Here is a 57,671-nt window from a genome sequence, read left to right on the forward strand (position 1 = left end):
TGCGTATTCCGGTGATGGTGAACACCGATTCCGGTTTTATCGTGAACACTTAAATTCCACGCATTGGGTTCATGACATTTTTAACCTAAGTGTTCACGATGGTCAATTTTAGATTGAATTTTTCTCATAGACTCCCCCTTTAATTTTATCCGATGAGCATTGTGCATTAGTCGATCTAAAATGGCATCGGCTAAGGTATTATCGCCGATGGATTGATGCCATTCTTCGGTGGGTAATTGACTGATGATGGCGGTTGATGAACTGCCGTGCCTATCATCCATGATCTCCATTAAGTCATTTCGTTGTGCCGCTTTAAGTGGCTCAAGCCCCCAATCATCTAAAACGAGTAAGTCGATCTTAGCGAGTGACTGTAACATTCGACTGTAAGTGCCATCTGCTTTGGCTTGTGTCAGCGCAAGCATCAACCTTGAGAGTCGGTAATATTTAACGCTGTAGCCTTTCATGCATCCTGTATGCGCAAGCGCACAAGTGATATAGGTTTTACCGCTACCGCAAGGGCCTGTGATGAGTAAGTTTTGTGATTTATTCAGCCAATCACATTGCAGTAGCGATGCCATCATCGATTGATTGAGACCTCGCGGGTGATGATAATCTATGTCTCTGGCGTTAGCGGCTAATTTAAGTTTTGCCGCTTTAAGTAAGCGTTGTTGTTTTCGGCTCTCTCGGTCTTGGGCTTCACTGTCTGCTAGCAGTTGTAGTCGCTCATCGAAGGACAACCCTTCATAAGTACTTGGTTGTTCTATTTGGCTCACTAAGGCGTTGGCCATACCACTGAGTTTGAGTTGACGAAGCTGAGTTATCGTTTGTTCTAACATAGAATTTCCTTACCTTAATGGAAGCTTTTAGGACCACGGATATTTTCATGGGATTGTGGCAATAACGTCGACGGCTCTTCTTGCGTTCGCGGCAATTTATCTTGGTTGCTACTGAGTATGTCTTTGATATGTTTTAACCGATATAAACTGTATTGATTGGCTATCGCACAGGCGTTATTGAGCCGATCGGCGGGATAGCTTCTTGATAGGTTGAGTAAGCCTAAGCACACACGATACGCTTGTTCTTCATGTTGTTTCTGTGCCAATTGTGCTTTCACCCAGAGCAAAACGTCATCTCCAATATCTTTCGCCCAATTCATTAAACGCCCTGGTGACCATTTATGATGCTTCTCATGCTTTACAGGCATGTGCTCGGATGTGGTGGTCATGCCCGGATGATATTTTCTCGGGTGACTGGTGATGCGTTTATGCTTGAAATAAGCCTCAATCAAGTTGTCTTTGGCATGAAGTTCAAGCTTTTCACCCACCAAGTGATGGGGTACCGAGTAAAGATGGTTATCATACTGAACGTGATAATCAATATTCACTTTGACGTGTTTAATATCCGTGAATTGATAAGCTAGTTTGGGCATGGGCGCGAGGGCGGGTTTGTCGATTGACTCGAACCATGATTGTCGTGTCCCACTCAGTTGCTTAAAGGGCTTATTATTGACCTCAAGCAGTAAGGCTTTGATGCAATGGTTTAGCTCAGCTAATGAGAAAAAGGTTTGGTGTCGTAACTTGGCGAGTATCCAGCGTTCAATGATTTGCACGCCCACTTCGGCCTTGGCTTTATCTTGTGGTTTTCTGGGACGAGCAGGCACAATCACGGTGCCATAATGCGCGGCCAATTGCTGATAACTCGGGTTAACATCAGGGTCGTAGCGACACGCTTTACTGACACCACTGCGTAAATTATCGGGGATAACCATGTCAGGTATACCGCCGATAAATTCAAATGCTCGCACGTGACTGCCGATCCAGTCGGGTAGACTTTGGCTCCAGGTTGCTTCACAAAATGTATAATTTGATGCGCCCATCACCGCCACGAATATCTGGGCGAACTTCACTTCACCCGTCGCATTACAAACAATGGGCATCGTTTGACCCGCATAATCGACAAAGAGTTTTTCTCCTGCTTTATGCACTTGTCGCATCGAACGTTTTTGCTTTTTAAGCCAGGTCATGTAGCGATCGCAGAACTGAGAATAGCTGTAACAACGATTCGGATATTGCTGAGTATATTCTTCCCAGAGTAAGTTCTTGGTGACGCCTTTGCCCGTTAATTCTTTTCGAATGGCTGGCCAATCTGGCACTTCAAATCGCTGGGATGGCCGAGTGTCGGCGCGAGGATAGAACTGACTAGCAAGCACAGAATCATCAAGCTCGTCGGGCAGTGGCCAACTTAACGATAAAGCTCTGGCTTTAGTGAGTAGTTTTTGAATACCACCGACACTGATCTTAGTGCTGGCACTTATTTTTCTGACACTGAGTTGGGCAGCAAAATGTAGCCTCAACACTTCTCGAATTTTACGCATTGTGATCCTCTTAGTCGCCATATCCCTTCCTCAGTAATACAAAAAGGAAATAGCTTAACAAAGTAATTAATAATCAATGCGTTGAAATTGTACTGGTTTGGTGTGAACACCGATTCCGGAAAATCAGTCAAAAGTGTTCACGATAAAACCGGAATGAGCGTTCACGCTAAAACCAGAACGGGTGTTCACGATGGGCCGGAATCACTGTTCACGATGCTCCGGAATATGCAAGGGCTGTTCTTATGCATTTCATTGTTAATGATCGCGAAAAGCGCTATGAGAGAAATAAAAACTCTCACTTCTTGCTAAGCCGAGAATTACTTATTAGTTATTTAAAATTTAAGAGCTAAACAGTGAAAAAGATTGGTTACTCTCTATTAAATTTTTTTGTGTTAGTTGCTACTCTTTGTTGTTGCCTGACATTATTCTTGGATTTACCGTCTGATTTAATAGAACTACTAAATGCGGGATTTAAAGGGTTGTGTCTTGGGCTTTCGCTGGCAATTATATTGCCAGCAGTAAAAGCTTTATTACTTCTTATTATGAGTGGATATTTTCAAGAAGATAGTCACTAAACTTGTTGGCACTATCGTTAGGCTTTGCATTATTCAGGCTTTTAAACGACACCATAGAAATATAGCTTGATAACGTTTCATGGCCTTGCTTCAAAATGTCAAAGTTTTGCTCTGCTGTAGCAAGGTCTTTGAATTTAGAGTACAAACGGCTCAATAAGCTTTTAAATACTTCTTCGCGTATTTCTAGCGGTATATAAAATTCTTTGATAGGCCGAGAGACCAATCCAAATTTATCATTCATCATTTTGGTATATGACCGCCACATCCGACCGTCATAGCTATACAACTGCTTTGCTATTGGTATGTAGTCTACTTTTGCAATAGTACGATCATTAGTTAGTAAACAGGGCTGTCTACAGGCTTTAAATGAAAGCATTTGCGTTAAAGAATAACTAAGTCGAGCTGTTTCAGAAGTTAAAAATGCTGTATTGGCAAACTTTGTATCAACGTGCCTAGTATTACCTAAACTATTTTCTCTCAACATTAATCCTGCTGCGTTAGACCAAATATTTTGCGCGGTATGAGATATTAAAATAAATGCAACACGACCTGCATGTTGGTGTAATTCACACAAATGAAGCCGCTTTGGGTTTTTGAACAACATAGGGAATTTATCAACATTATCAATAGCCCAAGAGTGATATGCTTTATCATAAAGACTTGCAAACTTTAGTACATAGCTATTGATAATGCGTTGCTGTTTACTCAATTCAATGTTCCTTAGTTAGTAGGCTCTTATACCTACATTAATTTATTCTTCCTCGTAGCCATACATAGACCACTGAAGCGGATCTACAGGCATTTTACTAATGTCTGCATCATGCAAATCAATAAACAGTCCATGATGTTTTAACTCACCGTGTTTTAGTAACGGGAATAAAAGCATGGAAGATGCACTTCTGGCTGTCATGCCATTAATTCCAAATGTTTGCTTTGCAATAGCCTCTTGGGTAGAGCAAGAGGGTGTATCATTTTCGTTTTTAGAGCTTTCCAACCATTGTCCACCAAATAGTTCAAATGGTGACGGCAACCGATTAACACCCCCTGTACCATTTTTATTAAGACTGCCTAACAGGACGTTTGAACGATGGTTATCATTACCCAAATCAAGCCACAGCCCTTTATTTGGTAATTCAGATAAGGCTTGTCCAATCTCATATCTAACGGATGCCTTATCGACAGCAGTAATTAAAATATCAAAGTTACATTTTTTGGCATCTTCTTGATTAAAAAATCGAGTTTCATATTCCCAGTTAACATTACCAAACTGATTTAAACGCTTTATAGAAACTTCACTCTTACTGAGGTTAATATCATGCGCCCAAAAGTTTTGGCGATATATATTGCTTGGCGTAACTACATCACCATCGTATGCGGTAACATGAAGCCCATCAAAGCCTAACTTAGTTAACACGCCATTTAACTGAAATAGCTCTGTGAGCATACTAGAGCCAGTGCTTCCAACGCCAACAAGGGCGATTTTAATTGTACCATCTAGCAGGTTTTGAGGAATGTAAAACGTGCGTGATGTTGTATTATTTAATGACATTTCCATGATATTTTCCTATTTAACGCTAATTATTAAAGTTGTGAGACTGGGTTGTTTAAAAAACCTTCAATAATTTCGCGCACGGTTTTATATGCGTATAGCTCTTCGGCTGGGTTAACCTTTTCACCTGCTTTTTCTTTTTTCTTCCAAAAGGTTTCACCATCCTTTTGCAAATTACTAGCAGTGATGGTTTTTTTAAATATCTTGTCGTGTTTAAAACCACTAAAAGCACTCATGTATACCGTTTTTTCAATGTCTGATATTGCATCTGAATTGAGTTTGGCTGGAAGCGGGGCGCTACCTTGGCATAAATTGTGTTTTTCATACACGTTTGCTAAAGGACTCCAGTAAGTCATAGAGTCATAGCTGGGACGTTGGTCAGTATCTAACGTGTACAGGTATAAAGTTTTGCTTTTCTTGTTTACTACGAAAAGCAGTGAAGGCCAGTTAACATCGTATCGTCTTGGTTTTCCATCACCTCTGAACCACATAGGCAATTTACAAGAAACACTATGCCAAACCATTAATTTTTCGCTTTCAAACAACAAGTTTTCAGGGATTAATTTTAATGACTGTTCGGATTTATTTTCCTGTGGTTTAATCGCTTCAATTATATCGTCCAGATCAACAATACTCCCTTCAAGCATAACTTCACCTTCAAAGTCGTGCTTTGTTACATAAGTATTAGAGTCATTAGATGAATAAAAAACAAGTGAGAATTGAGGTTTTGTAACAATAGGATCTTTTCTTGATAATACATTTTTGGTGCTACTAATATTCATTGTAAAATCTCCACAGATTTAGGTGGTTATTAATATCTTATAGCCACCTATTATCCATGTTTATGAAATCGCGCAACCCTTATAACCCAGCGATTTTTAATAAACCGTAATTACCTAGAACTATATTTTCAATTGCTTTTAATCCTGCGTCTTGTCTTGCCAAGTTAAGTCTAACTGAGCCACATTCACTTATACTTTGGCGGCATTCATTTTCAAATGTCAGATTTTCTTCTTCCATTTGTGTGCCAAATGATACATAGCTAAAGCAATCAATTGGTGTATCGCTGTTTAGCTCCCACATAGAGTTATCACAGTCGTTTGAATGTTCTTGAATGGCTTGCAGAACTGACCCGATGACTTGTGCTTTCTCACTTTCATTTTTAAGGCTGCTTAACCGCAAAGTCTTTAACTCTTTCAATAATCCACCAGCAATTACAGATGGGCTTAAAGACTTATCAAAGCATTCTTCACTATACCAAGGGGTGAAATCCGTGGCACAGATCAACTGAGCCGCAACGATTAAACTTTCATTTTCTATCGAATTTTGTTCAAGGTAATCAACTAATGATTCAGGCGCGGTTAGCATGAAATTTTCTATTGAATCATGATCTAATTTAGAAATTTTAACAATAGTATCTTGTGATGGAAAAATTGATTTAAGCTTGCTTGTTAGCTCTCCTAAATCACCATAAACATCAATCAAATCGATTGCGTTACTTTTCCATGCGAGTTTAGCTAGTAGATTTATAACCTTGTACGTTAATGATGCTAATGAAGGGGAGTAATCATCTAAGTCAAAACAAAGCACAGATAATTGACTGTCGTGTTCTATTTTAATTCCTATTTGACTAAATTCAGAACAACCATTGCCATCATAATCATTGATACTAAGGTCATAAGTCCAGTTACTAAGCCCTTGGTTATTTGCCCACTCTTCCAAATCATTGTTAAGGTCTGCGTTTACCCCATACACTGAAACGGTTTCGCGAATATTCGATTCAAAGTCCTTAATGCTTTTTTTATAAGTATCTAACACTCTATCTGCTATCGACTCAGCCGCATCAACTTGTTGCAAAGTGCCTTGCTCACATTCTAAAAACTCACCAATTTCATGCTCATTTATCAGATTGTTTTTAAATGCCATAACCATTAAGTCGCGCCAAAAATCTGCATTTTCATTTACGATAGCTTGGTACTGGTGCTTTGGCATTAACGAAATTTTCTCAGCCGCAGCTTTAGTCAAATTTAGTTTCTGATTTTTAACTTTTGCATACCAAGGGGTAAAGTCATTTGCTGCTTTAGTTGCAGTTTTAGCTACATGAGAGGGGGTATATCCTCTATTCTCATTGTGGCGGGACAACAAGGAGTACATTGATTCAATTTTAGTTTGAGAGTCGATAACTGAGTATTGCATTTTATTTCCACCATTGGTTCAGGCAATTGAACGTCAACATTAACTGTTTTAATTTTATCACTATGAAAAGTGGCACACTGACTGTGCCAAGAGTTGATTGAATTTAAAAGGTGCTTATTCATATCAACCATTTACTTTTATTGGTGGTGGGATAACAGGCAGAATCATACATCCATTTTCATAGACTGCATCTTCTTCATAGATAGTTGTCCATCGAAGCTGCGGAAAGTGCTGACTTAAAATACGCTTGTTTTCATTTATGCCCGCGTTTGGATTTGGAAAAGATATTTCAGTTTTTCCGATACGAAATTTCCACTCAACTTCACCTGAGATTACTGTAGCCATAATACCAATCTCCTATAAAGATGCTGAGTCTGAGAAAAAATCGAAATTATCAAGAATAGGTTCTTGAGGTGTAGCCGCATCAACTGGTGAAGGGGTATCTTCAGTTGTAACAACTTCAAGTTTAGCTAACTCAGATTTTTTAACGTTCTTAGTAGCAACAGTCGCAGCTTTACTTTGTTTTTTTGATGCTGTTGTAGAGTTTGACTTAAGATCCATTGATAATGCTCTGGCTGCTGGTACGAAGCCTGTAGCGTATTGTGAAAGTAAGTTATCAAGCTCTTGGTCAACATCACCAGTTTTGCCCATGACACGAAGAGGGATTGCTACAGCTTTGCGTAACTCCATTACTTGCTCGTTTTTACTGGTTGTATCAGAGTTTACTGAAGCAGTTGGAATATTTAAAACGACAACAGATTCATCGTTGTTAGTATCAATAGTAATAATGGCGCGGGTAAGTCCTGCATTTGTTATTACTTTACATAAATTAGTTAAGTTCATTTTTGCTCCACAGCGATTAATAATTAAATTAGCAAGGGAGGTAAGCCCTTGCCGTTATGTGAGTTTCAATTTCTCATAGAACGGCAAACGCGCAACCCTCTAAATACCTATTTAATAAGGGCTAAATAATCTTTTGGGGCAAAATCAGTCCAATCGAACTTGTATTTTATAATAGTTTTAACGATTGTATCCTTACGGTTTTTGAATAACTGAGAGTATTCTTTTTCACCAATATTTTCTTTATAAGATTTAGCAAACCCAGACACTTCACAAAGGTTTTCTAGTTGGGCAATGTTATACATGGCTAAACGTTTCTCAGTAGGCATCCAATCACGTTGAGCAATTGCCTTACCATCGTCTCGTTTAGATAAAATATTAATCATTAACTCAGTAGGATTATGGTTACTCCCAACGGTTGCATGATGTGTCACAGCATTGCCCATCTCAAATTGAATAGTCTTAATATCTAGCTGCATAAATATAACAGTCATATTATTGAAAGAAGTGTAACTATCTTCTTTAATACACTCAGGCTTGTAACCTGATACTTCACACAATGAAGCTAAAGCTAACGCCATTCTAAATTGAGCATCTTTAAGTACAGTATTAACGCTAGATTTGCGTATTTGAGCCTTGTAATCGTCTAAGCAATTTGCACTTGTTTTAGCTATGACAGTTTTTTGTTTTGTTTTTTCAATATTGGCATTCGTATTAACGGTTAAAGTGTTGGCAACACTGTCAGAATCTTGATTTTCAGCTGTTTGGGTTGTAGCTGTTTTTTGTGTTTCAGCTTTTGCTTTAGTTAATGATGCAGTACAAGTGTTGTAACAATCAGTATCTATGCACTGATCTTCTATGAAGTTACCCCATCTCATCGGTCTATCATCTACTACGGTGCATTTATTTTCACAGTTCATGCAACCGTTTTGGAATTGTGTTTCACCTACTTTTTCTTTGCTTACACTTCTGCGGTCTTGCTCTGGTTTAACTTCCCATAGTATTACACGACCAAATTTCTCTTCCAGTTGAGGGATACGGGTGTTTTTGACCCAATCTTGGGATTTCTCATTGAAGCACTTAGGGTTGCTACAATTAGAGCCATTATCATTATCACCAAGTAGATCAAACTGTTCACCAGTATTATGCTGGCAAGAGTTACAATCGGCTGTATTGAAACATGCTTTCGATAATTCAATTTGTCGCTTAGATGCCCTTAACTTAAGCTCTTTAACTGTATATGTCTGAGGATCACCTAAAATCGCACTTAACGTTTTTAACTGTGTTTCCACATCAAACGTAGTTAGTATTAGTGCATGACCAAGAGTAAATTTATTAGAGTCATCTGCGAGTGCGACTAATACTTTTTCATCTAAACGCTTTAATTGAAGCCTTTCTCTAAATACTTTTTGGCTTAATCCAAGGTGTGTAGCGGCTGTAGCTAAATCGCCATCATGTAAGCTCAAGTATGATTGAGCTAAATCAGCTTCATCAACAATTGAAATGTTTTCACGTTCACGGTTTTCAGTAAGCATTATTGCAAGAGCTTCTTTGTCTGAAAAACTATTCACAATAACGGGAACACTGGTTAAACCAAATTCTAATGCTGTGTCTCGTCTGCCGTACCCAGCACACAATTCTAGTCTGTGTGGGTTTGCTACACTAGGTCTAACGCTGAGTGATTGAATAACGCCTTTGGCACGGATACTTTCTTTAAAGTCATTTGAGCGTGTTTTATTTCTACGCTTATTACCACCAACACTTAAATCATCTATAAGAGTTGGGCATACACGAATTGGTGTACCTGTTGATAAACTAGAAAAATCGAATGCTACTTCATTCGTAAAAATTGTATTTAGTACGTTGTTGTTTGTGTTCATTATATTTCGCCTTTCCACAGTGATGAGGTTTATTGTCTAAACGGTGGTAATGCCGTTTAGCTATGTCTCTATTATCCATGTTTATGAAAACGCGCAAGGGGTAGGGGGTCTGGTTTAAACCTATATAAATAATATATTCTCTCTGTTGACGACGAACAGGGAAAATGTTGACCGGGTATATCTATTACTGTGAATAACGCGTACAAACAGAATTTGTACGCGGTCTAATTCAACCCACCTTTTAAGCGGCTGCATTTACTTATAGTTCTTCCTTAACTTCAGGTTTATCGTCACTCAATAGAACATGCTTAATTTCATTTAGTCGTTGTTTGGCCTGTATCAATTCATCTAGTTTTTCAAAGCTAGCGCCAATCTGTTCTTTAGCTGATAGTATGTTTTTCTCAGCTTCAACTATGTGTTCTTTCCTAATGTTTATAAATGAATCTAATTGAGCTAAACTTTTAGTAATAGAGTTCATCACTGAAAGAGGGCTAGTGTTCTTTCCTTTTTTAAGTTCAATTTGGTAGGTCTGCGCCCCTAAAATAAGTAGTACGAGAGACCCCCAAGCCCTAGATACTTGGATCGTGAATCCGCAATATTTCATAACGGTTTCGTCCATTTTATTAGATTTGTAGAAATTGTATTCTTGCACTTTTTTCATTACCATTTCACCAGCCATGTTATATTTTGGAATCGTATACCCATCTATAACCGCTTTAAACTCACCTTCAGGTAACTTATTTTGTTCGTATAAAGCTTTGTCCTTATTGATGCTTTCTATAGCTCGGTGGTGGTTCTCAATTTCATATTTTAAATTGGTTAATGATCTTTGGTATCTATGTTGCTGTTGCTGGTGGCGCTTTTGCTGCATAGCTAACTTTTCAACAAGTTTTGTAGTTTGTAAATGCTCTAAAATTAATGGATTGCCTGACACCTCTGCTTTAATCTCAGCAAAAGTTAAGCTGTCATTACCTAAATCTTCCATCTTGCGATCTGTCGTCTTAAACGCCTTGAATGCCTCAATCCATTTAGCCTTATTTTCCAGTGTCTGATATAGGTACGCATCAAGGCTGTTGCGGGTTGCGTAGTTAGTTCTACTCTACTAACCATACTAATTATCATTAAATGAGTAATATAATTTGCTAAATCAATATTAATATTCTAAACCTAGTTGTATTAGTGTCACTAACTATATACTTAATAGTACAATTTATTGGATTGGTATTTTGGCTTATATTCTAAAACGGCGTGTCGATTATAAAGCAAATCAATCTGTCTTGTCTGTTAGCTTGCCATTACTCATAACAGATAAAGGTATATTAGTTTCACATCTTAGATTTCTTTATACAAAACGTAATAAATCTCAGTCTTGGCTTGAACGAAATGTGTTTGCGGTTGAGCAACTGCTTAAGTTTATGAATGCTCATACAAGTACATTCACATCAGCAACTGAGCTATTACGTTCGTTTGTTGATGTTCTCTGCTTTGGCTCAATAGATGATTCACAGAATGATCCCTCGAATTTGTATTGGTCCCCGCGAAAGGTTGAAGATGTTAATGTGTTATTGAGTCATATCAATTGTTATTGTGACTATCTTGATGAAATCTATGGATATGATCTTCCTAACCTAAATCCATTAAGAAAAGCTACTAGAGCTGAAGAACGAATGCGCTGGTGTGCTTACTATAAACGTGAATCTAATTGCTTTTTAAATCATCTGAGTAACCCATCTAAAAATAGATTCGCAATGATACGAAGCATTCAAGGGCCAATGAATCATTTACTATCTATTGAGTCTGTAAATCGATTTCCAGAAGAGTACTTTCAACGCTTCTTGAAATATGGATTTCTCAATCATCGAACAAGAGAAGTTGATTTCGGATGCGTCCTAATAGTTATGTTAATGCATTATGGTGGACTAAGACTATCTGAATGCTTTCACATATATATTCGTGATATTACTATTGATGTAAAAAATAGTACGGCAATTTTTTCAGTTTTTCATCCAAGCGATGGAGCTAGTCCAGAGCTAGGTTTCTCTAATCGACGGGAGTATCTAAATACTCGCTTTCGACAAAAACCACGCAATGAATATAAACGCTCTCATAGGCTTTATTCAGGATGGAAGCAACCTCGATTAACGAATCAAAATCTTTCTTTTGATGTCATGATATTTCCAAATAACAAAGCTAAAGAACTGGCTTGGTTACTGGAACAATATTTAGCAGTAAGAGTTACTGGAAATCATCCATATCTTTTTACTAACTCAAATGGAGACCCTGAATCTAAAAAGAATTTTATCCAAAAGTACAAGCGTGGAGTCGAGCGAATTGGACTTGAGGCTGGAAAATGCTTCGGTACTAGCCCACATTCTCATCGGCATTCTTATGGATATAGTTTAAACCAAGCCGGCTTCAATCAGTTAGAGATACAAAAAGCTATGCATCATAAAAGTATTTTCAGTTGTTTGGTTTATTTGAAACCTAATGATATCGATATTCGTAATGTAATGAGAAAGAACGATATATGAGAAAGTACTTTTATCGAGAATACGCACTAGCCAAAAAACATGCACAATTGCTTGGTGTAAAAACTACCAAAGAATATAAACTAAGATATAAAGAAGATCCGCTGCTAGTTAGTACGCCCAATAATATCTATAAAAATGAATGGGAAGATTGGGAGAGTTTTCTTGGCACAAAAAAAGAATTTTATGCTAAATTATCTGATGCTAAAAAAGCAATACAAGCACTAGGCGTCAGTACAAGGGAAGAGTATAAGAGACAATATAAATCAGACCCTTTACTGATTAGCACACCGAATATTTACTATGAAGATGACTGGAAGGGTTGGAGAGATTTTTTTGGTACTAATCAAAATTTTTATAGCTCTATCGATCTCGCGGAAAAAGCTGTGAGTGTGTTGGGTATCACGACAAGTACTCAATATATGGCACAATATAAACAAGACCCACAGTTGCCATCAGTCCCAGGAATAACTTATTCAAGCGAATGGAAAGGGTGGAAATCTTTTTTAGGTAAGGAAAAAGAGGTATATACTTCGTATAGCTTAGCTCAAAAAGCTGTTTTAGATCTTGGAATTAAGACCAAAAAAGCTTACATTTCGTGTCGTAGGAATGATCCTCTACTACCTTTCTCCCCTGACAAGGTATTTTTTAAAGAGTGGGAGGGTTGGCAGCATTTTTTAAATACATTTGATGAATCCTACTTTGATTTAAGCTCGGCAAAAAAAGCAGTTATATCTTTAGGGATTCAATCTAGTAGTGAATATGTTAAACGCTATAAAGAAGACCCCAGACTACCAGCGAAACCAACTAGAAAATATAAAGATGAATGGCCTGGCTGGTTTAGTTTTCTAGGAAAAGATATTAAATTTTATGAAAGTTATGAACTTGCTCAAAAAGCAGCTCTAAAGCTTGGTATAATTTCAGTAACTGAATACCGTGAGAACTATCACAACGATCCAATGCTCCCCGGTATGCCTAATAAAAAGTATGCCAAAAGTTGGCATGGTTGGCCCCACTTTTTAAATAAAACTTACAAGTTTTATACTTCTTACGCAGATGCCAAAAGTGCCACTCAAGCACTAGGAATTAAATCTAACAGCGAATATAAGAAACGTTTTAAAGAAGATCTCCAACTACCATCACAACCATATAAGGTATATGAAGAGAACTGGATAAACTGGGGGGATTTTTTAGGTAAAAAGCTTATACAGTTTTATCTGACATATGAGGAAGCTAAAGTTGCTGCAAAAAAACTAGGAGTCACTACATTAGTTCAATATAAACAAAAACGTTTAGATGACCCAAAACTTCCATCTTGTCCAGACCAAGTCTACTTGAAAGACTGGCTTGGCTGGAAATTTTTTTTAAATACTTCAAAGAAAGAAAAATATTTAACTCTTATTGAAGCTATGCAAGCCACGCAAGCAATGAATATCACTTCTCTTAAGGAGTATAAAAGTAAGTATCACTTAGATCCTTACTTACCAGCAAACCCCGGTGTAAAATATTGCAAAGAATGGATTAATTGGCATACTTTTCTAGGAAGTACCCCTAAATTTCATAGTTATGAAGAAGCACAGGAGGCTGTTATTGAATTAGGTATCAAAACAGCTGCTGAATATCGAGAAAACTATAAAAAAGACTTGAAATTACCATCAGTTCCACGACAAACATATATCCATAGATGGGAGTCTTGGCAAGTCTTTCTTAAAGTAGCGAGCAAGTTTTATTCCACTTATACAGAAGCTCATAATGCAGCGAAAGCACTAAAAGTATCCTCTTTGTTAGAATACAAAACCAGGTATAAAGAAGATCCACGTTTAACTGTAAAACCTTTTTCTATATATGCAGATGATTGGATAAATTGGACAGAGTTTCTAGATTTGGAAAAGAAAATTTTTAAGTCTTATGAAGATGCTAAGAAAATTATCCAAACTTTAAATGTTATTAGTTTTGCCGATTATAAAAAATGTCCTTTAGCTGATTTGCATTTACCTAAAAACCCTGACAGCTATTACTCTATTAGTTGGACAAATTGGATAGATTTTGTCTTACCTGAAATCGTTGATAACTTAGAAATACTCAAAAAAGCATGCAAAATACTTAATATTAGTAACTCGAAGCAGTACCGGGAGGTACAAAAAAAATATAAACAATTACCTGGCAAGCCAGATAAAAAGTTTGAAAATTGGGTTGATTGGTATGATTTATTAAACATCTCTCGGCCATATTCATATGAAGAACTACGTTTAATAGTACTTAAATATAAGTGTAAGACTTTAAAAGATTATAAAAATATGCGTACGAAACTACATGATCCGCGAATTCCTTCTTCGCCAGAAGAGACTTATAAAACATGTGGTTGGACAAACGCATATAATTTTCTTGGGACAAATAGACCATATCAAATTAAATATTTTGATCCAAAATGGAAATTATGGTCAGATTCCATAGTTGAATTTTTGAAATCTGCTAAAGCTGGTGATACAAAGGTTAAAGATTTATGTGAGTTTGTCCGTGAATATATTGAACCTAATAATTATGAAGTATCTCCTTTAGAGTTCCTTATAAGGGATAAAACTAATATACAACCAATGTTAGATTTGTTTGAAAAGGAATCTGTTTTACGTAAGAAAAAGTGGTTATTTTCAGTTAATGAGTTTTTAAATTGGACTATTGTTAACTTTTTAACTGTTGAAGATCCTGAAACGGGAGAAATTTCTAGAATTAAAGGAGCAAGAAACCCCTTTGTCCGAATTAACTTTGATGATGAAATAGCACCAGTTTTACTCAATGAAACAAATAAATTAGCTTTGCCTTATCAGTTTGTAAAAAGTGCTAGAGAGTGGATATTCCCTCCTAATGAGATTCAAAATAAGACTAACTATTCAGATCTCAAACACCTTCACAGAAGCTCAGCAGATTGGATTCAAATCAATGATTTATCCCTTATTGATGATACAGATCCTGATTGTATTATCAGGCAGGAAGGAGATAGAACATTCCTTTGGCTACCAATATACTGGACTTATACATATACATTAATGCAGTTACCTGCAAGAGGAAGACAAATTGTTTATTGTGATTCGGGTGAGGCAGATGCTGAAGTGCCGGATATTAAAAATGGAGCAATTGTCTGGAAACCAAATCGGAATAAGTTAACGGGTCTAACAAAACAACAAAGTATGATAAACAAAACCAAAGATAATGACTTTGGTGTCCATTATACTTCAAATAAAACTCACTTTAGTGGTGAAGGTTATACCATAGCATTTATGCCAATCGAATTAGCTTATTGGCTCATTAAGTTGAGAAAGTGGCAAGAAAAGTATAACCCTATTTCAAAACCAACAAAGTGGTTTGATTGTAGGCGAACTAATTTAAATGAGGTACAGAGAAAACAAAAAGGTATTAATTGTTTTTTGTTCAGAGATTATCAAAATGAAGAGCCTGGTTTTTTTGGATCTCGTTTAGCAAGCCGCCTTGCAGCAGCACTATTTTTTGCTTCGAAAGACCAACTGACTTCTGCAACTTATGCTGGAAAAAGTTTCAAAGAATGTCATCTTCAACTTGAACAGCAAGAGGGCATTGCTCTTAGCTTGTTTAAATCTGAATATACTCCTCATTGTATGCGTGTGAGTTTAATTAATGCATACGTTTATGAGTTTGGTATGCCACTGGAAGTCATCATGAAGCTAGTTGGCCACTCATCTGTTGTGATGTCGATTTACTACTTAAAAAGCGATAAAACGGGGGCTAATCTTCGTGAAAAATTGAAGCTTGGTGAAAAACAAGCCTTAAGCAATGGGTCGGATACTTTAAAAAGCTTTATTGAATCCCAACGAATTGAAGAATGTAAAAAGCAATTACTTGGAAATAACCCTGAATTTCTGCAGACTTTAAACAATAGTAGACCTGCTTCTAGCTATCTGTTTAAGGACTTTGGAATCTGCCCTGTTGGCGGTGCGTTCTGTAGAGAAGGCGGTGATGCGGTTGCAACAAAGGCAAATATATATCACCCTGTGAATGCAGGTTACCTAGGTGAACAAAACTGTATTCAATGCAGGTTTTTTGTCACAGGTCCAGCTTTTATGATGGGTCTTTCAGCACTTTTTAATGAGGTTAGTTTAGCCGTTAATACTCAATCATATCGCTTTACAAGCTTAGAAAAAGAGCTAAATAATGCAGCTAGCAAAGTAGATGTTATTTCACATGAGTTGTATAAACAAAAAAATCAGCAATTAGAAGATGAAAAGCAACAGCTTCAAGCTCTCAGACGCAAATTAAATTCAGAAATTGAAACTAGAGCTAAAAAGTTGGATCTGTATATGGCTGACATGAACTCGCTTCATAAGCATCTGACCAATTGTCAAAAAGTAATAAATAACGATAAGCAACAAGAAGGTTCAAAGCTTCAGTTAATAGTACCTAATGAGTTTGAAATTAGCTTTGAACTCGATGATGTTAGCAGTTTTCAGCAACTTTCAGAAGTATGTGAGAATGCTGAACTTTATCATAGCTGTAGTGATGAACTAGCAGTTACACGGAGAAGCCAGGCTCTTGATAGGATGTTGCTGAACAATGGAATGAATCCTCAATTTATATTTCTAACAGAGAAGCAGCAACTTGCGGTTGGCAATCAAATGACACAGCTTATGCTGTCAAGACTTCAAAGCTGGGAGAAGCTTGATAAGCTAATAAATGGTACTTTAGCTTTAAACGACTTTTTAGAAAAAGAAAGGTTGACCTTAATGGATATTAAATCATTATTCGCAAGCTCAACACCGTTAAATCAGGTAGATTAATATGACAGAATTATCGCCTAAAACAGTACTTGAACAACTTAAAAAGCAAACATCATCTCGTGTCCAATGCTCATTAGATGCAATTTTTCAAGTCTGTACAGAACAAAAAGAACGCGGCTTAAATGAATTTGGTTACTCTATTATTGCACGCCTTGGCAAAGGTCGTGGTGTTCCGGCAGCTCAAAGTTTACGCAATAAGACCGGAGAACCATACCAAATCTTGATCGCGAGTTTTACAGATTCAAACTTCAAACCGGATAAATCAACAATTAGTTTGAATAAAGGAAAAAGCTCCTCTTGGATAGAAAAATTAAAAGACCCTGTAGTTAGGCTGCAAGCTAACATTCTCTACTCTCAAAAATTAGCAGCTGAAAAACTAGTAAAGGAAATTGTACCGATTGATCAAGTCATAGAATTTTATGACGGTGGGTCGTCTTCGTCACCACACTCAAAATTGACTGACTTAGAAAGAGAAGCTCTTGAATACCTCATATCTAAAGAGTTTATGCGCCGAGCTGGTTTGGAAGTGGGGCCAAACGGTAGTATATTATCAAGTAATGATAAAGATAATTTTCTCCCGGTTGCAATTTTAGATGCTGTTAAAAAAGCATTGCAGTATTTGTAATAGTGGGATGGGACAAACCATTTGTATACGAATCTAATAACGCGTGAAGGATTAGAAGGTCTTAATAAAGAGCTTAATTATCTTTGGCGCGACTACAGGCCCGAAATAACAAAAAAAGTAGCTTGGGCTGCTAGTCTTGGCGATCGTTCAGATAATGCTGATTATAAAGAAAATAAAAGGTTACTTAGACAGATAGATTCTCGAATTAGGTTCCTTAGGAAACGCATCGAAGCAGTCAAAGTCATTGACTACTCTCCTCAACAAGCCGGCAAGGTTTTCTTTGGGGCATGGGTAGAGGTTCAAAATGATGATGGTGAAACAAAAATTTTTCGCATAGTTGGCCCTGATGAGATCTATGGTCGTAGCGATTACATATCTATTGACTCTCCTATGGCCAGAGCGATGCTAAAAAAGGAAGTTGATGATGAGTTTCAAGTTAAAACACCAGTAGGGGTAAAAGAGTGGTTTATTAATAAAATTGAGTATAAGTAAAGAGCTAGTACAGCTTATGTACTGCTCAAACTAGAGCTGACAGTTACTCGTTTTTTTATCGGTGACTGTCTGTCTAAATTTGAGCAAATTCTTCTCAGCCCAAATCGATTTACCATCTAATCATGTTTCTAATGGTGTTCTACCACAGCACATTTCCCCTAAAGCGATCATATAATGGCTATCTAGCTAATAAATCGAAATGTTTCTTTCATTTTAAATTCCGGAATAGCCATTGTGGGTTAAATAAGTCGATGTTTGACCGGTTGAATAGGCGTTGGTAACTCAGTAGTACCTAAAATCTCTAATAAACTAATTTCAATAGCCCGAGATATAGCGCTTAATGGCAAGTCATTAGCCGAAAGGCCAAAGGGCTCTTCTAACTCTTTACTTAATGCATCTAAACCAAAAAATGTGTAGGCGATTATGGCGCAAAATAACGGTGTGATCAGCCCCATAGAGGCAACAATGCCAAACGGCAATATTAAACAATAGAGATAGGCGGTACGTTGCACCAGTAGCATATAAGCAAACAGTAATGGGTACTTTGAATGCGCTCACAACTCGCGCGCACGGTGGCCATCGAAGTAATGTTATCGTCGATAGTTTAGATTAAAAAGTCAGATAATAAATTTTTATGGCGACAAGTACCGAGCTTTTTGCCCATTAAACGCAGCAGTGCGTCAGGTAAATTCTGTGATTTGCGCAGCGCTGCTATATCCTCAGGGTTAAGATATTTCTCAATATCGCTCCATGGTTCAGATTGTCGTAAGTGATGTCTTAAGGCATGGCTAAAAGCGATCGTCAGGTAGATCAGACGTTGTTGCAATTCAGCACTACCTTTGACATTTTCACCTACATAAGAGGTCACCTGACGGGATAAACTGCGCACGTCAATGACTAACTGCCCCCATTGCTTGTGTGTTTCCCATCAACGCTCATAGCAAGCATTATTTCTAAAACCCAGAAATAACGATAAGGCCAAACCTAATAGCGCTAATGGCGATAAAGTAAAAGTCGGGAATATAACCGGATAGTAGTATTGTGCAGCAGCAACCGCAGCCCCTAACAGGATAAAAAAGGCGATTTGCTCGAATATAAGCGGTACAACGAAGCCACGTAAAATGAACAACAGTTTAAACGCATTAGGTTTATCTCGAACAATCATTATTATCTCGCCTTAATATTATGTTCAGTAGAAATAGAGCAAGTGGCTTAGTGTTTGTTAAGTGCACAATCCATTAAGCAGATTAGTATTAAGCCAATTTGGTTAATTAGCTGTCCTATTTTTTATTTGAATCATTAATAACGACGGAGCCACCGTCGTTATTAATTCAGGGAGCTATCAGGCACTTTGTCGTGCAAGAAATTGCTCGAATGAAATATCATCACTTGCTTCAAGTAATTTCTGTTGTTGCATTGACTCAATCGTCTCTCGTTCCAACTGTGCTTCCATTGCGCTAGATAAGCTACGTTCACTGAAATAAGCTTGATGTTGCTTGGCTTGTGAAAGCATCGATGCGATAAATTCATCGCCGTTGTTAATATTGGCCATCATAATAGCAGATGGAGTTAGGTCACTATTTTCTACCTTAGCTATTTGTTCGCTAAGTGCCTTGCTATGTGTATGGCTATTATCACTCAAGACTTGAGTCAACCTTTCATTGTGTGCTTGGTCTAGTAAATCTGCTACAGGCTGCAACTTTGTCAGTAGTGAATTTGCAGCTTCTTTAAACGCAATTTTTTGACCGTTTTTTGTAAGCATTAACTTAGGATTTCGCCCTTCTTGTACGACATGTTGCTGGTTCGATTTAATTTCTGCCGACTCCTCAACGCTCAATTCAGGACTTTCAGACAAAAGGCAATACAGCAAAAACACATCGAGGAAGCGGATCTGTTGAGCATCAATACCTACCGGCAAAAATGGATTAGTATCGAGAATACGCACTTCAATGTATTCAACGCCCCGTTCTTTAAGCGCCACTATCGGTTTTTCACCCGATTGTGTAACGCGTTTAGGGCGAATTTCGCTATAATATTCATTTTCAATTTGCAGTAAATTACTATTAAGCTGACGATAATTGCCGTTAACATTAATACCAATTCTTTCATAATCAGGGTAATTCTTCTCGATTGCAGCGGTAACATCGTCGACATAATTGTCTAAATTGTTATAGCTAACATTTAAGTTTGCTTGCGCTTCACTTTGATAGCCTAAGTTACTCATTCGAAGCGAGGTAGCGAATGGTAAGCCAAGCGTATGTTTATTGAAGGAGTCTAACTGAACGGTTTTCTTATCCCCCATAAAACTATCATCTAAAGCCGGCGAAGCGCCAAATAAATAGACTAATAACCATGAATGTCGACAAAAATTACGGATCAAATCAAAATAGCACTGCGATTTAAACGCTTGTAAATCACCTTGTTCACCCCAAGCTTGCTGGCAATAAGGCCAAAAGTTATCAGCCATTGAAAAGTTATAATGTATACCTGCTATCGATTGCATTGTCCGGCCATAACGATATGCTAAGCCTTGACGATAAATATGCTTCATTTGACCGATATTAGAGCTGCNCTGCCATACTGTGCAATGGGTATGCTTGCTTCTCCCACTAGTCGGCATGGTATACTGGCAGGCCAGAGGTATTCACCCGGCATGTGGCGCAAGGTAAAAAGATGCAAATCATTCAAGTAGTCGATAGTGTCATCAACTTGCTCGCATACAGGAGTAATAAATTCCAGTAACGCTTCCGAGTAATCGGTGGTAATACTTCTGTGCGTTAGCGTTGAGCCGAGTGCCTCGGGATGCCCTGTTTGTGCTATCAAAGCTTGCGGTGTAACCCTTAAGCCCTCTTTTTCAATTCCCCGTTGAATTTGACTTAGCAATGCTAAGCCACCAGATAACTTGAGGTGTTGCAAACGAGTTTGGAATAAATCGGACAAGAAGGTTTTCCTTTAAAATAAATCAATCTAATACAGTTAAATCTAGCGTTATTTACTTAAGTGTTGTGCATGGAAGCGCAAATGATCTTCAATAAATGATGAGACAAAATAGTAACTATGATCATAACCTTCGTGGACTACCAATTCTAGCGGGTAATCTTTAGCTTTTGCTGCTGCCTCTAATTTTTCAGGCATTAACTGCTCACGAAGGAACTCATCCGCACCACCTTGGTCAACTTTAGCGGGAACAAACTGGCTGGCTTTGCGAATCAATTCACTGGCATCATGATTAAGCCAAGTCGCTTTGTCTTTGCCTAAATAAGCGGTAAAAGCTTTTTTGCCCCAAGGAGATTGTACCGGGTTACAAATCGGGCTAAACGCCGACATTGAGCTATAGCGATCTGGATTTAACATAGCAATGGTTAATGCACCGTGTCCGCCCATAGAGTGGCCACTAATGGCACGTTTATCTGATACTGGAAATGCAGCTTCAATAATGGTGGGTAACTCATTAACTACGTAATCGTACATCTGGAAATGGCGATTCCAAGGTGCTTGGGTTGCATTGACATAAAAGCCGGCCCCTTGACCTAAGTCATAACCATCATCATTGGCAACACCTTCACCACGAGGGCTAGTATCTGGCGCCACAATCGCGATACCTAATTCGGCAGCCATACGCTGTGCACCGGCTTTTTGCATAAAGTTTTCATCAGTACATGTCAAGCCCGAAAGCCAATACAATACCGGTACTTTTTCGCCACTGGCAACTTGCGGAGGCAAGTAAATAGCAAAGCGCATCGCGCAATTTAATATTTTCGATTGATGGTTGTATTGCTTGTGCCAGCCACCAAAGCTTTTGTTTATACTGATATTCTCTATTATCATGGTAGAACCTCAAAATGACAGAGCAAGCTCTCTTAAGAAGGCTTGCTCTTACTTAACTAAACTCATCTTACTTAACTAAATGACGTTTATTTATCGAAATGGATCACTGTGCGGATACTTTCACCTTTGTGCATCAAATCAAACGATTCATTAATGTCATCGAGTGCCATGGTATGCGTAATAAAGTCACTTAATTTAAATTCACCAGCTAAATAACGCTCTACATAATCAGGTAACTCAGTACGACCTTTAACACCGCCAAATGCAGAACCTTTCCATACACGCCCAGTTACAAGTTGGAACGGACGGGTGGAAATTTCTTGACCTGCACCGGCAACACCAATCACTACTGATTCGCCCCAACCTTTATGACAGCATTCTAATGCAGAGCGCATCAGGTTCACGTTACCGACACACTCAAACGAGTAATCAACGCCACCATCTGTTAATTCAACAATCACGTCTTGAATAGGCTTGTCATAATCTTTCGGGTTAATACAATCTGTAGCGCCTAACTTTCTCGCTAACTCAAATTTACTTTCGTTAATATCAATAGCAATAATACGACCTGCTTTTGCCATCGTTGCGCCAATCACCGCTGATAAACCAATGCCGCCAAGACCAAAGATAGCTACGGTTGAGCCCTCTTCAACTTTCGCAGTATTCATTACAGCTCCCATACCGGTAGTTACACCACAACCGAGCAAACAAACTTCTTCAAGTGGAGCATCTTTGTTGACTTTCGCTAACGAAATTTCAGGTAATACTGTGTATTCAGAGAACGTTGAACAACCCATATAATGGAAAATTGGCTGGCCATCTTTATAAAAGCGTGTAGTACCATCAGGCATTAAGCCTTTACCCTGAGTTTCACGAATTTTTTGACATAGGTTGGTTTTACCCGATAAGCAAAATTTACATTCGCCACACTCTGGTGTGTATAAAGGAATAACATGATCTCCCACTTGAACACTGGTAACACCTTCACCAATTTGCTCAACAATACCACCGCCTTCGTGGCCTAAAATTACCGGGAAAATACCTTCTGGATCATCACCTGATAACGTAAAAGCATCGGTATGACATACGCCCGAGGCAATCACTTTAACTAACACTTCGCCTTTGCGCGGCAACATTACATCGACTTCTTCGATAGATAATGGTTGCTTAGGCCCCCAAGCAATGGCGGCTTTAGATTTAATAAATTTATCCGACATATTTATTCTCACTTTTCAATTGTTGATATTTTAATAGTTTCGCACAAACGCTAACTTCCACTATGAAGCCAGTGTACTCTTTTTATTTAATGGTGATAATATGCTTATCACGCAATTAACTTTTACCTATGAGTAATAATAAGGCAGCGATGCTACCTAAATGTATCTTTACACGCTTAATAACTTGCGGAAAAAGAAATTTGATACTCTTAATGACTATGACTTTGAGAAAGGTTAATCATTGCAATGCCAATAGCGACTAATGCCATCCCAAGCCATGTTGTTAAGTCTAGATGCTGACGGTAAATAATGGTAGATAATAAAGTCACGGTGATAATCGCTAAACCTGCCCATAACGCGTGAACGATACCAACAGGCATGCCCTTCATTGCTTGGCCTATAAACATGAATGCAGCCAAGTGTCCTAACAAGACTAAAACACTTGGTAGCGGCTTGGTGAAACCATCAGTTTCTTTTAATGCCACATGAGACATTGCTTCTGCTGCGACACCTAAAAAAAGAAATAACCAACTCATATTTGTTTCCTATAATTTTTATGCAAGCTGTTGTTACAGAAATAACACTTTCGCTTTACCTGGATGGAATTACTTACGGCTTTGTTAAGACTCAGCACCTTTTTGTTTATGGTGGGTATTATATTCTTTTCTAAAAAGATGATAATATGCTGATTTGTAAAATCACTTGTGCACAGGGGTAATAATCATGCAGTGGGATGGTATCAGTGAATTTGTATACGTTGCTGAAAATGAAAGCTTTACGCTTGCTTCAAAAAAGATGGCTATCTCTACAGCTCAGGTTAGTCGCCAGGTAAGTGCATTAGAAAAGCGATTGAATGTAAAATTATTTTATCGTACCACTCGTAAAGTATCACTAACCGAAGAAGGGCGTGTTTTTTATCAGCATTGTCGCAGTGTTCTCGATGGGCTAGACGCTGCTGAACGAGCCATCACCAACTTACAATCGAAGCCTCAAGGGAAAATTAGGCTGACAGCTCCTGTGACCTATGGTGAGCAACAGATTTTGCCTCTAATGAACAATTTTATGAAGCAATATGACGATGTTGAAGTTTTTGCATACTTAAGTAATCAGCAAGTTGACTTAGTTGAAGAAGGATATGATTTGGCTATTCGTCTTGGCAAGCTAAGTGACTCTTCGATGATGGCAAAAAAGCTAGGGAAGAGGACAAACTATGTATGCGCATCACCAGCTTACCTAGAAAAGCATGGCATACCTCATTCTTTGACCGAACTTAATAAACACAGTTGTCTTTTGGGAACCCTTGATTATTGGCACTTTAGAGAGTCGGGCAGAGAAAGAAATATTCGCGTAACTGGAAAGTTGCGTTACAACAGTGGCTTTGCTCTTGTAGATGCTGCATTGAAAGGCTTGGGGATAGTGCAATTACCCGATTACTATGTTCAACGCCACCTGCAAAGCGGTGAACTTACCACATTGCTATACAATTATCGTGTGCCTGACGAAGGGATATGGGCGGTCTATCCTCAGAATCGCCATTTATCACCGAAAATAAGGCTATTGGTAGATTACTTGGCCAAGCAGTTACTCTGATATTATTAGCTGTCGTGCCTACACCTTTAGCTCAGTAAGTCAGCTTCACACTTCAATATCACCTAGAATCTGTGCGATAAGGTAAGGACAGGTAAATTTTCAAAACGATTTAACGCTAGGCTATTACTATAAATAGCTAATACCATAAATATAATCATCAACCATTAAAAGCGTCAACATCACAATAAGCAACAGAAGCATATATCTCAGCTTGCTTGATTTTTTATTTGTTAAAAACCTACAGGGGGAGCGGTAACTTAGCTTAACCGAGTTACTTGTATGCCTCGGCTGATGCTCGTCGAGCAGCAGGTGACTTAACCTATCCCTACCACCCTTGTTACGGCCGCTTACAACTATTACACCATAGTAAAAGTGAGTTTACGAACGGTGGTATTATCATCCAGCAGAAAAAGACTATGATACCTTCATCGAAACGAACAGTAGTCATTTACATCCAGTGTGTGCGCTACATTCGATAAATAACAATTCATTCTTAACTTGTAATAAACGGAGCATATAAATGAGCGTATTTACTCATGTAACTGTCGGCATTAACGACTTAAACAAGGCCCGCGCCTTCTACGATAACGTTTTAAGCACCATTGGTCTTAAGCGCATTGCCGATTTAGATGAAAATGGTTCAATCTGGGGCGTAGACGCACCTTCATTCTTTGTACTAAAACCTGTCAACGGCCAGCCAGCAACTGTAGGAAATGGCACTATGGTTAGCTTTGAAGCGCCTAACCGTGAAGCTATCGATGCTTTTCACGCAGCGGCTTTAGCGGCTGGCTGTCCTGATGAAGGCGCACCAGGGACTCGCGATTGGGCACCTCATGCCTACGCAGCGTACACGCGTGATTTAGACGGTAACAAATTGGCTGTTTATTGCTTTAAAGCTGCGTAAATTATAAGACTAGATCAAGTTGATCTTACCTTAATAATGATAACGGTCTGTTAGCCATTATGGCTTTCAGATCGCTTTCTCATGCATAAGTGATAAGTTATTAAAAGTTACTATTTTTAGGACAACATTATGAGTATTACCACACCAAAAATTATTATCATTGGCGGTGGTGCTGGCGGATTAGAGCTAGCTACCCAATTAGGCGACAAGCTAGGTAAAAAAAAGCATGCCGATATTCTACTGATTGATAAAAATCGCACCCATATTTGGAAACCGTTACTGCACGAAGTAGCGACCGGATCTATTGACCCCGATTTAGATGGTGTTGTCTATTCTGCTCATTCTGCTAAGCATCATTACTGTTTCCAACTAGGTACATTTTGTAATATTAACCAAAGTAATAAAACCATTACCCTCGCGCCACTTTATGACGAGTTAGGCCACACTATTTTACCCGAGCGCAGTGTAACTTATGATCATCTGGTTATTGCTGTAGGCAGCGTAAGTAACGACTTTAATACCCCAGGTATAAAAGAGCACTGCTACTTTTTAGATTCAAATCAACAAGCTGAGCGTTTTCAGCACTCATTACTAGACAGCTTTACTCGCCTTCACCAAGACGATAATCAACAACAATCGCTCAATATTGCTATTATTGGCGGCGGTGCCACGGGTGTAGAACTTTCAGCTGAGCTCTATCATGTCTCTGAGTTGTTAAAGCTATACGGCTTAACAAATATGTCATCTAAGCGTTTACATATTCATTTAATTGAAGCCGGCCCCCGTATTTTACCCGCCTTACCTGAACGCATTGCGACCAGTGCAAAACGCGAGCTATTAAAATTAGGCGTTAATGTACGTGAATATACACAAGTAAAAGAGGCTACCGAGCAAGGTGTTATTACCCAAAAAGACGAAATGATTAATGCTGATATTATGTTATGGGCCGCGGGTATAAAAGCACCTGACTTTATCAAGGACTTAGGTATTTTTGAGCTCACTCGCAGTAATCAAATACAAGTAAATCAATTTTTACAAAGCACGGTCGATGACAATATTTTTGTTTTAGGTGATTGCTGCGCCTTTACCCAACCAGATGGCAAACAAGTACCGCCGCGCGCGCAATCGGCGCACCAAATGGCGCAATGTATTGAAAAAAACTTGCTTGCGACGTTAAAAAATCGCCCTCTTTGTGCCTTTGAATATAACGACCATGGCTCACTAGTTAACCTGTCGCGCTATGGCACCGTAGGGAATTTAATGGGCAACCTGACCAGCAATAGCTTTTTTATTGAAGGTATAATTGCTCGCTTTATGTATCTTTCATTATATCGCATGCATCAGCGCGCTATTCACGGCAGTGCTAAAACCATTGCTTTGTGGATCAGCGAAAAAATACTGCGCGTCGTGCGTCCAAAAATGAAGTTACATTAAGGTTAGTTTAAAATCCCCTAAACATTAGCTTAATCTGAAGCAGTCTCTAAACAACGCCGTGGTAATTTGATTACTGCGGCGTTAATGCTTAAAAGCCGTAACTTACTTTACTCATACTTTAACCCATCTGTTAGGAAAATCAGTCACTTTCCCATTTTATTTCTTGCCATAATTTAACCTGTTAACCTGATAAAACCCTGACCTTCTATGCTTTTACCATTGTTACCTATAAGTAAAAGTCATTTGATTTTTATGGTGGTTATCATTTCTCATAAACAATGTAAAGTAGCCGCCATGAGTCAGGTAGCAGCAATGCATCGGCTCTATAGTATTAATTAGTATTAAAATTAAACATACGATTTATGTACCCGTTGCCACTTCAAGATGCAGCTTTTAGCAAGTAGTACGGGTATAGATACTGATTTTTCAGTACACCATATTAGGAATAAAAAAATGACTCAGTCTGTAAATGAAAATATCGCAACTAAACTAGCTCAAGATCCGAGTATTCAACTATTTAAAGCGGGTACGTTTAAGTTAAACGACCTAGCGGGCCTACTTGAAGTTAATAATCTGAAAAGCCAGATGGCAGAAGTTACTGTCACCGATAATTCAAATGGCTTAACCGTAGGTTTCTTTGCCATGCAACCTGGCGTTGAGTTCGAATTTGTTTATGAATTTGTCGAATACAAAGTCATCACTAAAGGCAAGATTGTGATGCGCGACTTACAAGGCAACAAATATGTAGCAGAAGTAGGTGACGTAATACTGTTCACCCCTAACGTTACCGTTATCTTTGATGCTGAAAGTGATGGTGAAGCTGTTTATACCGCACACCGCACCGCAGACAAAATGTTTGCACCTAAATAATTTTATTAATTTTTCTAAGGAATACACTATGAGCATATATACACATACAACACTTGGCACTAATGACTTAAACAAAGCCCGCGCCTTCTACGATAACGTTTTAAGCACCATTGGTCTTAAGCGCATTGCCGATTTAGATGAAAACGGTTCAATCTGGGGCGTAGACGAACCTTCATTCTTTGTACTGAAACCTGTCAACGGCCAGCCTGCGACTGTAGGAAATGGCACTATGGTTAGCTTTGAAGCGCCTGACCGTGCGGCTATCGATGCCTTTCACGCAGCGGCTTTAGCGGCTGGTTGTCCTGATGAAGGCGCACCAGGGACTCGCGATTGGGCACCTCATGCCTACGCAGCGTACACACGTGATTTAGACGGTAACAAATTGGCTGTTTATTGCTTTAAAGCTGCGTAAATTATAAGACTAGATCAAGTTGATCTTACCTTAATAATGATAACGGTCTGTTAGCCACTATGGCTTTCAGACTACTATCTGATAATAAGCTATCAGATATTTGGACTTCCCATAGTTTGTTAGACACCGAATGAGTTACATTGTAACTTCCAATAAGAGGTGTTTTATGAACAAAGGCAAACGATATACCCACGAATTTAAACTGGCTGCCTCGCCATACAGACTTCAGCTAAAAATGCCAGCCAAGAATCATGGAAGCTTCTTAGATTCTAGCGTATTTACCTCAGCTCACTTAACCCTAAAGCAATAGCCTCTTGCTGAAAGCGGCCTGATATATTAATTATTCGCTCATAGGCACCGGTTAAAAAATGTTCCTCTGTCGCTTCAGGTCTATTGCCCATAGCTGGCTGCTCAAAAAAGTCAGCAAAGTTATTAAAATCAAACTGAGCTTTGGAAGGTTTTTTACTTTGTTTATCAAAAGTAATATTGCTTGAGTCTGTATCTGCGGTGTTTTTTCCAGCAGGAGTTTCAATTTTTTCAAACTTAACTACATCAGCTTCCAATGGAACATCTTGATTAACTCTATACGCGTATTCTAAAAGCTTAGGTTCGGCGGGCATGTACATAATAGCTTCTTGGTTCTTAGAGTTTGTTACCCTCAGTATGCGGCCCAATATTTGCCTAAAATGCATTTCTGTTTTTATGTTTGTAAGGTGGCAGCAAACCTGTAAACGAGGGATGTTTGTACCTTCGCTAATCATACCAACAGAAATAATCCACTTAGTTTGTGCATACCTAAACTGCTGAATAATACTTGTAGGTTCATTTTCTCGGTAGGTTACAACAATGCTATCCTCGTCAAAGTAAGTTCGCATTAACTTAGAGATTTGATGGGCATGCTCAACAGACGATGTAACAATTAACCCCGCTGCATCGGGGTTTTTCAATCTAATTGAGATAAGCTTTTTTTGAGCGGAAGAAATTATGTATTTTACTACAGCTTCATTTTCAATAATTTCTTGATAAGAAACGCCAGAGTCGTTTAATAACGCTTTAAAGCAGTCAAATGTTTTGGTTTCAACGTCATCTACAACTGTAATGTGGTTATTATCAACAGCTACTATTTTTGGAACCCGACACACATTATCTACAATAGCCTCTGAAAGCCCGTAAACGTAGTCACACGCTATTTTGTTGTTAGGCTGCTGATAAGATGAAAGAACAATAGGAGCAGCATCAGAGCGCCAAGGTGTACCTGTTAAGGCTAATGTGCATTGTGCTTTATTATGAATGTTAAGAATTATCTGCTCACCCCATGCATTAGCATTGTCAATATTAGAGCCAGCACAATGATGAATTTCATCAAATATTACAAAAACACGATATCGTTCAAATAGCTGCCAAAAGTGCACATCTAAATACTGTAAGCTTTGATATGTTAAAGTTCTACCTTTAGCGCCAATAAGCCCATCAAATCGTTCATTCGTTTTTAGTTGCAAGCTTTCCTTAAAGTCTTGAGATACAATTGAAGACGGTGAAAAACAAATAATCACATCGACCATATTATTTTTTAATAATTGATCGGCTAATTCCGAGGCCATCAAGGTCTTACCCGCCCCAGGAGTTGCCAAGGCTAAAAAGTGGCTATTGCCGTTCTGATATTGTGTAAGCGCTAAATTAATACACTCGGCTTGCCATAGTCTTAGTTTCATATTTTCTCTAATGCTTCGCTCTGCTTCAGTAAGCCTTCAATCGCTCTAATCTTGCCAAGTATTCTTGTATTGTTGTCTCTCGCTTTGTTGTACTGTGGCTGTAGTTCATCTACCAGTTCGGGCGACTCCAAATAAAGCTCTTTATATGCCTCAGATTCCCCCATATTCAATAATAGATCGGCTTTGTAATGATTTAACTTACTAAGTAACAGCGAGTGTTTATCACCTGCCTTTTCTGTGGCTTTAATGGGTACTGAGCTAGCTAAATGAGTAATTATCTCAACGTTAAAACTCTCTGTTTTATTGAATCGCGTAAATCCTTTTTTATTTGATACCACTTTTTTCAGCCAGCCTTTTTTAACAAGCTTGAGCAATTCAGCATATATACTTCGCCTAACTGCTGTAGGTACTAAAGAAGAGTCATTTTTTAGTGCTAAGTACGCCGAGCGTACATCACTTGTTGTAAAGTTATCAAAATTTGGTGCAACAATAATTTGAGCTACGAGAGGATCAAATTTCAAAGTAAATCCTAATAAACTTCTTATAATAATGGGTATTATAGGGCGTGGTAGTTAAGCGCTCAACATGAAAATCTAATCATTTTGCCTTGAGGGAAATCAGGTGAGTGATTTAGTTAAACATTTTGGTGAAAAGCTACGAGAAAAACGCAAAGAAGCAGGTTATTCGCAAGAAGGTTTTGCGGCCTATGTAGGTATAGAGCGCGGTAATTATGGAAAAATGGAAAGAGGTAATGTGAATATTAAGTTAGAGACATTATACAAGCTAGCTAATGCGTTAAATTGTGAATTTGAAGACATAATGCCACCAAGGTTGATGTATAAACTCAATTTAGATTAATTAAAATACATTCAAATTCTACGAGTTTTTATTAATTAAAAGCACGTATCAAAATTAATTCCGGATTTTTTGTACAATATGCATGCATATTATTATCGAACAATAGAAGAAAAGTCACCTTTCATGTATAATAATATTGGTCAATATATTATTTAATTCGAGCATTTTTCATGGCTAGTTCAACGCAAATAAAAGCACTTATGCAATCGCATATCGATAAAGATGACGATAGATTTTTATCTATTGCGCTTCAAGTTGCTGCGCATGAAGCAAGAAGTGGTCATGGCAAACTAGCACAGGAATTAAAACAGCTTATTGATAAGGCAAAAAAAAAGAGCCTTAATAATCTACCTGTTTCAATTGCAAGTGGTGTCAAAGATTCTACGGGACTGCTGACAACAAGCTATCCTAAGCTACGTTTTAATGATCTTATAGTTTCTGAAAGTGTTAAAGGCCGGTTAAATCGCTTAGTCAAAGAGCAAAAACATTTATCAACACTAAAAAATCATGGTTTATCACCAAGAAGAAAATTACTATTAGCAGGAAAACCAGGTACAGGTAAAACTTATACGGCATCTGTACTTGCAGGAGAATTAAATTTCCCTTTATTTGAAGTCCGCCTTGATGCGGTGATTACTAAATATTTAGGTGAATCTTCAGCTAAATTACGTCAAATATTTGATGCTATTAGAGATGTAAGAGGCGTATATTTCTTTGATGAATTTGACGCATTAGGCTCTCACCGAGGATCAAATAATGACGTAGGTGAAGCACGAAGAATCCTAAATAGCTTCTTACAGATGATTGAACAAGATGATTCTAGTAGTGTCATTGTTTGTGCTACTAATCATATTGAAGCCCTTGACCATGCACTATTTAGGCGCTTTGATGATGTCATTCGCTACGAATTGCCGTCAGAGAGTGAAATAGTTTCACTTTTCAAGTCTAGACTTCATCCTTATGTTGCTAAGAATTTCTCATGGAAAAAGTTAGCATTGAAGTCAGATGGTCTAAGTAATGCAGAAGTTACTCAAGCTGCTAATGACGCAATCAAGGAGATGTTGATTCATGATTATTCGTCGATCACTATCACTATGCTTCAAGAAGCAATTGAAGATAGAAAGAGTATTAGTCAGCATTTCGCAATGTAATAGGGAAATTTAATGGCGAATAAGATTTATAATAAACCTCATTTTTTTTTAGAATCATATGGTTCGGCGCAAAAATTTACTTCACCAAGTGGTGGTGGAGGCCCTTCTAAAATAATCCCAGCCCGAAACCGAATAGCCCATAGTGGTAAATTACGAGGTGATTTATCGACTGTTTCAATTCAATTAGATCAACTTAAAAATGAGTCATCAGAAACTCCATTAAAAATGGGTATAGGTATTCAAGTTGAATTTGAAAGCTTTCCTGATATTGAAATTGCAGTGGAAAGCCTTGCTAATGCGACTCAAGGAATTGAACTTTATAACGTAAAGACAATCACCCATGATAATCAAATAAAAACTATTGCTACAGTTTTTATTCCAGATGGAAAGCTCCATCATTTTGAACAAAAAATTACCGATTATTTAAATAAGAAAAAGAACAAACATAAAAAACCTTTAGACAATCAGAAATTAATTGATTCAATACAGTCAATCCGAACTGCGGCATTTGCCGCTATTTGGTCTGATGATGACTCCTTATTACCAGATGATAAAGATGAATCTATTTGGTGGGAAGTATGGGTATCTACTCCGAAAAAAAGAAAAGAATCAATAAACTACTATAAAGAAATTATTGCTGATTTCACGTTAATAGCTAACGAGCTTAAAATTGAGGTTTCTCAACATAAGCTAAGATTTCCCGAACATACTGTTATTCAAGTTAAAGCGACTCAAAATCAACTAGCAAATAATACCTTACTACTAAGCCGAGTTGCTGAAATTCGCGCACCAAAAACCACAGCTGATTTTTTTGACTCTGCCCCCCATGAAGAACAAGAGCAATGGACAGAAGATTTATTGCGACGTCTAAGCGTGAATAACAGTGGTACTGAGCCTTACATTTGCGTGTTAGATACAGGCGTAAATGTAGAGCATCCTTTGTTGTCTCCTTTTGCAGGTCTCAATGATCAATTAACGGTTACTGATAACGGAGACGCTACGGATATTAATGGTCATGGCACAGAAATGGCTGGGCTTGCTATGTGGGGGGATTTAACCGATATACTTGGTTCTAATGATGTAGCAACTATTAATCATAAATTTGAATCAATTAAAGTTTTAGATCGTAGTGGTGATAACGAAGACAAGTCTCTAGGTTTAATAACTGCTAATGCGATTGCAACAGCAGAATTTGCAAATATTGAACGAAGCCGTATATTTTCAATGTCACTTTCAGCTAATACTGGGACAGACGGAGGCAGGCCTTCATCTTGGTCAAGTACGCTAGATTCATTAGCTGTAGATTATTTAGGGGAAGGAAAAAACCCTCGTTTATTTACTATATGCGCAGGTAATGTTCCGTTTGATTCTGATATGGAATACCCCGATACTAATCAACTACAAGATATTCATGACCCTGCTCAATCTTGGAATTCTATTACAGTTGGTGCTTATACCAATAAAGTGACTATTACAGAGTCCTGTGATTATCAACCATTAGCAAAAGTGGGGGGATTATCACCTTATAGTACGACTTCTCTTGTATGGGATAGAAAAAACGCCCCCATAAAACCCGAGATTGTTTTTGAAGGGGGGAATATTGGTAAAGATCAATATGGGTGTGCAGGAATGCAAGACTTACACTTACTTACTACTTTCCATGATTTCTCTCAACGGAACTTCCAAACCAGTAATGCTACAAGTGCAGCTACAGCGCTTGCCGCCCGCTTTACTGCGCAAGTAAAAGCCGAACACCCTGACTTGTGGCCTGAGACTATTCGGGCTTTAACTGTCCACTCCGCGGATTGGACAGATGAAATGTATCAATTAATAAATACAGGGCGCTCCAATAAAGCAATTAGAAAAAGTGATATGAGTAACTTAACTCGCATGGTTGGCTTTGGTGTGCCCAATTTAGAAAGGGCAGTTAAAAGTGCCAGCAACTCTCTTTCGTTAGTTATACAAGATGAATTACAACCGTTTTATAAGGATGGTAACGTTAAAACAAAGGATATGCATTTACATGATTTACCATGGCCGAAAGATACGTTACAAACAATAGGTGAGGCAGATGTTGAACTAACTGTAACGCTTTCTTACTTTGTTGAACCAAATCCATCAAGCCGTAATACTTTAAATAAATATAGCTACGCCAGTCATCAATTGCGCTTTGATGTAAAACGGCATGAAGAATCTTCTGCTGCATTTCAAAGTCGTATTAATGCAGCTGCGGAGGGGGGCAGACCAGATGACTCTCCGAGTGACTCTAATTGGACTTTAGGGGCTGATAACCGACATAGAGGCTCTATTCATAAAGACATTTGGAAAGGCAGTGCAGCAGAGCTTGCAGAGCGAGGACAAATTGCTATTTATCCTGCCAGTGGTTGGTGGAAAACTCGTACTTCACATGAGCGTTGGGATTCAAAAGCAAGATACTCTTTAATTGTTACTCTTTCAGTGCCTGAAGTAGATATAGATATTTATTCTGAAGTAGAAACTAAAGTAGAAGCTACCCTTCTAGCAAGTTCCGCGGTTGACGTTCAGGTTTAACAGTGTCTATCAATTAAGTTTACATGGCTTAATTGACATAACCCAAGAAAAACTTAGTTAAACTTTTTGAACCTTTCACTAAATAGTATGCTTAATTAGTATGTGTACTATTAAAATTTATTTGTTTATCAATGCAATTCTATTTCATAGTATGTTTTTAGAGGTACTAACTGATATAATATACATGTACTTTATAGTTAGCAGGGTCGGCTTCGTAAAGCATATTATTTTGTCTCTCAACTCGGCCTGTTCTTTGCTCCATATCAGAGGGTTTATAAGTTGGATCTAAGTGGTGTACAGCTACAGCTCGTTTATTAATATTGGCACCTGTTCCCATCATTGCAGTGCTCGCTATAACTACTCGCTTAATACCTTCGTTTATTTGTAAGTAAAGTTCAGTTTTAGCCTTGGGTGTTTTGTAATCTTGAGCGAATGCAATTTCATTAATATTTACACCGCGTTCAACAAGCTTATTTTTTAAATCGTCATAAACTGAAAAATCGCTATTTGCAGCAAAAACTTGGTCAACACCAATTTTTTCAAGTTCTAGTGCTGCTTTTTCATCTCCTTGTAAGGCTAGCTCTTTGAGTTCATTTATCTTGCCACGAAGTTTGGATTTACCTTTGTTTGGCGTTGATAAGTCACAAAATATAATTTGAGTAGCTTTTTCATTATCATACTTTTTATAAAGTTCGATCACTTTATCAGCGCAGGCTTCGGCTTTTGAATTATTATTATCATCGTATGATGGATCTAATATTTTCATATCCAAGCTTGCACATCGAGCGTGAAACATAAGCAATAACATATTATCGTTATCTATCGGTGATTTTCTAAAGTCTTTAGCTCGTTCCATCAGGTTATTGTTAATGTAGTCTGCTTGTTGATCTGATGGGTCAACGAAAATTGTTTGCGGCTTGCCCGTCGCTAATGGAGGGATAAGATCGAAACCACCTTCTAATTTTGGTAAATAGCTTTTTAACTCTGACATTGTGACTGTTTCAGCAATACAACCAAATTGCTTCTGCAATTCAGGTAAATTTATAAAGCTTCTCAAACGTGTCGTTGGTTTGTAATTTGTTCCTGTTGCGTCAACTTCAAATTCTGTACTACAAGATGTATAAACATCTGCCCAGCTATCTAACCAATGTAAGCCCATTGCTTTTAATTTATCGTATGCTAAAAATTTCTGCATAGTATAAAGCTCAATTATCGAATTACTTATAGGTGTGCCTGTAGAGAAAACTACCCCAGCATGGTCATATTTTCTATTTAGGAATTGGCATTTTATAAATAGATCCCAAGACCTTTGAGAACCATCTTGGTTACCAATACCTCGCACATCTGCCAATGCAACCGTATTAAAGCGTAGGTTTTTATATGCATGTGCTTCGTCCACACAAATTGAGTCAAAACCAAGCTCATCAAAATCTAATGTTTCGTCTTTAGCACTTCGATTGGTAAGTTGTTGCAACTTATAATCTAGATTACTAAGTTTCGTTTCAAGGCGCTTAACTGAAAAGCTTTTTTCGAGAATGGAAATTGCTAGCCTAGTTTCTTCAATTTCTTCAGCTAAAATTTCTTGTTCAGCCTCTAACGGTAGCGGAATAGCTTTAAATGTTGATTCAGGTATAAGTACAATTTTCGAACCTGTTTTAATTCTATTTAGCGTTTCTTTGCGTTTACTACTGCTCATATCTTCAGGAGATAATACTAATAGCTTTTCTAGTGGGTATAGACGCAGCCATTCAACAGCAATTTGTTGAACTAAATGATTTGGTAAAACTACTGCTGTGCGCTCTTTTATACCCAAGCGGTGCCATTCATGAACAATCGTTGCAATTGTGAAAGTTTTGCCACCACCGACAATTACATCAAGAAGCAATGAGCCTTGTTCTAATGAGCGTCTAACACAAGTTTTCTGATGCTGCCTTAATTCAATCTTTGAACTTTGATCGGGAAATACTAAATTTTCACCGGTATATTGTGGACGCACAAAACGATTAAATTGTTCATTATATATTTTTTCTAGTCTTTCTCTTCGTTCCTCACAAGACCAAACCCAGTCATCGAAGCGCGCTTTAATTTCAGTGTAAACACCTTCTATATGCATTGTAGATTCTTTATCTACAACGCGATCCCCGTTAGGTAGCGTTCTCTTAACAATTAGATTTCGGCCACTGTACATTCTTTCAATAACTTTTTCGGCAGGGTACTCATCAACACCGTATTGGTTAAAGTTAATTAGTGAAGGTGTATGTTTAGCTTTAACAAACCACTGACCTAGTACATGTTTTGCATCAACAGTACATTTTAATAGTTGTTCAACGAATTCTTTAACTATATCTGCTGGGAGCCAGCCCGCGTTAAATTCCAAACCTATGTCTATTGCCTCTATATCCTCAGGAATCACCTTTTTAAGGGCTTTATAGCTGTGCATTAGCTCAGGGTTAGATTTTAGTGCGGCCTCAGTAATTTTAAGCTTCGATTTAACATCACCAGAAAGAAAAGTTTCAGAAAATTCATATTGATTCGTTTCAGGATTTAAAAAAATCACAGAACCTAATAAATCGTATTTAATCTCATGCAATTTTTTACCACACAGAGACCCAACTTTATTAAGATCAATTTTATTTTCTGCATTCCACACTATCCAAAGTGCATCAAGTGCATTGTCTGCCGTCTCAGGCATTTTCCATGGTTTTATAATACGGTAATTAAATATTTCAGCTTTTTTCGCGCTAGGTTTCTTCTTTTCTAAACCTAGGCGCTTTGCTTGTTCGCGAGAAACACCGGATTCAAAATCTATCTCTAAGCTAGCTAAGTTTGCATAAAATGAGTCTTTACTTAATGCTGCTCGGTTAGCTGATTCTTGTAAGTAGCCAAAGCTTTTTACAAACTGATCATAAACCTTGTTTAAATTTGCGCGCTCTAACTCAATTTTGTCGCTGTTAGCGTCAGTACGTTCAAGATCTAGTAATTTAGAGAGTGATTGCTTAACAGGGATAGCTGCTTTAATTCTTTGTGCACGTTTCCCTGTAATTTGTTGTTGCGTTTCAAATACTGGGTTGCCAAATTCATCATCATTTACTCTGATAGCTATTAGGTCACTGTCTGTTAATGCATAACCACCAGCTTCAATGTAATCACTATTGCTTACTACATCATTAATTGGCTCTAATAAAACTTCGTCAACTTTAAGTGCTGGTGGAATATAAATATCTTTTTCAAAACTACTTAGAAACGCTGTTTTTATATCCCCAATTAGGTCATTTGATACTGAAATACATTGTACTTGCTTACCTATTACACCAGCTTCACAAACCATATCGCCTAGAATTAATTGTGGGTTTGATACGTAGTAATCGTTTAAATAATAGTTATCGCCATTCGCTGTGTTTTGTTCCGTAACATTTAACCAAGTAGGGTTTTCAACTGGTTGACTTGTTTTTTGAAATAATAAAATATCGACAGAAGCATTAGCGCCTGCACTTTCCAGAAAAACGTTTTTAGGTAGCCGTAATGCGCCCTTTAAATCAGCACTTTTAGAAATTAACTCTCTTGCTTTGCTGTTTTTTGAATCTAGGAATGAAGTTGAGACAACGGCAACCATAAGGCCTCCTAATCTTAGTAACTTAATACCTTTAGATAGGAAGTAGTTATGTATAGTCTGGCCTGACAGATCTTTATTGTCATTATCAAGGATACGAGTAGAGCCAAAAGGTGAGTTTTGAATAACTAGGTCATAATTCGCTTTAAATTTTATTTCTTCAAAGCCTTTACCTGCGAATACAGAGGCGTTCGGGAAAAGGTGCGTTAATATTTCACCAGTGATATTTTCAAGCTCTACAAGCGATACGTTTGAGTTTTTATACATTTCTGGTGGCATAGGAGAAATAAGACCACCAACACCAGCTGCAGGATCTAATACGTTACCGCTTTCAAAACCGGTGCTTCTCAGCATCTTATAGATTTCAGCTACCAAGAAATATGGAGTGTAAAAAGCAGATACCGTTGATTTACGCGCACTGGAGTACTCTTCAGTGCTCAATAGATCCTGAAGCTTTGTTCTTCTAGCAAGTTCTTTAGTATTGCGCTCATCGAATACTTGGCTAACTGCGCCCCAACCAACATATTTCGCTATATGCTCTTGCTCTTTGCGCGTTGCTGAACTGTTTCTAACACGTAGTGCTTTTATAACTTCAATAGCGCCTATATTGGCTTTAAATCGTTGTGTAAAAGTTCTAGGTAGATTAGTTGGTGTTGATGTTACTAAATAATCTTTTGCTGCCGCCATGATGTAATCACGAGTGGACTTACTATTATTATGAATTTCAGTGTACACATCGAGATCATGCAAAGAACCAAAAAACATACCTGTTTGGCCCGATTCGTGTGTAATAGTAGTTACTGACATTTCAACACCTCAAATTAAATATTCTCAAAACTTATGAGTATATTCACACGGGATTGAAAACGCGCAATGCCCATATAACCGATTGTTTTAAATGGTTATGGCTGTTTGATTTATGAGAATTTAATGTTTCACATACAAACTGATACTATGTGTAACGCACAAACAAAGAGAAGCTAAAGGCAATAACCAGGAGCTTAAAAGCAATAACCAGGAGCTTACCAGGAGCTTAAAAGCAATAACCAGGAGCTTACCAGGAGCTTAAAAGCAATAACCAGGAGCTTAAAAGCAATAACCAGGAGCTTAAAAGCAAGAGTTAGATAACTAATTCTCTTACGGATGCAATGCACTATCATTTATAATTTGTATCGGTATATAAGCACTCTATTAATTTAATATCTGAGCTAGTAAAGTAAATATCAATGACAACGTTTTTTCGAGTATTAACAGGCCGGTTTTCGGATGTATTTTTCAAATTCCTATATGGGGGAGGGTTAACACCAGTAGATCTTGTTAAACGCTCTGTAAAACCCGTTTTGTTTTTAGATTCCTTTCCGGTTTCGTCTAAGTTCTATGATGAAATTACACATTTTAAAACTATGCAATCAACAAAAAAAAATCGTTCGTTTGGCATAGTTAAAGCAACGGGAATCGATTCTGATTATATTAATGTATTTTCGTACTTACGATATGAAACACCAGATGCTATTAGAAAGTCCATTATGCAACAGCGTCTAGTTCATTATGGAAATCGATACTCAGCAAAGACCAACCAGCTTCCAGTCAATTACTATAATTATGATGCTGTTCAAAAGCTCAATGAATTAGTTGATGAGGGTAACGATTTGTTTTTAAAGCACAGCTTTACTATGGAAGAAGTGAATGATTTTGTTGATAGGGCTTCTTTTCTTATTTATGGATCTAAAGTTGATAGTTAATTGAACTGGAAATAATTAACTATCAACTTAATGTTATACCTTTATTTCTGCTTCCTGAGCCATGAGCCAGCGAGTGATAACAAATAAATAAACAACGCCAATATCGCTGCCAAGATTATGCAAAGTGTAAACATCACTGATACTGGTAGAAGTGCATTCGATAAAACATCAAAAAACATTAGGTCCATTGTGTGTGTAATGTACCTACCGATAGATAATAAACCGAGTATTAATAAAAAACCTTTAATAGAGCCTTTCATATCGGCAGGGGATGGAGACATATGCAAGGCTATAGCGCCGGTTATATACGCCCAAGTAATAAATTCAACTGGGTGAAGCTGTGCTATTAAGTACAAAATCTTTACTGAATCATTTATACAACCTTGTAATGCGATTGTGAATGTTGTTAAGCCTGATACAGTCTGGAAGTCACTAATTGAGCCGACTAAGAAATCTAATAGAGGTTGGGAGTCCGGTAACAAAGCTAAGGTGAGTAATACTATTGACAAAACGCCGCCAAAAAGGGGGGCTATACCAATAAAGAAATTCCCTATTTCATGTATGAGATTATTACGATTATACGAATGGGTTACATATCCTAATACAACCCCCTGACTACCGGAGTTGCTTTGCTGCGGTTTGAATAGCGCTATTTCATTTATTTTGTGCCCAAAAATGATACATAGTAAAGCATGTGAAATCTCATGAATTGGCGTCCCTATCCAGGCACTGAGATAAATAGATTTTCCACCGAATTCTTTCACAGCTAATCCACATGTTAGTTTTTGCAAAACGTACAGAATGGCGATAAAACCTGTCAACACCCCAATCGATGTTAAGAAGTAAAAAAGTGTATCTATGATCCACGTTAACATTAAGTATTCACATTAAAACAGTTAGCTATTCCCTCATATACTATCAAAAATTAACTGCCTAAAGCTTTATTACATGATTTAATATACAAAGATTAAATAATTAAGAAGTTAAACGATTCAAAAAATGAAAACTATAATTAAAATTCTAGGGGGCTTATTAGCTACTCACTTAGTCCTAACGCAAGTTATGCCGCGAGTCTTTGCAGTATTCAACAAAAACCCAAACGCCACGGTTGCTCTTATGAATTGCGTTACTGATACGTGTACACTCAAAGGCACTCTAAAAACAAACCCATTAACTTTAGAATATTATATAGAGCAAAAAGATGGGACCTTAATTTTGTTTAACAACGAAAATATTCAATTAATATCTTGGCCTGTAAATCAGTCCTGAAAAATATTTTTTTCTTACAAAGTCTTGCGGATATTTATAATTTAAGCACACTCCCTTCATCGTTTTATTTCTCTTTGTAAGTGCCAAACAGCCTATATAAAGGGAGACTGTTATCAATATAAAAAACTCAAGGTTACAATGTCTCAGAATATAAACATCACAGAAGAAGCCAAAGCTATAGCTGAAGAATTAGAAGTTATCGAACAGGGTAAAGCTTTGCTTAGTAGAATCCAAATGTTTTTCAATAATGCCCGTATAGGAATTGATGATGGTCTTAGGCTGGTGGATAGCTTCTTAAAATTAACTCTGCAGGGTGGTGCTTCATATCAATTAGACGAAGAACCGGTTGGCGTGGAAGAGATTTCAGAAGATGATTTTCAATTATTGAAAGACTACATGAAGCCTTTGGTTAAGCTGCTGTCTTCGGAAGGTCATTCAATAATAAATAATATTTTTTCAGATGCTGATAACGCTTTTACTGAGCAAAATTTATCTGAAAATGAGCTGGTTAGAAGTGCGTTTTTATCAGTTCTATTTGGCACTGAATCTGAACTTTTAATGGACTCGGGTGATGAAGTCAATGGGACTGATGCTGTTGTGGCGTGTCTTGCTATAGCAAGTGCTTATAGTCACAACTCCTTATTTAGCAATACCCAAATACACTAGGCCTAGTATGGGGGTATCATCGAATATTGAGCTTATAAAGCCGATTTTAAAAAAAGCCAAAAAATTCTTATTGCATAGTTTACCAAAAAACTGGCGAACTTTTGAAATCAAATCACAGAGAGTTTGTGGCATGATGCTGACAATGGGTTTTTATAGAAATAGTAAAGGTCAATACTGCCCATTACATTTAGATACCTACTGGTCAGCCTTAATCTTAAATGCTTGTAATAATTTAACCGGCTATAAACACACCTTGAATTCAATGACCTTGCGGTTCCACTCCAACGGACAGTATGAAATAAAAGTGCAATAGTGCTTTCAAAACTTAAATTTCTAGGTGTTTTCCGTACACCTAGATTAAGTACCCCAAAATCCCACTACAAAATCATCACGAACCCTTTTTTTTAATAGTATAAATACACCTTAATTCAATTTTGATTAACGAAGGTGGTTATTTTGTCTGTCACATATAAAGGTAGTCATAATAGAACAGTAGCTCCATTAGAGAAAATTGTTACAGAGCTTTTATTATTGCGCGGCCAAAAGTCATGGCGGCAGGCGTCTATTAAGTCCATATATAGTTGTGGAATGATGATAACCACCTTGTCACTTACGAATAAATTTGGCAGAAAAAATATTGTTGAAATACCAACTGAGTATTGCCAAAAAATTAACGAGTTCAGATTAGGTTTTTCTCAAATTACTGGTCGCTCAGTAGCTAACCTGACTATTGTCATATCGCCAAAAGGTGTCTATGAACTCACTATGTATTAAGCTTAGAGGATAAAATGAATAAATTAAAAAAAAGTATAACGTCATTAATAATTTTAGGGTCACTTGGTTTTGCTGCTAACATTTCAGCTAAGACTGATGTGCCTCCACCGCAGCTAAACAACTTGATCACTAGCGGTGTTGTTAAGGTCGTTGAAACCTTTAAGCATGATAGCCTTACTGGTTGGTTAGTAGAGAATGATGGTGAATATAATTTATATTGGGCGACTGAAGATAACTACGTTATCGCAGGGCCGCTTATTGATCAGTCAGGTGAAAACCTAACTACTAAATATTTAGAAACTAAAAAGCCAGTTCCTAACTATGACGAAGAGTTTTCTTTACTAACAAACGATGCAACCGTTATAAGAACTCACCCAGAAAAAGCAATTAATGGTTCGAAGGGCGCTCTATATGTTTTTGTTGAACCCTTCTGTGGCTGGTGTGCAAAGCTTGAGAAGGAATTAGAGCCCGCTATTGCAGCTGGTTTAGATGTTAGATATGTACCAGTTGCATTTTTACGCGGTAATAGCCCTGATGTTATTGAAAATATACTTTCTTCTGACGATCCTGCTGCAGCCATGGCAGAGCACCAACGTTTACGTGAAATGCGTATGCCAGCGTTAACTAAAACTGCAACTCTCCAAACAAGAGCTGCGTTAGAGCAAAACAGCGAGTTTATGCGCCGATTCGGTATTAGTGGAACGCCGGGCTTAGTTTATCAAGTTGATGGGCAAGTTAAAGTAGGGGGCTACATGAAAGCAACGCAGCTTAACCGTCTCGTTAAAACATTAATGACTCAAAAATAAGTCCTTAAATAAAACCCGAATTTCGGCGGGTTTTATTCTCTTCATATATGCGTAAATGAACTGGAACAATAATGAATTTTAAGCATTCTTTATGGGTACTTATGGCTGCTATGATCACTTTATCTAATACCAGCCTAGCTGGTAGCACAGAACGTACCTACGATAGCACATTGGATAAAACTATCCTTGGACAAGATTTAGATGAAGATGGAGTTCGTGATGATATTGAAAGCTTCATTAGTTACACATACCCAGGCTCTCCAATTATACGAGATCAGATGATACGGTACTCAAAAGCGCTGGATGCTTTAATGCTTTCAAAGGGTATGAATGAGATATTAAAAGCAAGCAGTCAAATGGATGCAACAAAGTATTGCGCCATTTCTAAAGGTTACACTATTGATGAGTTCATACAGCACACACGTTTTGTGTACGAAAAACAGGTAAATACCTCAAGCAGAATTATTGCTGCAGCAAAATCTGAAAGGGCGTTAAGCTATGCTTCGATACCATCTAATCGAACTAAACCTTATTCTTCCTATTGCGAAGATTAGAAATATATAAGCTATAAAGTCTTGCGTGTTTAACTTAAAGCGTTACCATTTGCGCAAGATTTTTTTGGAAGTTTTAGTTTGGACTTTACCATTTTTGATTCAGCCTTGGCTAAAGGCTTAAAACTAGACTCTAGTAATGTTTTTAAGCCTTCTCAATTACCTCGCCATGTTGTAGAGCTAATTTTACAAGACGATTTGTGTAGACCTTCTAGCTGTTTTAATAACAGCTGGAAAATTGTTCACTCAGGGATTTTACCTGGGTGTGAATATGTACTAGCGCTCGCATCAGTTGTCTTGCCTATCGAGCACGCTTTGATTTTTCATAACGGTAATTACTACGATCCAACTTGGCAGATTCATCTTGGTGAATTAGGAAAAGAGTATTTGTTAATAGAAAAGTTTACTAAAGAAGAATTACAGCTGGTGGCTAAAATTTGCAAAATGGAGGAAGGGTATTTATATCCGCCTATGATTGATATGTTGAAAGCAAATGGAAATTTTAGATATTTGTTTATTGAACAGGAGTGATCTGAGTGCATTTTTTAAAAAGTGAACAATTAAAAGCGATCATTGAAAACTTTAAATGTGTTAGTTGCAAAGGCCGTATCGAAACAGAAAAGACGCACGTGGTTTTTTATTAATGATTTATATTTTAGATGAAAGCACTGATATGTGGAATGTAATTTGGTCTAAGTTGGCGATGTTGCCGATTAATCGTGGAGACCTAATTTGTTTAAATGAAATGACAGGCGATTGTTGGCAATATCTATCATCAAATGGAAGTGAACATTCATTCAGGCACAGGTTACACCCTAAGACTTTAGAACGTGAAGTAGTTATTATTGAAACTGACCTCCAGGAGTCATAATGAGCGTTAATCGTGAAGTACTCGTTAAAACACTTCAAGAGCAAATGAAAATTGCTAAGACAGATGCCAAGGAATTGGTATCTGATTTTTTTGATTTAGTGTCACTTGAACTCTCAAATGGTAATGAAGTTAATTTAAGAGGGTTCGGTAAATTTAAACTCGTTGAAAAAAAAGAAAGGGTAGGGCGCAATCCTAAAAGTTTGGAGTCTCATACAATAGAGGCTAAACGAGTTTGTGTTTTCAAGCGGGGTAAAATGTTAAAATTGGCCTCACAGGTGCTAGCTGAAGAGAAATCTATTAAATCGCTATAATCAGTCAATTAGTCACTTGTAATTAAAAAGTATAAAATTTTATTTGTAATTAATTAGAACAAAAGCTTGTTTTTAAAAAATTAGCATGCATTACATTAAGTAATATTATTTTTAAAAATAAAAGGATTTTCTAAATGCTGAGTGAAAAAGTATTTAAATTTTGTAAAAAAATAGTTTTAAGATTGTTGAAAATCACATCGATCGAGCGAGCTATTAAATGTTCATTGTTATCAACTGCATCATCAGTTAAAGACAGAATGATAATTAAAAAAGTAGCGCAAACTAGTCAAAAAATTTGGATAGGTGTTGGCGTTTTATCTAGTTTTTATTTTACGATTAATGCTTACTATGAAAATCAAAATTTGTATGAATTGCTCTTATTTTTTTGTAACACAGTCGTTCCTATTTTTTTTATGTATTTAGCAACTCCAAGATTTTTGTTAAGTTTTTTTGAGTTGTTAAATTTACAAAATAATCCCAAACTTTTTTATCCGATTTTCACTTCTTTTTTTATAATGTCTTTGCAGGTTTTGTTTTTTTACTAATTATTTATCTAAATAAAGTGCGAGTGTTAATAAATCCCCCGTATAAAGCCTACATAATCGCCACCAGCATCTAATTTCACAATTAATATTACTGAAAGTATAAATTAGGGATTAATTGTGAAGTTAAAACCAATAATAAATGTAATTTTAGCTACATGCTGTTTATCGGCGCATGCTGAACTTATGGAAGTTCAATTTAGTAATACACAAAATGAAATTATTCGAGTTAAACCTGAAAATAACGCTAATTTAAATCCTACATCGGGGTTAGAGTTTACGTTATCAGGTGGTTTAGACCGTAAATTCGTAGTTGAATTACTGGATGCAAGTAATAGCTTAGTAGATACAAACTCTTCAGATGTTATTACTATTGATGATCGTATGCAGATTAACGATAAAGAATTTTATGGTAAGAAAGTAAAGCTTTCGTATAAGCCATTGCAAACATCATACACGGCTCGCTTTAAGCTGCTTGATTTGACTGGAGCGGTGATAAATGTAGAAGAGCTTAAGTTTAATGTTGATACCACACCACCAACGGTTGATGGCGATATTAAGTTTTATAAACGTTCACATGGTTATGGTGATGTTTCTAACTTTGACACGCTTGAGGCAAGGGAACTTACATTAGAAGGTATCACTGACTCAGGAAGCGGTTTATCTTCTGCTTATTTCACAGCTAGGCTTTTAGGCACTGATGATGAAAAGGAAGTAAAAGTTGTTTTAGATGATACGTCTGGTGTAGCTAGTTGGCTAAAGCCTTCGAGTTCAACATATAAAAATCTGTTTTATAAAAATAGGTCTGATTATGAAATAGGATTTAAAGTATTTGATAAGGCCGGCAATTTAACTCATGTAAAACGAATCTCATCTTACAATGGCCTTTGTGGTGAAATAAAGGTAACGAATATTTGGAACCCTATAACAAAAAATTGGGATAAGTTTACACCGGGCATGAAGGTATATGAAAATCCTTACAAGTTCCGTATAGGTGTTTTGCGCTCAGAACATATATCTACAAATACAAATGGAAAATTTGGTTATAATTGGTCACCTAATGCGACTGATGAGACTTATGCTTATCGTGATTTGACTGCTTATATCCCCAATACGAGAACTTATTACACCCAGTTTAAAGATAGTGGCTATTGTAGCTCTATTTATCAGAGTAATGCCCCAGCAGTATTAGCAGATGACGTTGAGGAAGGGCCAAAGTATAAAGGCTTAGCTTACTTATTAGAAGGTGAATCAAGCTACATCAACAGTACAACTGTTCGAAGAAACAAACCATATGTAGTGGATAAAGTGAAGGTCACTGTCGAGGCGAGAAGCTATGAGCAATCTGCAGTACTTTCTGGTTTAGGTAGCTGCATTATAACGCCAGGCGATACTAGTTGTATTATGGATATTAACTATGAACGCACAGTAGGGAATGGTTACGCGCCATATTCACTATATGTAAAATCGACTAACGGGAAGTTTTCTGGGCATTTTACGTATCTGTTAACATATTGGGATATGGATGCACCTACCATTGAAAACATAGCTTATGATAAAGAGTATGTAAGCTTCACTGTGTATGACTCAGATGCTGTGAATGATTGGCGTAGATCAAATTGGTTGCCCAGTGTTATAGAAGCTTTGGCTGAAAACAAAATGACAGGTCAAGTAACTAAGCTTAGCTTGATAAGTAAGGCAGAAACTAATTACCAAAATTGGGATCTAAAATTTGGAGTTGATTCATTACCTGAAGGTGAATATCGTTTAGATGCTTACGTTAAAGATACTTATTCGAATGAGCGTACGGTAAATATCACGAATGATTTTTCTAAAGACTCAACACCTCCAAAGCTTACTTTCACCGTAGATGGTAAGGAGTTGGGTGATACATTGCGAGGGCTTGAAAATTTAAGGGTGAATTTAGATGATCCAAATGACCCGCGTATAACACAGGTTCATTTAGTGGGCGGCCCATCAAATGACAATGTTTTTTTAGCTTGGTCAAAGATAGAAAATAATAACTATCGATTAGAGTACCCTAGGCTCTATCCTGAAATTGATTTTACGAACGGGTATGAGCTTAGGGTGACGGTTGATGATTCTTATGGTAATAGCACAACCTACAGTGCTAAATTTGCTTATTATCCAGCAAACTTAATTGAAGTTGGTAAGTCCAGCACGCTTGCGGTACCACGAATGTTAAAACTCAGAAATGACTCAATACTAGGCTCTATTCGTAGTAACGTACTGAGGACCGATAGCGGTTCGATAGCTACAGGTTTGCAAGATGTGTATTTCACATTGAGATCAGATTCTCCATATCCTGTATCTTTTGCTAATGAAATTATTAAACCAGGCGAAACCAAGTTAGTGAAGATGGACCTAGGGGATACAGGTAAAATAAACTCTTCAATAACCCCTCTAGAGACTGCTACCGGCGAGGCATATTTTATGATTGATATTCCACAATTGAGATCCAAATTTGACTAAGTTGAAAGTTTTGTTTGTTCAGTAACCTGTATACGCATTCCCTTTAATTTAGAATAACTGGAATGCTATATAAAACAATGGCTTGAAGTTATTCATGATTTGTTGAAGTCGTTAATAAAAAGCATGGCAGTTTGAATGTTGACCAATTATAGACCCCATTATTTATATCAGATCATCATTTTACTAACTGGTCAGGCTTTTTGGCCCTTAAATTAGCCTATATAACCCTCAATCTTGATAAAACTTCCTTAAGCTTAAGCCCTAGAATTATACATGCTTAGATTAATTGCCCCTACAAAGCGGTACTTATTAACCATAAACCCCTTTTTAACCCTGTAAATTTACTATTGACTAAAACCAAGCTCAATATAACTGGGTGAAAATACATGAGAGCCACAAAACTTAAAATAATCGCGGCATTACTGCCGCTATCAATGTGCGCCAGTCAAGCAGCTGCAAAATCTATCTTAGTTACTGGGTCGATTGAAGCTGTGCCTCCAGAGGTCTCATTTCCTTCAGCTGAAGAAAAGCTAGCTTTTGTTACTCCATTTAATTTGGTGGCAAAAGAGGGTTCAAATTCAGGGTGTAGGTTAACGGGAGATCCAAGTGTTGCAATGGCTGACCATGGGGATGAATTAGTTTGTTTGTATGAATGGACTAATTTACCTGATGGGATGTTTGCTGCAGGAATGGCAGCAGATGGGTACTTAAAAACGATTGGTGAAAATGAATTTAGTTATTCAATTTCATACTTTTCAGGGAGCAATTTAGATAAAGTAAAAATCTCAGAAGGCACATACAGCGTTAACGCTGTAGCACCAACTTTACCTGAGTTTATTAATATAAAAACGAATTTGAGTAATGGTACTTATGAAAGTTTAGATGTTACTAATTATAACCGCTCTGCTGGACTTCGTGATGTAACAGTCACGGTTGAAAGTAAGCCATACCGTCAAATTGTTAAGATGTCAGAATTTGGGTCATGTGTAGTAGAGCTGAATGAGACAGATTGTACGATTGACACTAATGGCCGAAGTATAGGGAGTGCCGATGAACTGACAGGGAAAGGTGAGTTTGAAATAACTATAGACGCTGAAAATGGTTACTTTAAACAGGCAAATAAAGTTATTCCTGAAAATTACATATTACGATGGGACTATCGCTCACCTAGTGCTTCAGCCTTGTTTATGCAGGCGCGCTCTCAATCGAGTGCTGAATCAATAGCTCAAGAAGTTGATGGCGTTTCGTTTGTTGTTGAAAATGAGCAAGCAAGATTAGTAGTAGATACGCCTCATTTTGGATTGGCTGGTAGCTGGTGGGTTCCATCTGCAAAGCTGGAATTAGTTCCTGATCCAGACTTTCAAGCTGAATTACCAATCTTTAAAGTAAATGGTTACGATGTAGTTGAAAGTACAGAACTTACCTCGCAGCCTCAACAAAACTTTGTAATGAATCCGCAAGGCACGCCTGAAGTAATTAATGGTAAGTACATTTATAAATTCGATTTAACACAAGTGTCGGATGGTAAGTTTATACCAAAAGTTTCTTTGACGGATGCTTATGACAACAGAAGCAGTAAGCAGTTTGATGCAGTTTTTCTTGATAGACAACCACCAGACGTTCAATTGTTTTACAGTGGAAAACGTTTTGCTGATGATGGTGTAGTTTATTTCTTCGAAAACATGGCCATTGTTGCACTTGATACTTTTGATGGTGGAGCGGAAATTGTTTCGGCTAAAGTAAATGGTGCCGAGCTTCGTTTAAATGGTGAGTCAAAATACCTTAAAACAGTTCAAGGTACTCAACTTAACTTAATACCTCAGCGTGATTATCCACTTGAGATTTTGGTTAAAGATAGTGCCGGTAACTCCTTCGTTAAATCTATTCGTATTCGTTATATGCCTATGGATTACTCACTTAAAAACTCTGACTTTGAATTTTTCAAAGAGGTTCAGCACCTTGATTTAGATGTAGTTCAGAAACAAGGTATTCAATGTGCATTATATGAGAATGAAAAGGGTATATTTGAGCGTGATTTTGGTTGGGGAGAAACTCAACGTTGTTACTTAGAATGGACAAGTTTACCAGAAGGTACAAGCGGTTTTTATATTCGCGGTAATCATTCACTAATAGGTAATTTACTTAAATCATCTGCAGAGTCACCTAATGTGGTGGGCTACCGAGTTTGGATGATCGATAGCAACGGTAATAAAGCCTTAGCAGCTGAAGAGTCTGAAACACTAGAAGTTAATGAGGCGCCATTGCCAAGTTTAACAGTCACCCAAAAAGGTGCTATTCGCGAGAATTTCTTCCCAGTTGATTTAACGGGTAGTCGGTTTGCTACAGCGATAGCAAAGGGAATCAATGCTGATTTAGAGCTTAGCTCTGATGACGGCCATGAAGAGACTGTCTTATTGTCAAAGCAACGTAATGGATACTTCGAAGAGTCCTCTGTTTACCAAAATTTAAAGGTTAATGCTGGTAAATTATGGGCACACAAGACATTTGAAATAGAAGCTAAGTATTCTAATGCTTCGGATATAAATGCTAAAACGACGCTTGAAACTGTATATATTCCTTCAAAACGAATTCGTAGCAGAATAGAAACAGAAGACCTTAAAAGCTTAGATACAGCTAACCCAACCGTTTCAATGAAACTTGGTGTTTATGACAGCTCTGAACGTGATTTCTTATACAACAAAGAAACTATGGGTGAGTGGATTGTATATTTAGCCAAGGAGCGCCGAGATAGAGAAACAAGACAAACGTTTTATGACCCAATTACAGAAAAAAAATCTTTTGTAGGTGGAGGTAAAACTAAGTTTGAAGTTGATGTTTCAAATGTTGGATATGGTTCATATAGGTTCTTAGCGGTTGCAGAATTGATTTCACCTGTCGAAGGCTACGAGCGTACTATTCTATCTAATTCATCGTTTTACCGTGTACTCAAAGGCGGCAAAATAGATGGTAAAATTAAAACCTATCGTATAGCTAGCCCTGTTCCTTTTAGAGCATCGATTTCATATGAGCCAGAAGAACGGCAAGATCGTGAGGCCATGGGTAATATCGAATGGCAAATGTCATTTAATGGAACTTCTGATTGGAAGTCGATTGATGAATATGAAAACTCACCTCGATTAAGGCAAACAATTGAAAAACCGGGTAGATACTTTATACGTGCAATCGTAAAAAATAAGTTTTCAGGTGCAACAGTTACATCAGATTACTTGGAAGTATTAGGCTATGAAATTCCAGATCTTAAAACTAGTGGCCCAGCTGCTCTTTATGAAGGTGAAAAGGGAGTTATAGACTTAGACGATCATGATGCGCCGGCATCTACTGGTGATGGTTTAATTGAGTGGTCTTTCGATGGTGAAAACTGGGAAGAGGGTACTAATAGATTAGATGTTGTTGGGACTGGTGAACGCATGCAAATTTGGTCCCGTATGTCGTACTTTAATAACGAATTAGCAGGTGAGCAACGCTATGATGTAACTCGTCATAGAATCTCAGTTAAAAAGCCATTGCCAGTTCGTATCAGCATGCAAACACCGCGTATTGCTGAAGTTGGGGTACCATTTACACTTAGCCCATTGGTTAGGTTGGCATCAAGTCAGCTTAAGTCAGAGATTGAAAGTGAATGGGTATTGCCTGACGGCACTGTAATTAGTGGCGATGAGCTTACATATACTCCAACAGAAATGGATAGTGAGGCCGGTAGTACTGACATTCAATTTCGCTCTTGGGTTAAGCAATTGAAGCACGATACATTAGCTGTGAAGGACATTGAAATAAGAACATGGAAATATGAATTCCCTAATTTTAGATTTGATGTTAACTACCGCACTCGATACGCTCCTGTTGATGCTACAGCAATTGTTAGAAAACTAGAGAACCTACCTGCGCCGGTTGAGTTTACCTATAATTTTCTGATGTTTGATGGAATGACAAAGGATAGGGAAACTAGGGAACGCTTATACTTTACAGCGACTAAACCAGGTCTGCATCAAATGCATGTGATCATAAAAGATGACAGAGGCAATGAGCGAGATATGGTTGAATTCTTGGAAGTCCTACCCCCACCTGAGACTGAGATTGAGCTTAATGCCAATTACAGTACAAAGTATATGCGTCAACCACTTGATGCATCAGTACGTACTCGTGTTGTTTTAGGTCATCCCAGAGACAGAGTTGAAAAGTATGAATGGTATCTTGATGGCAAGCTTTTACAGGACCAAACTTCATCACGTGCAAATATAGAGAATATGAAAGTTGGTACTCGAGAAGTCAAAGTCAAAGTAACCTCTGAGTTTGGACTTGTTAAAGAGTCATTACTTACGATTGATGTAGCTCCAAACATCGCTCCAACATGTGATTTAAGTTATAGGCAATATGGTAGCACTATAAGTGTTCAATCAGGTTGTCAAGATACGGATGGCCGCATGGCAACTCATAACTGGTATGTAGATGGTGAAATGAAACAAGTTCACGCTAACAACATATCAGTAACGGGTAAAACTGGTGTTCCAATAGTAATGAGGGTAACAGGTTATGACGATAGTGGTGATACAGCAGATGCCACAATGACTATAACCCCTAGATAGTAATTTAACGGCTCTATTAAATAGAGCCGTTTTTTATGAGATTTATACAATGAGAAATAGCCTAATAATATTTGCAGTCATATTACTAGTGGGTGGCTGTTCGAAAAAAGTAGATAGAACAGAAAATATTGCACAAATACAGTACATGGATAAATCACCCTATCATTTGAGCCCATTTGAAAAATTAATGGGAGGTGATCTAATTAAATTAGAAGGGGAGTTCTATACTCTCGTGGATGCAGAAGGTTACATTAATGAAGGTAGCAACGTAAAAGTTGTTAGTGAAGGTAACAGGGTACTTGAAGTATGCCAGATATTAATAGATGAACTGAATGAGTTTAGTAAATGCTTCAGTGTTATAAAAGTTTAAAAAATACTGGCTTCCAAAACCAAAAAAAGCCGATGAATTGCTTCATCGGCTCTATTGGAGGGAACCACCCCTCAGAGGGAACCACCCCTCAATTTAACCATATCGGAGGATATGACTAAAAATGGGGAAATTAATCCCCGATGTAACACTGTGGAGGCATTACAAATTCTTTTTAAAGGCGTTTGCCCTTTCGATGTGTCTACTATCCCATAGCCGAACATATCTGCAAGTGTTTTTTAAAAAAAATATTAAAATTAGCTAAAAAACCAGCAAATCATCTCCATGCTCAATATCTACCCCTAAATACAGCGACTAAATAGCCACGCTTAACATTGTTAGCTGCGAAAATTTAATACATCAAATTTGTTAAGAGGTTAACGGTGGCTGTTATGTCGAATATCCCTTTAGCAGGTAAGTTAACGAGTAAAGTCAAAGAGCGAGTTTATAAGCCGTTGCTAATACTATGCACTTGCACTGTTGCGATAACTAGTTTCAGCAATCGATATACTTTTTTACCACCTGTTAGTGACTACCCATGTATACCAGGTCGATTATACATAATGGATAAATATGACCATAAAATAAATAAGGGCGATTTAGTCACATTTCATGCACAGGGAGTGAAGCTATTTCCTGATGGAACATTATTTACGAAAATTTCAGCAGGCGTTGGCGGTGATACTGTGCAGGTAAAAAGAAATATGATTATTAATGGCGACCATGTTTACCACACAGATGTAAGTGTCACTGCAAATCATTTAAAAGTTTCACTCGATTCACTTAGTAGAGAAGAAAATATACCTAAAGGGAAGTTATTTGCACTTGGCTCATTGCCAGGGTCATATGATTCGCGTTTTTGGGGATTGGTTGATATAGAAAAACAAGTAGTTGGGAAGTCATATGTCATTTTTTAGAAAGTTACCATTAGGTTTATTTGTTGCTTTGTCATTTACTAATGCAGTTCATGCTGCCAATGACGGCCCTGTTCTAAATAACCAAGATAAAGAAATTTTTAAACGAAGTAGAGCCATCCTAGAACAGCAAGCAAAGATGGATGCACCCGATTGGTTAAGAATGTATGACCCTGATGCTCCGGTTAAACAAACGGACGATGGGGTAAAAAAGTGGCTGCCTGCTGCAAATAAAATTGGTAATGCATCTAATGACTATGTAAAAAATGCTATAAAAAATGCTTATGCAGTTACAGATGATGCGAAAATTAGAACCGTTGATACATCTAATATAAGAGAGGACAGCCCATTAGTTCAGGGTGAAGAGCTGTATTATTTCATATCATTTTCTCAGCCTATTAGTGAAATAAAAGAAATCTTAGAAGTTGCCTCTGAGACGGACGCTCGCGTAATTTTAAGAGGTTTACGACCTGAAGATAAAATGGTTAACCAAACTGCTTTAGCTGTATATAAAATCGCAAAAGATATTAAACCTCTTCCTAAAGTATCAATCGATAACAGGTTACATAAAGTGTTTGATGTTACTCAAGCTCCTTCAATGGTTTATAGAAAGGGTAACAACTTCGTTAAAGTAACTGGAGTTGCAACTGTTGATTGGTTTCTATCTAAATCGCGCGAGTCCAAAGTAACAAGAGACCTAGGCGTTGTTTCAACAACATACAATATTGTTGAACGAGATATTGTTGAAGAAATTCAGTCAAGAGTGGCTGCTGTAGATTGGGATGAGAAACGCAGAAAGGCGATGAATAGATACATAGATAACCTGCCAGACTTCCATTTACCAACGGCAATAAAAGACTCAATTTATAAAATTGATCCACGCGTTAAATTTGAAAAAGATATAACTACTGACGATGGAACAATCTTGGCTGCAAAAGGCCAAGTAATTAACCCAATAGAGCACTTCCCCGGTCAATCTATGACGTTATTTGTTTTTGATGGGATGAGTGAAAAGCAACGTGCACTTGTAAAAGAAAGAATGTCACAGGCACGAGGTGAAGTAGGGCTATTAACCTCACGAATAGATAAAGATATTGGTTTCAAATTCATTAGCGAGCTGAGTAAGGATTATGGGCAACAAGTTTATATGCTTCAGGAACGAATGATTAAGCGTTTTAAGCTGCGATTTCTCCCAGCTGAAGTTTATTTGGGTAATGGTCAAATTGTTGTTAGAGAATATGGTACCCAGGCCCAAGATGAAGCACGGATTAAGCAACGTGATAAGAAAATCGATTCTGAGAGTAGCACAACAACAGTGACAAATTTAACAATGAGTTCAGCAGAGCTGGAGCTAAACAATTAATGAAAATTCTTACACATATAATCGCCTTCGTAATGGGCGTATGGGTTGCGTTAGAGCATCCGTTTATAGGTCATCAAATTCAAAATTATGCTCAATTGGTATTGGCATGGTTAAGTAAATTTTTCGGCGGGTAATTAATGAAAATATTAAAGAATTTAAAAAGAAGCTTAAGATCATTATCTTTTGTTCTTATAACTTTATTGTCTTGCTCAATAGCCCCTCAAGCGCTAGCAGAAGATGCTAGCTTTTTAAGTGATGCTTCATGCCCAAACTCTAATTACTTTAGTGGTTTAATTGATAAGTTTTGTTGGTCTTGTACGCTACCATTTAACTTAATGGGCTTTACAGACGACCCACCAGACGGTGCGAATGATGATTCAGTATGTATGTGCCAGGATGAGCTTGGTGTACCTGAGCTTGGCTTTAGTGTCGGCTATTGGGCCCCAGAACAAATAATCGAAGTTACAACAACACCATGGTGCAGCCCTACACTTGGCGGGACTATGATACAAGATGATTTAACGAGTATGGGGACAACTGGAGGTGGGCGAAACGCAAGCAGTTCAACAATGGCTACCTACCATTATAACTATTTTTCAAACCCTGTTTTTAAGATGCTTTCAATGTTTATGATACCAGAATGCGATAAAGATCCGGGCATTGTAGATTTGGACTTAGCTTATATGAGCATGTTAGATATAACTTGGTATAGTGATTTGCTAGCTATGGTATTTAATGCTGATGCTGTTGCATTCGCTAACCCCGTTACTCAGGCGATTTGTATGAAGGATTGTGCTGTAATTGCTAAAACAGGCGACCCAAGCGACCAAAATTGGTTTTGTGCGGGATGTGAGGGAAATATGTATCCGTTTACCGGGAATATTCTCACAGACAATAATGCAATACGTAGTAGCTCACTAGTTGTTACTCGTGCACTGGCTTCAATGCACAGACGAGGCTTAGCTCGCACTACCTATGGTAAAGGTGCTATGTGTGAAAATGTTTACTCACCAATGATCCCCAAACCAATGTATAAAGTTTCAATGGCTTGGCCAAAACCAGAGGTAGATGGCAATAATGGCGATTGCTGCCACCCAATAGGTGAGTTTTGGCAAAAGTGGGGGCAAGGTAGAAAAAGCGCTGGTGGAGGTAAAGATAATAACTTTGTTTATAACATTTTTAGATATAACGATTGTTGCGTAAGGTATTTTTAATCCTCAATTAATAAGTCCCCCATATTAGGGGGACTAAATCACCACTTAAGACAATTAGAGATGCCAAAATCCAGACTATCAACATAGTCTCAGGAGTTCTCTTTTGTGTTTAAGCAATTAGTGTCGTGGTTGGTTATGATCACCTACTCGGCAAATCTCACATCTACAGCTTTCGCAGGTTTTCTTATTGGTGGCTTAGTTACCATGGAATCCGCGTATGCCGCCCCACAAATGCCAGTCCCTATAGAGTTTACTTGTAAGGAAGGCTCGACTTTAATTGCTGGCCAGTGTATTGAAACTGAAGTAAGGCCAATGAATGTTTTCTGTGATTCAGGCTATGCACGTGATGGCTCATCTGAGTTATGTAAAAGAAACGAAGAGGCTGATCAACTTCCCCAATGTGGTGACGGCTACTTATACAATAGCGCTTATTTCCCTGAACTCTGTTACACCGAGCTTCCTGCAGATGACCTAGGTAATTGCCCAGCCAATTACGATGACAAAATAGGTGATTCTTGTTTTAAAACTAAAGCCCCAGAAGATTGGAATTGTCCTATGGATGCTCCTAATGCAGCTCCAGAGACGCAAACTTTAGAATGCCTTGAAGCTGCAAGGCTAATGGGAGAATGTTCATCAAGTGAAACATACACATCACCTGATATGCGTTGGTATGAAACTGTGCCAAACAAAAGTTGTGAAAGAACCTTATGGTCGGGCTTAAATAGAACTTGTGATTCAGGCTTTCAGCAAGATGGTAGCGGTTGTAAAAAAACGACTATAACGGCACCAACCCAATCTTGTCCTACTGGTTATTATAAGAATGGTAGCCAGTGTTCACCAGGAGCACCAAAGCTATGTCCTGACGGTTCGGCCATGACTAATGGTTCTTGCCCAACTTCATCAGGTGAGCATACTTGTCCTTCTGGTATGTATTTAGATAAAGGTTCAAATATTTGCTTAGAAAACCGTAGCGATTCCGACCCTTTAAGTTGGTCCGATCAAGACTTTGATTTTTACTTTAACCAAGGAACTCAACTTGGTGGGATGATAATTGATCACAACTCTGTGCCTGACTCAACCGGAGATGGCCAAGTAACTGTTAGTCCTTCTTTTATAAATCCAAATACTACAGTTCAAGATCCTACTTTATTTCAGTCTGTTAATAGCTCTGGGGTAGACAGTAA

Annotated in this window: 48 protein-coding genes and 1 pseudogene (1 of these 49 running past the window's edge); 28 read left to right on the forward strand and 21 right to left on the reverse strand. The window is 37.7% G+C overall.

Annotated elements, in window-relative coordinates:
- Positions 1–80 precede the first annotated feature (80 nt).
- On the reverse strand, positions 81–836 hold the full coding sequence (istB, locus tag L655_RS0101745) for an IS21-like element helper ATPase IstB (protein WP_024603886.1): 756 nt from the start codon (positions 834–836) through the stop codon (positions 81–83).
- 14 nt (positions 837–850) lie between these two features.
- Positions 851–2,395 carry an IS21 family transposase gene (gene istA, locus L655_RS0101750; RefSeq protein WP_024600838.1) on the reverse strand — a complete coding sequence of 515 codons (1,545 nt, stop codon included), beginning with the start codon at positions 2,393–2,395 and terminating at the stop codon, positions 851–853.
- Positions 2,396–2,727: 332 nt separating this feature from the next.
- Here istA and L655_RS1000000127660 point away from each other — a divergent pair, with 332 nt between their 5' ends.
- Positions 2,728–2,949 (forward strand): hypothetical protein, encoded by a 222-nt coding sequence (locus L655_RS1000000127660; protein ID WP_158000936.1) that lies wholly within the window; start codon positions 2,728–2,730, stop codon positions 2,947–2,949.
- On the opposite strand, the gene L655_RS0101755 is transcribed toward L655_RS1000000127660, so the two are convergent.
- From L655_RS0101755 to L655_RS0101790, 8 genes are all read right to left on the reverse strand, one after another.
- The gene (locus L655_RS0101755; RefSeq protein WP_024603888.1) at positions 2,915–3,658 is read right to left on the reverse strand and encodes a hypothetical protein; all 744 of its coding nucleotides are present in this window, start codon (positions 3,656–3,658) and stop codon (positions 2,915–2,917) included. The two genes, L655_RS1000000127660 and L655_RS0101755, sit on opposite strands and share 35 nt — an antisense overlap.
- Positions 3,659–3,700: 42 nt before the next feature.
- Positions 3,701–4,504 (reverse strand): PRTRC system ThiF family protein, encoded by an 804-nt coding sequence (locus L655_RS0101760; protein WP_024603889.1) that lies wholly within the window; start codon positions 4,502–4,504, stop codon positions 3,701–3,703.
- A gap of 26 nt (positions 4,505–4,530) precedes the next feature.
- Positions 4,531–5,280 carry a hypothetical protein gene (locus L655_RS0101765; protein ID WP_024603890.1) on the reverse strand — a complete coding sequence of 250 codons (750 nt, stop codon included), beginning with the start codon at positions 5,278–5,280 and terminating at the stop codon, positions 4,531–4,533.
- A 79-nt stretch (positions 5,281–5,359) separates the two neighbouring features.
- Positions 5,360–6,694: a hypothetical protein gene (locus tag L655_RS0101770; protein WP_024603891.1), complete on the reverse strand. Its 1,335-nt coding sequence runs from the start codon at positions 6,692–6,694 to the stop codon at positions 5,360–5,362.
- A 123-nt stretch (positions 6,695–6,817) separates the two neighbouring features.
- Positions 6,818–7,039, reverse strand: coding sequence for a hypothetical protein (locus tag L655_RS0101775; protein WP_024603892.1), 222 nt, complete (start codon positions 7,037–7,039; stop codon positions 6,818–6,820).
- Positions 7,040–7,051: 12 nt separating this feature from the next.
- Entirely contained in the window at positions 7,052–7,537 is a 486-nt protein-coding gene (locus L655_RS0101780) for a hypothetical protein (RefSeq protein ID WP_024603893.1), read from the reverse strand.
- Between the two features lie 107 nt (positions 7,538–7,644).
- A complete protein-coding gene (locus L655_RS0101785) occupies positions 7,645–9,414 on the reverse strand; it encodes a ParB/RepB/Spo0J family partition protein (protein WP_024603894.1) in 1,770 nt (589 codons plus the stop codon).
- A gap of 259 nt (positions 9,415–9,673) precedes the next feature.
- A complete protein-coding gene (locus tag L655_RS0101790) occupies positions 9,674–10,399 on the reverse strand; it encodes a hypothetical protein (protein WP_024603895.1) in 726 nt (241 codons plus the stop codon).
- 241 nt (positions 10,400–10,640) lie between these two features.
- On the opposite strand from L655_RS0101790, the gene gmtY reads away from it, so the two are divergent.
- From gmtY to greB, 4 genes are read left to right on the forward strand one after another with little or no spacing between them, the layout of a single operon-like run.
- Positions 10,641–11,945, forward strand: a complete 1,305-nt coding sequence (gmtY, locus tag L655_RS0101795) for a gamma-mobile-trio recombinase GmtY (RefSeq protein WP_024591678.1) — start codon at positions 10,641–10,643, stop codon at positions 11,943–11,945.
- On the forward strand, positions 11,942–16,747 hold the full coding sequence (locus L655_RS0101800; RefSeq protein ID WP_024603896.1) for a VPA1269 family protein: 4,806 nt from the start codon (positions 11,942–11,944) through the stop codon (positions 16,745–16,747). Before gmtY ends, L655_RS0101800 begins: the two co-directional genes overlap by 4 nt.
- 1 nt (position 16,748) lies before the next feature.
- Positions 16,749–17,372, forward strand: coding sequence for a gamma-mobile-trio protein GmtX (gene gmtX / locus L655_RS0101805; protein ID WP_024603897.1), 624 nt, complete (start codon positions 16,749–16,751; stop codon positions 17,370–17,372).
- Between the two features lie 21 nt (positions 17,373–17,393).
- A complete protein-coding gene (greB, locus tag L655_RS0101810; protein ID WP_024603898.1) occupies positions 17,394–17,864 on the forward strand; it encodes a transcription elongation factor GreB in 471 nt (156 codons plus the stop codon).
- Between the two features lie 239 nt (positions 17,865–18,103).
- Here the strand turns inward: greB and L655_RS1000000128325 are convergent, their stop codons facing one another.
- The 7 genes and pseudogenes from L655_RS1000000128325 to L655_RS0101835 form a co-directional block, all read right to left on the reverse strand.
- The gene (locus tag L655_RS1000000128325) at positions 18,104–18,385 is read right to left on the reverse strand and encodes a bestrophin family ion channel (protein WP_024603899.1); all 282 of its coding nucleotides are present in this window, start codon (positions 18,383–18,385) and stop codon (positions 18,104–18,106) included.
- A gap of 83 nt (positions 18,386–18,468) precedes the next feature.
- Positions 18,469–19,029 (reverse strand): annotated as a pseudogene (locus tag L655_RS1000000128330) (bestrophin family ion channel).
- Positions 19,030–19,206: 177 nt separating this feature from the next.
- On the reverse strand, positions 19,207–20,484 hold the full coding sequence (gene gshA, locus L655_RS01000000124885; protein WP_343222861.1) for a glutamate--cysteine ligase: 1,278 nt from the start codon (positions 20,482–20,484) through the stop codon (positions 19,207–19,209).
- On the reverse strand, positions 20,412–20,804 hold the full coding sequence (locus L655_RS1000000127760; protein WP_241764423.1) for a glutamate--cysteine ligase: 393 nt from the start codon (positions 20,802–20,804) through the stop codon (positions 20,412–20,414). Before L655_RS1000000127760 ends, gshA begins: the two co-directional genes overlap by 73 nt.
- Before the next feature lie 48 nt (positions 20,805–20,852).
- Positions 20,853–21,692 carry an S-formylglutathione hydrolase gene (gene fghA / locus L655_RS0101825; RefSeq protein WP_024603901.1) on the reverse strand — a complete coding sequence of 280 codons (840 nt, stop codon included), beginning with the start codon at positions 21,690–21,692 and terminating at the stop codon, positions 20,853–20,855.
- Between the two features lie 86 nt (positions 21,693–21,778).
- Entirely contained in the window at positions 21,779–22,909 is a 1,131-nt protein-coding gene (locus L655_RS0101830; protein WP_024591398.1) for an S-(hydroxymethyl)glutathione dehydrogenase/class III alcohol dehydrogenase, read from the reverse strand.
- 209 nt (positions 22,910–23,118) lie between these two features.
- Positions 23,119–23,445: a multidrug efflux SMR transporter gene (locus tag L655_RS0101835; RefSeq protein ID WP_024591397.1), complete on the reverse strand. Its 327-nt coding sequence runs from the start codon at positions 23,443–23,445 to the stop codon at positions 23,119–23,121.
- Between the two features lie 187 nt (positions 23,446–23,632).
- Here L655_RS0101835 and L655_RS0101840 point away from each other — a divergent pair, with 187 nt between their 5' ends.
- The 5 genes from L655_RS0101840 (at position 23,633) to L655_RS0101860 (ending at position 28,119) form a co-directional block, all read left to right on the forward strand.
- Positions 23,633–24,499: a LysR family transcriptional regulator gene (locus L655_RS0101840; RefSeq protein ID WP_024591396.1), complete on the forward strand. Its 867-nt coding sequence runs from the start codon at positions 23,633–23,635 to the stop codon at positions 24,497–24,499.
- Positions 24,500–25,019: 520 nt separating this feature from the next.
- Positions 25,020–25,403: a VOC family protein gene (locus tag L655_RS0101845; RefSeq protein WP_024591395.1), complete on the forward strand. Its 384-nt coding sequence runs from the start codon at positions 25,020–25,022 to the stop codon at positions 25,401–25,403.
- Positions 25,404–25,532: 129 nt separating this feature from the next.
- On the forward strand, positions 25,533–26,837 hold the full coding sequence (locus L655_RS0101850; RefSeq protein WP_024591394.1) for an NAD(P)/FAD-dependent oxidoreductase: 1,305 nt from the start codon (positions 25,533–25,535) through the stop codon (positions 26,835–26,837).
- A gap of 453 nt (positions 26,838–27,290) precedes the next feature.
- Entirely contained in the window at positions 27,291–27,707 is a 417-nt protein-coding gene (locus tag L655_RS0101855; protein WP_024603902.1) for a hypothetical protein, read from the forward strand.
- A 28-nt stretch (positions 27,708–27,735) separates the two neighbouring features.
- The gene (locus L655_RS0101860) at positions 27,736–28,119 is read left to right on the forward strand and encodes a VOC family protein (RefSeq protein WP_024603903.1); all 384 of its coding nucleotides are present in this window, start codon (positions 27,736–27,738) and stop codon (positions 28,117–28,119) included.
- A 278-nt stretch (positions 28,120–28,397) separates the two neighbouring features.
- Here L655_RS0101860 and L655_RS0101865 read toward each other — a convergent pair whose 3' ends face one another.
- Positions 28,398–29,831, reverse strand: a complete 1,434-nt coding sequence (locus tag L655_RS0101865; protein WP_024603904.1) for a DEAD/DEAH box helicase family protein — start codon at positions 29,829–29,831, stop codon at positions 28,398–28,400.
- Entirely contained in the window at positions 29,828–30,352 is a 525-nt protein-coding gene (locus L655_RS0101870; protein WP_024591387.1) for a hypothetical protein, read from the reverse strand. The genes L655_RS0101865 and L655_RS0101870 overlap by 4 nt, the downstream gene beginning before the upstream one ends.
- Positions 30,353–30,452: 100 nt before the next feature.
- Here L655_RS0101870 and L655_RS0101875 point away from each other — a divergent pair, with 100 nt between their 5' ends.
- The 3 genes from L655_RS0101875 to L655_RS0101885 all read left to right on the forward strand — a co-directional run bounded on the left by L655_RS0101875 (position 30,453) and on the right by L655_RS0101885 (position 34,390).
- Positions 30,453–30,689, forward strand: coding sequence for a helix-turn-helix transcriptional regulator (locus L655_RS0101875; protein WP_024591386.1), 237 nt, complete (start codon positions 30,453–30,455; stop codon positions 30,687–30,689).
- Between the two features lie 170 nt (positions 30,690–30,859).
- The gene (locus tag L655_RS0101880; protein WP_024591385.1) at positions 30,860–31,840 is read left to right on the forward strand and encodes an ATP-binding protein; all 981 of its coding nucleotides are present in this window, start codon (positions 30,860–30,862) and stop codon (positions 31,838–31,840) included.
- A 12-nt stretch (positions 31,841–31,852) separates the two neighbouring features.
- Positions 31,853–34,390: a S8 family peptidase gene (locus L655_RS0101885; protein ID WP_024603905.1), complete on the forward strand. Its 2,538-nt coding sequence runs from the start codon at positions 31,853–31,855 to the stop codon at positions 34,388–34,390.
- A 166-nt stretch (positions 34,391–34,556) separates the two neighbouring features.
- Here the strand turns inward: L655_RS0101885 and L655_RS0101890 are convergent, their stop codons facing one another.
- Complete coding sequence (locus L655_RS0101890; protein ID WP_024603906.1) at positions 34,557–38,807, reverse strand: DEAD/DEAH box helicase family protein; 4,251 nt, start codon at positions 38,805–38,807, stop codon at positions 34,557–34,559.
- Positions 38,808–39,226: 419 nt separating this feature from the next.
- Between L655_RS0101890 and L655_RS0101895 the strand changes: the two genes are divergently transcribed.
- Complete coding sequence (locus tag L655_RS0101895; RefSeq protein WP_024603907.1) at positions 39,227–39,742, forward strand: hypothetical protein; 516 nt, start codon at positions 39,227–39,229, stop codon at positions 39,740–39,742.
- Positions 39,743–39,783: 41 nt separating this feature from the next.
- Here L655_RS0101895 and L655_RS0101900 read toward each other — a convergent pair whose 3' ends face one another.
- On the reverse strand, positions 39,784–40,617 hold the full coding sequence (locus L655_RS0101900; protein ID WP_024603908.1) for a hypothetical protein: 834 nt from the start codon (positions 40,615–40,617) through the stop codon (positions 39,784–39,786).
- A 532-nt stretch (positions 40,618–41,149) separates the two neighbouring features.
- Here L655_RS0101900 and L655_RS0101910 point away from each other — a divergent pair.
- From L655_RS0101910 to traN, 14 genes are all read left to right on the forward strand, one after another.
- On the forward strand, positions 41,150–41,677 hold the full coding sequence (locus L655_RS0101910) for a hypothetical protein (RefSeq protein ID WP_024603910.1): 528 nt from the start codon (positions 41,150–41,152) through the stop codon (positions 41,675–41,677).
- A gap of 456 nt (positions 41,678–42,133) precedes the next feature.
- Positions 42,134–42,451: a hypothetical protein gene (locus L655_RS0101915; protein ID WP_024603911.1), complete on the forward strand. Its 318-nt coding sequence runs from the start codon at positions 42,134–42,136 to the stop codon at positions 42,449–42,451.
- A 14-nt stretch (positions 42,452–42,465) separates the two neighbouring features.
- Complete coding sequence (locus L655_RS0101920; protein WP_024603912.1) at positions 42,466–43,257, forward strand: thioredoxin fold domain-containing protein; 792 nt, start codon at positions 42,466–42,468, stop codon at positions 43,255–43,257.
- 71 nt (positions 43,258–43,328) lie between these two features.
- The gene (locus L655_RS0101925; RefSeq protein ID WP_024603913.1) at positions 43,329–43,811 is read left to right on the forward strand and encodes a hypothetical protein; all 483 of its coding nucleotides are present in this window, start codon (positions 43,329–43,331) and stop codon (positions 43,809–43,811) included.
- 78 nt (positions 43,812–43,889) lie between these two features.
- Entirely contained in the window at positions 43,890–44,339 is a 450-nt protein-coding gene (locus tag L655_RS0101930) for a hypothetical protein (protein ID WP_024603914.1), read from the forward strand.
- Between the two features lie 339 nt (positions 44,340–44,678).
- Positions 44,679–44,990: an HU family DNA-binding protein gene (locus L655_RS0101945; RefSeq protein WP_024603916.1), complete on the forward strand. Its 312-nt coding sequence runs from the start codon at positions 44,679–44,681 to the stop codon at positions 44,988–44,990.
- A gap of 134 nt (positions 44,991–45,124) precedes the next feature.
- A complete protein-coding gene (locus L655_RS0101950; RefSeq protein WP_024603917.1) occupies positions 45,125–45,535 on the forward strand; it encodes a hypothetical protein in 411 nt (136 codons plus the stop codon).
- A 117-nt stretch (positions 45,536–45,652) separates the two neighbouring features.
- Positions 45,653–48,025: an Ig-like domain-containing protein gene (locus L655_RS0101955; RefSeq protein ID WP_024603918.1), complete on the forward strand. Its 2,373-nt coding sequence runs from the start codon at positions 45,653–45,655 to the stop codon at positions 48,023–48,025.
- A 386-nt stretch (positions 48,026–48,411) separates the two neighbouring features.
- On the forward strand, positions 48,412–52,629 hold the full coding sequence (locus L655_RS0101960) for an Ig-like domain-containing protein (protein WP_024603919.1): 4,218 nt from the start codon (positions 48,412–48,414) through the stop codon (positions 52,627–52,629).
- A gap of 49 nt (positions 52,630–52,678) precedes the next feature.
- Positions 52,679–52,999, forward strand: coding sequence for a hypothetical protein (locus L655_RS0101965; RefSeq protein WP_024603920.1), 321 nt, complete (start codon positions 52,679–52,681; stop codon positions 52,997–52,999).
- Between the two features lie 389 nt (positions 53,000–53,388).
- On the forward strand, positions 53,389–53,913 hold the full coding sequence (gene lepB / locus L655_RS0101970; RefSeq protein ID WP_125825534.1) for a signal peptidase I: 525 nt from the start codon (positions 53,389–53,391) through the stop codon (positions 53,911–53,913).
- Positions 53,900–55,273 carry a TrbC family F-type conjugative pilus assembly protein gene (locus L655_RS0101975; protein WP_024603922.1) on the forward strand — a complete coding sequence of 458 codons (1,374 nt, stop codon included), beginning with the start codon at positions 53,900–53,902 and terminating at the stop codon, positions 55,271–55,273. The genes lepB and L655_RS0101975 overlap by 14 nt, the downstream gene beginning before the upstream one ends.
- Positions 55,274–55,473: 200 nt before the next feature.
- A complete protein-coding gene (locus L655_RS0101985) occupies positions 55,474–56,487 on the forward strand; it encodes a TraU family protein (protein WP_241764424.1) in 1,014 nt (337 codons plus the stop codon).
- A 105-nt stretch (positions 56,488–56,592) separates the two neighbouring features.
- Positions 56,593–57,671, forward strand: partial view of a conjugal transfer protein TraN gene (gene traN / locus L655_RS0101990; RefSeq protein WP_024603924.1) — the 5' portion only. Its footprint extends 3,241 nt past the window's final position; the window shows 1,079 of its 4,320 coding nt (coding positions 1–1,079); its start codon is at positions 56,593–56,595; its stop codon lies off the right edge, out of view.

It is taken from the genome of Pseudoalteromonas sp. TAE79, assembly GCF_000498015.1.
Lineage (GTDB): Bacteria > Pseudomonadota > Gammaproteobacteria > Enterobacterales > Alteromonadaceae > Pseudoalteromonas.

Coding starts and splice junctions, on each gene's coding strand:
- istB (WP_024603886.1), bottom strand. CDS start 836: ATGTTAGAACAAACGATAACTCAGCTTCGTCAACTCAAACTCAGTGGT.
- istA (WP_024600838.1), bottom strand. CDS start 2,395: ATGGCGACTAAGAGGATCACAATGCGTAAAATTCGAGAAGTGTTGAGG.
- L655_RS0101760 (WP_024603889.1), bottom strand. CDS start 4,504: ATGGAAATGTCATTAAATAATACAACATCACGCACGTTTTACATTCCT.
- L655_RS0101765 (WP_024603890.1), bottom strand. CDS start 5,280: ATGAATATTAGTAGCACCAAAAATGTATTATCAAGAAAAGATCCTATT.
- L655_RS0101770 (WP_024603891.1), bottom strand. CDS start 6,694: ATGCAATACTCAGTTATCGACTCTCAAACTAAAATTGAATCAATGTAC.
- L655_RS0101775 (WP_024603892.1), bottom strand. CDS start 7,039: ATGGCTACAGTAATCTCAGGTGAAGTTGAGTGGAAATTTCGTATCGGA.
- L655_RS0101780 (WP_024603893.1), bottom strand. CDS start 7,537: ATGAACTTAACTAATTTATGTAAAGTAATAACAAATGCAGGACTTACC.
- L655_RS0101785 (WP_024603894.1), bottom strand. CDS start 9,414: ATGAACACAAACAACAACGTACTAAATACAATTTTTACGAATGAAGTA.
- L655_RS0101790 (WP_024603895.1), bottom strand. CDS start 10,399: ATGGAAGATTTAGGTAATGACAGCTTAACTTTTGCTGAGATTAAAGCA.
- L655_RS0101800 (WP_024603896.1), top strand. CDS start 11,942: ATGAGAAAGTACTTTTATCGAGAATACGCACTAGCCAAAAAACATGCA.
- gmtX (WP_024603897.1), top strand. CDS start 16,749: ATGACAGAATTATCGCCTAAAACAGTACTTGAACAACTTAAAAAGCAA.
- L655_RS1000000128325 (WP_024603899.1), bottom strand. CDS start 18,385: ATGCTACTGGTGCAACGTACCGCCTATCTCTATTGTTTAATATTGCCG.
- fghA (WP_024603901.1), bottom strand. CDS start 21,692: ATGATAATAGAGAATATCAGTATAAACAAAAGCTTTGGTGGCTGGCAC.
- L655_RS0101830 (WP_024591398.1), bottom strand. CDS start 22,909: ATGTCGGATAAATTTATTAAATCTAAAGCCGCCATTGCTTGGGGGCCT.
- L655_RS0101835 (WP_024591397.1), bottom strand. CDS start 23,445: ATGAGTTGGTTATTTCTTTTTTTAGGTGTCGCAGCAGAAGCAATGTCT.
- L655_RS0101840 (WP_024591396.1), top strand. CDS start 23,633: ATGCAGTGGGATGGTATCAGTGAATTTGTATACGTTGCTGAAAATGAA.
- L655_RS0101845 (WP_024591395.1), top strand. CDS start 25,020: ATGAGCGTATTTACTCATGTAACTGTCGGCATTAACGACTTAAACAAG.
- L655_RS0101850 (WP_024591394.1), top strand. CDS start 25,533: ATGAGTATTACCACACCAAAAATTATTATCATTGGCGGTGGTGCTGGC.
- L655_RS0101855 (WP_024603902.1), top strand. CDS start 27,291: ATGACTCAGTCTGTAAATGAAAATATCGCAACTAAACTAGCTCAAGAT.
- L655_RS0101860 (WP_024603903.1), top strand. CDS start 27,736: ATGAGCATATATACACATACAACACTTGGCACTAATGACTTAAACAAA.
- L655_RS0101865 (WP_024603904.1), bottom strand. CDS start 29,831: ATGAAACTAAGACTATGGCAAGCCGAGTGTATTAATTTAGCGCTTACA.
- L655_RS0101880 (WP_024591385.1), top strand. CDS start 30,860: ATGGCTAGTTCAACGCAAATAAAAGCACTTATGCAATCGCATATCGAT.
- L655_RS0101885 (WP_024603905.1), top strand. CDS start 31,853: ATGGCGAATAAGATTTATAATAAACCTCATTTTTTTTTAGAATCATAT.
- L655_RS0101890 (WP_024603906.1), bottom strand. CDS start 38,807: ATGTCAGTAACTACTATTACACACGAATCGGGCCAAACAGGTATGTTT.
- L655_RS0101895 (WP_024603907.1), top strand. CDS start 39,227: ATGACAACGTTTTTTCGAGTATTAACAGGCCGGTTTTCGGATGTATTT.
- L655_RS0101900 (WP_024603908.1), bottom strand. CDS start 40,617: ATGTTAACGTGGATCATAGATACACTTTTTTACTTCTTAACATCGATT.
- L655_RS0101910 (WP_024603910.1), top strand. CDS start 41,150: ATGTCTCAGAATATAAACATCACAGAAGAAGCCAAAGCTATAGCTGAA.
- L655_RS0101920 (WP_024603912.1), top strand. CDS start 42,466: ATGAATAAATTAAAAAAAAGTATAACGTCATTAATAATTTTAGGGTCA.
- L655_RS0101925 (WP_024603913.1), top strand. CDS start 43,329: ATGAATTTTAAGCATTCTTTATGGGTACTTATGGCTGCTATGATCACT.
- L655_RS0101945 (WP_024603916.1), top strand. CDS start 44,679: ATGAGCGTTAATCGTGAAGTACTCGTTAAAACACTTCAAGAGCAAATG.
- L655_RS0101950 (WP_024603917.1), top strand. CDS start 45,125: ATGCTGAGTGAAAAAGTATTTAAATTTTGTAAAAAAATAGTTTTAAGA.
- L655_RS0101960 (WP_024603919.1), top strand. CDS start 48,412: ATGAGAGCCACAAAACTTAAAATAATCGCGGCATTACTGCCGCTATCA.
- L655_RS0101965 (WP_024603920.1), top strand. CDS start 52,679: ATGAGAAATAGCCTAATAATATTTGCAGTCATATTACTAGTGGGTGGC.
- lepB (WP_125825534.1), top strand. CDS start 53,389: ATGTCGAATATCCCTTTAGCAGGTAAGTTAACGAGTAAAGTCAAAGAG.
- L655_RS0101975 (WP_024603922.1), top strand. CDS start 53,900: ATGTCATTTTTTAGAAAGTTACCATTAGGTTTATTTGTTGCTTTGTCA.